Genomic DNA, 57,671 nt, shown 5'->3' on the forward strand with positions numbered 1-57,671 from the left:
GGTGATCCGGGTCGGCGCCGGCACCGCCGTCGCGCCGGCCGACTGGGACCGGCCGCTGGACGGGCAGGTGGTGCTGGTGACCGGCGCGGCGCGGGGCATCGGCGCGGCGCTGGCGAAGGTGCTGGCCCGCGACGGCGCCCAGGTGGTGGCGCTGGACATCCCCGCGGCCGGGGACGAGCTGGCCGCCGTCGCCAACGACATCGGCGGCAGCGCGGTGCAGCTCGACCTGACCGCGCCGGATGCGCCGACCCGGCTGGCGGAGCACCTGGCGTCCCGGCACGGGCGGGTCGACGTGGTGGTGCACAACGCGGGCATCACCCGGGACAAGACGCTGGGCCGGATGGACGCCGACCGGTGGGACTCGGTGATCGACGTGAACCTGTCCAGCCAGGAGCGGATCAACGACGTACTGCTGGAACGCGACCTGATCCCGGCCGGCGGCCGGATCGTCTCGGTCTCGTCGATCGCCGGGATCGCCGGCAACCGGGGGCAGACCAACTACGCGACCAGCAAGGCCGGCGTGATCGGCCTGGTCGACTCGCTCTCCCCGGTGCTGCGCGAGCGCGGGATCAGCCTGAACGCGGTGGCGCCGGGCTTCATCGAGACGCGGCTGACCGCGCGTATCCCGCTGACGATCCGCGAGGCGGGACGGCGGATGAACAGCATGGCGCAGGGCGGCCTGCCGGTGGACGTGGCCGAGACGATCGGCTGGCTCTCCTGGCCGGCGAGCGGCGCGGTCAGCGGCAACGTGGTCCGGGTCTGCGGCCAGAGCCTCCTGGGGGCGTGATGGCACCCCGTGACCACGAGGACGACGACCTGACCCTGCACGACCTGATCGAGGGCCCCACCCGCGACCTCACGGCCGCCCGAGCCGCCGCCCTGGCCCGCACCAACGCCGCCGCCCGCCCCACCTCCGACGATCATGAAGTTGACGGCACTTCTGGAGATCCACAAGGCAGCCAACCTCATGATCGACGGGGTGAAGGAGCGGTGGGGCGGCGGCGGGTGGAGTTGGACGGGCTGCCTGCCAGTGGGGCGCTTTATCGGCGGGCGCTACTCGGGGTCGTTCCGGGGGTTGGGGGGCGGCGCGGGGCTGACGTGCCGGGGCTGGAACTCGCCGTTGGCGGGGTCTCTGTGGATCAGCGGCACCTGGCGGACTACGACCGGGTGTGCGGGTTCCGGCTGACCGACCGGCTGCCGGCGACGTACCTGCACGTGCTCGGGTTTCCGCTGTCGCTGCGGCTGATGACGAGCCCGGGCTTCCCCATCCCGCTCACCGGTGTGGTGCACGTGGCCAACCGGATCACCGTGCGCCGGCCGGTCGAGGTCGGCGAGCGCGTCGACTTCCACACGTACGCGGAGAACCTGCGCCCACACGAGCGGGGCCGCCAGCTCGACGTGGTGCTTGTCGGCTCGATCGGCGGCGAGGAGGTGTGGCGCGGCGTGTCCACGTACCTCGGGAAGGAGCGCGCGTCCGGCGGCGGCCCGCGGCGCGACCGGGCTGACCGCCCGGAACCGCCGGCCTTCTCCGCGCAGTGGCGGGTGATGCCCCGCGTGGGTACTGACTACGCGCGCGTCTCCGGCGACCACAACCCGATCCACACCTCGAAGCTGGGCGCGCGGCTGTTCGGTTTCCCGCGCCCGATCGCGCACGGCATGTGGAGCAAGGCCCGATGCCTGGCCGCGCTGGAACCCCGGCTACCGGAGGCGTACACGGTGGACGTGGCGTTCAAGCTGCCGGTGCCGCTGCCGTCGACTGTGGCGTTCAGCGCCTCGCCGAACGGCGCGGGCTGGGACTTCGCGCTGCACAGCGCCCGGGACGGGAGGCCGCACCTGACCGGTTCGGTGCGCTGAGGAAAAGAGGGGACTTGCCGTCCCCTCTTTTCGGCGCTAAGTTGTTCTCAGAGTGAGTTGTTCTCAACCCGAGAGAGTGAGTGACCGTGAACGAGCAGGACTTCCTCGCCGGGTACGACCCGCGGGACTACCCGGCGGTCGCGGTCACCGTCGACGTGGTCGCGCTGACCATCCGCGAGGGCGCGCTGCACCTGCTGCTGATCCGCCGCGGCGCGCCGCCCTTCGCGGGGCACTGGGCGCTGCCCGGCGGCTTCGTCCAGCCGGACGAGGACCTGACCGCCGGTGCCCGGCGCGAGCTGGCCGAGGAGACCGGCCTCGGCGGTGAGCGGCTGCGCCGGGTGCACCTGGAACAGCTCGGCAGCTACGGCGCGCCGGACCGCGACCCGCGCATGCGGGTGGTCTCGGTCGCGCACCTGGCGTTCGCCCCCGACCTGCCCGACCCGGTCGCCGACACCGACGCCGACGAGGCGATCTGGCTGCCGGTCACCGCGCTGACCAGCCGGCAGCTCGCCTTCGACCACGGCCGGATCATCGACGACGGCTTGGAGCGCGCCCGTTCCAAGCTGGAGTACACGCCGCTGGCCACCCGCTTCCTCGCCCCCGAGTTCACGATCACCGAGCTGCGGGAGGTCTACGAGACGGTCTGGGGGCACCCGCTGCACGCCGGCAACTTCCACCGCAAGGTGCTCTCGGTGCCCGGCTTCGTGGAGAGCACCGGCGCCAGCACCGAGCGCGGCGGCGCGCGCGGCGGCCCCCGGGCCAAGCTCTACCGCGCCGGAGACGCCCGGCTGCTGCACCCGGCGCTGCTGCGCCCCGCCCGGGAGGAGACGGTGCGGTGAGGACCGAAGAAGCGATCCGGCTGGTCACTGCCGCGCGTACCGACGCCGACCTGTTCGGCGCCGACGAGCCGGCCCGCCGCTACCGCGAGCTGGTCGGCGCGCTGCACCCCGACCGGCTGGGCGCGGCCGACCCCGGCGTACGCGCCGCCGCCGCCGAAGCACTCGTCACGGTCACCACCCGGTGGCGCACCCCGGCCCCCGCGTACACCGGCGATGTCGCCACCCTGCACGAACGCAAGGAAGGGCCCCCTGTTAACGCCTCCGGTAGAGGAGGGGCCCCTTCTTATCACCTGGCCAAGGTGGCCCGGCACCCCGGCGACAACGACCTGATGGCCCGCGAGGCGCGCGCGTTTGCGCCGCATCGCCGAGCGCGGCGACGCCAGACACCTCGCGTACGTGCCGAAGCTGGTCGACTCCTACCCGGCGCGTGACCCGTCGACCGGCGTGCAGCGGCAGGTCAACGAGCTGGTGACCGTACCCGGGCTGCGCAGCCTTGACGACGTGCGCCGCGCGTACCCGGACGGGCTGGACCCGCGCGACGCGGCCTGGATGTGGCGGCGGCTGCTCGTGGCGCTCGGCCTGGCCCACCGCGCGGGCGTGGTGCACGGCGCGGTGCTGCCCCGGCACGTGCTGATCGAGCCGGACGCGCACGGCCTGGTGCTCGTCGACTGGTGCTTCTCGGCCGAGCCGGGCGGGCTCGTGCCGGCGCTGGTGCCCGGCCACGAGGACTGGTATCCGCCGGAGGTCGCCGCGAAGCGGCAGTGCGGCCCCGGCACCGACATCGCGCTGGCCGCCCGCTGCATGACCTGGCTGATGGGCGACCGCGCGCCCCGCGAGCTGCGCGCCTTCGCCGACGGCTGCCAGGGCGCCGCGCTCGCCACCCGGCCCGACGACGCCTGGCGGCTGCTGCGCGAACTGGACGAGGTGCTGCACCGGCTGTACGGGCCGCGCACCTTCCGACCCTTCACCCTCAACCCGTAGGGAGGCTGCCATGGGCAGTGGAATCTGGGCCCACCGACGTGTACGACGCCGCCGACCGCTACCGGCGCCGCACCGGCAAGAGCGCGTTCTCGTACAGCGACAGCGGCGCGCGCAAGGTGCACCCGGCGCTCGACCCGCGCGACGCGCTGCGGGAGAGCCGCGACTCCGCCGAGCACCCGCAGTCGACGCCGATCGCCGTGCTGTTCGACGTCACCGGCTCGATGGGGCACGTGCCCCGGGTGCTGCAGAGCAAGCTGCCGCAGCTGCTGGGCCTGCTGCTGCGCCAGGGGTACGCGAGCGACCCGCAGGTCATGTTCGGCGCGATCGGCGACGCCACCTGCGACCGGGTGCCGTTGCAGATCGGGCAGTTCGAGTCCGACAACCGGATGGACGACGACCTCGGCCGGATCGTGCTGGAGGGCGGCGGAGGCGGCCAGATGATGGAGTCGTACGAGCTGGCGCTGTACTTCATGGCCCGGCACACGGCCACCGACAGCTGGGACAAGCGCGGCCGGCGCGGCTACCTGTTCATCATCGGCGACGAGCTGGCGTACGCGGGGGTGAAGCGCGCGGAGGTGGCCCGGCTGATCGGCGACGACCTGAGCGAGGACGTGCCGGTCCGGCAGATCGTGGACGAGGTGACCGCGCGCTGGGACACCTACTACCTGCTGCCCGCCGGCAGCCACTACGCGGGCAACCGCAAGGTGCTGGACTTCTGGCGCGGCCTGCTCGGGCAGAACGCGGTCGAGCTGGACGACCTGGACGCGGTCTGCGAGACGATCGCGCTCACCGTCGGGCTCGGCGAGCAGGCCATCGACCTGGACGCCGGGCTGCGCGACCTGGACCGCGCCGGCTCCACCGCCACCCGGACCGTCTCGAAGGCGCTCGCCCGGCTCGGCTCCGGCCGCCGCGCGGTGGCGACGCTGCCGTTCAGCCCGGCCGACGGCGGAAGCGGGGTCACCCGGCTGTGAACCACGTGATGGTGGTCGACCTCGGCTACGGCGACGCCGGCAAGGGCACAGTGGTGGACCTGCTCTGCGCCACCCGGCAGGTGCACACGGTGATCCGGTTCAACGGGGGCGCGCAGGCGGCGCACAACGTCGTCCTGCGCGACGGGCGGCACCACACGTTCGCGCAGTTCGGCGCCGGGACGTTCCGTCCGGGCGTACGGACGCACCTGGCGCGGCACGTGGTGGTGGACCCGCTGGCGCTGGCCGCCGAGGCCGACCACCTCGCGTCGGTCGGCGTGCCCGACGCGCTCGACCGTCTGACTGTGGACGGGGAGGCGCTGCTCGCCACCCCGTACCACCGGGCCGCCAACCGCGCCCGGGAGATCGCCCGGGGAGCCGACCGGCACGGCTCCTGCGGGCTCGGGGTGGGCGAGGCGGTCGCGTACGGCCTCGCCCACCCCGACGAGGCACCCCGGGTGGCGGACTGCCGCCGCCCGGCGGTGCTGCGCCGGCGGCTGACCGCGCTGCGGGACCGGCTCACCGCCGAGCTGGGCCCGCTGGACGCGCCGCCGGTCGAGGACTGCCTGCCCGCGTACGCGGCCTTCGCGCGCCGGGTGGCGATCGTCGACCGGACCTGGCTGGCATCCGCGCTGCGCGAGGGCACCTGCGTGTTCGAGGGCGCGCAGGGGGTGCTGCTGGACGAGTGGCACGGCTTCCACCCGTACACGACGTGGAGCACCACGACGTTCGCCAACGCCGAGACGCTGCTCGCCGAGGCGGGGATGGCCGGTACCGCGCAGCGGCTCGGCGTGCTGCGCACGACCACCACGCGGCACGGTCCCGGGCCGCTGGTCACCGAGGACGCGGCGCTGCCGTTCCGCGACCGGCACAACGGGACGAACCCCTGGCAGGGCCGGTTCCGGTTCGGGCACTTCGACGCGGTCGCCCACCGGTACGCGCTGGAGGTCGCGGGTGGGGTGGACGGGCTGGCGCTGACCCACCTCGACCTGGCCGGGTCCGAGCTGCGGATCTGCCGCCGGTACGAGGGCCTGGACCGGCTCGTCCCCGGCCCGGCCGGTGACCTGGACCGGCAGGCGGCGCTCACGCAGCGGCTGCTGCGGGCCCGGCCGGTGCTGGACTCGGCGCCCGCCGACTGGGCGGGGGCGGTCTCGGAGGCGCTGGGGGCGCCGGTGGTGCTCACGTCGCGCGGGCCCACGGCCGAGGAGAAGGAAGGGCCCCTTGTTAACGCCTTTTGTATGGGAAGGGCCCCTGCTTAACACCGCACCACCGAGCATGGGTGCATGGGGGACGCGCTCGACCTGCTGCACCACACGGTGACCTCACCGTGGGTGTACCTGGTGATCATCGCGGTCACCGCCGTCGACGCGTTCTTCCCGGCGGTGCCCGGCGAGACCGTGGTGATCACGGCCGGGGTCTTCGCGGCGGGCGGCGAGCCGGACCTGGCGCTGGTGATCGTGACCGCCGCGTTCGGCGCGCTCGTCGGCGATCACGTCTCCTACGCGATCGGGCGCGGCGGCGGCGCGCACCGGCTGGCCCGCTTCCCGGCGGACAGCCGGCGGCGGGCCGGCTCCGAGTGGGCCCGCCGGGCCGTCGACAGGCGCGGCGGGATGATCCTGACCACCGCCCGGTACGTCCCCGGCGGCCGCACCGCCGTCACGCTGACCATGGGTGCGGTCCGCTATCCGGTGCGGATGTTCCTGCTGTACGACGCGCTGGCCTGCGCGACCTGGGGGATCTACTGCACGCTGCTCGGCTACTTCGGCGGCCTGGCGTTCGAGCACAACCCCGTCTCCGGGCTCCTCGCCGGGGTCGCCATCTCGCTCGCGGTCACCGGGCTGTTCGAGGCCGCCCGCTGGGGCCGGCGGCGGGCGCACCGGCGAGCCGCCGCGCGCCGCGACTGTTAAAAAGGGGCCCTTCCACTACCGGAGGCGTTAAGAAGGGGCCCTTCCTTACACAGCACCGGGGTGCCAGGTGGCGCCGCGCAACAGTTGGTCGGCGCCGAGCCAGGCCACGTTCATCATCCGGGTCGCGGTCTTGCCGGCATCGGCCTCCGGGTGGTCGGCCAGCCAGTCGGCGAGCGACTCGGAGGCGCCGACGAGCGCGTACGAGACCACCTCCAGGTCGGGGGCGCCGACCTCCCGTCCGGCGGCGCGCAGCGCGTGGTCGAGCATCCCGGCCACCACCTCGACCAGCCGTCCCCGCATGGCGGCGAGTTCGGCGGCGAACGGCTGCGAGCCGCGGGCCTGCCGGTAGAGCACGGCCCAGCCGTCCCGGTGCGCGCCGACGAAGCCGAAGAACGCGCGCAGCCCGCGCCAGAGCCGCTCGTCGGCGGGCAGGTCGGGGGCGGCGGCGCCGGCGATGGCCTCCATCATCCGGGTGCTCTCCCGGTGCAGGCAGGCGATGAAGAGTTCTTCCTTGGTGCCGAGGTAGGCGTAGACCATCGGTTTGGAGATGCCGGCGTCGTCGGCGATCTCGTCCATGCTGGCGGCGTGGAAGCCGCGGCGGGAGAACACCTTCACCGCCGCGTCGAGCATCTGCTGCTCGCGTACGGCTCGGGGAAGGCGCTTGAAGGTCGGCGTGCTGGACACTCTTGCGAGCATACCTACCCGTGCGTAGGGTTACGCCAGAGTAACCAAGCTGGCCCCGCCCGAGAGGTGCATTTCCTGATGACTGACTTCGACCCGGCCAACTTCGCGAACGTCGGCCCCAAGGAGTTCGCGCAGCTGGTCAAGTCCACGCCGGACGCCAAGATCGCCGAGATCATGTCCGGCGAGTCGCGCGGCAAGATCCTCAGCGAGGTCTTCAACCGGATGCCCACGCTGTTCCGCGCCGACCGCGCCGGTGCCACCAACGCGGTCATCCACTGGAACATCACCGGCCGCCCGGACGGTGGCACCGACACGTACGAGATCGTCATCGAGAACGGCGCCTGCACCGTCTCGGAGACCGCCACCCGCGACCCGAAGCTGAGCCTCACCATGGGCCCGGTCGAGTTCCTGAAGATCGTCTCCGGTGGCGCCAACCCGGTGATGATGTTCATGACCGGCAAGCTGAAGGCCAAGGGCGACCTGGGCCTGGCTGCCAACATCGCCAACCTGTTCGACATCCCCAAGGCCTGACATGGCCGAGTTCTCGCTCGACCTGAACGAGGAACAGCGGGATCTACGCGACTGGGTGCACGGCTTCGCAGCCGAGGTCGTGCGCCCGGCCGCGGCCGAGTGGGACGCCCGGGAGGAGACCCCGTGGCCGATCATCCAGGAGGCGGCGAAGGTCGGCCTGTACGGCTTCGAGTTCCTCGCCACCTGCTGGGCCGACCCCACCGGCCTCTCCCTGCCGATCGCCAGCGAGGAACTCTTCTGGGGTGACGCCGGCATCGGCCTGAGCATCTTCGGCACCTCGCTCGCGGTCGCCGCGATCTACGGCGCCGGCACCCCCGACCAGCTCGTCGAATGGGTGCCGCAGTGCTTCGGCGACGTCGACTCCCCGGCCGTCGCCGCGTTCTGCACGAGCGAGCCGGAAGCCGGCTCCGACGTCGGATCGATGCGTACCCGCGCCGTCTACGACGAGGCCACCGACGAGTGGGTGCTCAACGGGCAGAAGGCGTACGCCACGAACGGCGGCATCGCCGGCGTGCACGTGGTCACCGCCTCGATCGACCCCGAGCTGGGCTCGCGCGGGCAGGCCGCGTTCGTCGTACCCCCGGGCACCTCCGGTCTGACCGCCACCCGCAAGCTGCGCAAGCTCGGGCTGCGCGCCTCGCACACCGCGGACGTCTTCCTCGACGACGTCCGGGTGCCGGGCCGCTGCCTGCTCGGCGGCAAGGACACGCTCGACGAGCGTCTGGCCCGCGCCCGGTCCGGGCAGCGCGCCTCCGGCCAGGCGGCGATGCGGACGTTCGAGCTGTCCCGTCCGACAGTCGGCGCGCAGGCGCTCGGCGTGGCCCGCGCCGCCTACGAGTACGCCCTGGACTACGCCAAGGAACGGGTCCAGTTCGGACGGCCGATCATCACCAACCAGGCGGTCGCGTTCGCGCTCGCCGACATGAAGATGGAGATCGACGCCGCCCGGCTCCTGGTCTGGCGCGCCTCCTGGATGGGCCGCAACAACCGGCCGTTCGCCGCCGGCGAAGGCTCGATGTCCAAGCTCAAGGCCGGTGAGGTGGCCGTCTCGGTGACCGACAAGGCGGTCCAGCTCCTCGGCGGCGCGGGTTTCCTGCGCGACCACCCGGTCGAGCGGTGGTACCGCGACGCCAAGATCTACACCATCTTCGAGGGCACCTCCGAGATCCAGCGGCTGGTCATCTCCCGGGCCATCTCCGGGATGCAGATCCGCTGACCGCCGGCGGCACGCCGCCCGGCCCGTGACGACAGGCAGCGCCGTCGCGGGCCGGGCGCCCCCGCCTGGCCGACCCGACCCGCGATCGGGCGCAAGATCACGCAAAACCGGACGGCCGACCCGTCCGGAGCCTGGTCGACGAACCACGAACGCGAAGGAGTTGCGCCTTGGACCTGCCGTTCATCGCCGCCACGCTGACCCGCCGTGGACTACTCACCCCGGGCCGCCCGATCCGGGTCGTCTCGCAGCTGAACGCGCTGCGCCGGTGGGGCTGGAGCCTGGCCGGGGAGCTGCGCCAGGCCGCCGCCCGCGACCCCGGCCGCGTCGCGGTGGTCGACGAGCGCGGCGCCACCATGACGTACCAGGAACTGCTGGAGCGCTCCGAACGGCTGGCCCGCTCCCTCCGGTCCCACCTCGGCGTCCAGGCCGGCGACCGGGTCGGCGTGCTCTGCCGCAACCACCACGGCCTGATCGAGGCGATAGTCGCCGCGATGCTCCTCGGCGCGGACGCCGTCCTGGTAAACACCGGCCTGTCCGCGGCTCAGCTGGGCACCGTGGCCGAGGAACAGGGCCTGCGCGTCCTGGTCCACGACGGCGAGTTCACCGAGCGCGTCCTCGGCCTCCCCGCCGAGGTGCACCGGGTCGACGAACGGCGGCACGAGGAGCTGATCGCCGCCGCGGTCCCCGGCGAACAACTCCAGCCGCCCGAGCGGGACGGCCGCACCATAGTGCTGACCTCCGGCACCACCGGCGCGCCCAAGGGCGCCCGCCGCCCCACCCCGCACGGCTTCGGCCCGCTGGTGTCCATCATCGACCGCATCCCGCTGCACGCGCGGAACACCACCATGATCGCCGCGCCGATCTTCCACACCTGGGGGTACGCCGCCCTCCAGGTCTCGTTCGCGCTACGGGCCACAGTCGTGCTGCACCGCCGATTCGACCCCGCCGCCACGCTGACCGCGCTCGTCGCCCAGCGGTGCGACGCGATGTTCGCCGTGCCGGTGATGCTGCAACGACTCATGGAGGTCGAGCCGCCGCTGCCCCGGCCCCCGCTCAAGGTGGTCGCGGTCAGCGGATCCGCCCTGCCCGGCAACCTGGCCACCGCCTTCATGGACCGCTACGGCGATGTGCTGTACAACCTCTACGGCTCGACCGAGGTCTCCTGGGCCTCCATCGCCGGCCCACGCGAACTGCGCGCCGCGCCCACCACCGCGGGCCGGCCGCCGCACGGCACCCGGCTGGCGATCCTGGACGAGAACGGCCGCCCCGTCCGGGACGGCGAGGTCGGGCGGATCTTCGTGGGCAACGAGATGCTCTTCGAGGGCTACACCTCGGGCGTCGGGCGGGAGAGCCGCGACGGCCTGCTGGACACCGGCGACCTCGGCCGGCTCGACGCCGACGGCCTGCTCTTCGTGGACGGCCGGGCGGACGACATGATCGTCTCCGGCGGCGAGAACGTGTTCCCGTCCGAGGTGGAGGACCTGATCGCCCGGCTGCCGCAGGTCCGCGAGGTCGCGGTGATCGGCGTACCGGACCCCGACTACGGCGAGCGGCTGGCCGCGTTCCTGGCGCTGCGGCCGGGCGAGACGCTCGACCCGGAGGCGGTCCGCGAGTACGTCCGGCGCTACCTGGCCCGCTTCTCCGTGCCGCGGACGTGGTGTTCGTCAAGTACCTGCCGCGCAACGCCACCGGCAAAGGTGCTGAGCCGGGAGTTGCGCCGCTACTTCGACTGACGGACGGCACCCCGCGAACCGGTCCCGCCGCCGGGCGCCGTCCGTCAGCCGGGGAATCGTGATCCGGCCCTCCACCGCACCCGCCGCGATGTCGGTGCGGTGGTGGGAGCCGGCCAGCTCGACCTCGCGTACCAACTCGTAGGCGGCGTCGCGCGCGGCGGCCAGGTCCGGGCCGGTCGCCGTACCGCAGAGGACCCGGCCGCCCGCGGAGCGCAACGTGCCGTCGGCGTCGCGGCGGGTCCCGGCGTGGATGATCCCGGCGCGGTCCGCGCCGGTGATCACGTCACCGGTACGCGGGCCCGCCGGGTAGCCCTCGGCCGCCACCACGACTGTCACCGCCGCGCCGTCGCGCCACCGCAGCGGCGGGTGCGCGCCGAGCGTGCCGGTGGCGGCGGCGTGCAGCAGCCCACCCAGCGGCGTCTCCAGCAGGGCGAGCACCACCTGGGTCTCCGGGTCGCCGAAGCGCGCGTTGAACTCGATCACGCGCGGGCCGGACGGGGTGATCGCCAGGCCCACGTAGAGCAGGCCGGCGAACGGGGTGCCCCGGTCGCGCAGCTCCGCGAGCGTCGGGTGCACCACGTCGCGCATCACGTCGTCCACCAGGTTCGGCGGGGCCCACGGCAGCGGCGCGTACGCGCCCATCCCGCCCGTGTTCGGGCCGGTGTCGCCGTCGCCGACGCGCTTGAAGTCCTGCGCGGGCAGCAGCGGCACCGCCGCTTCACCATCGGTCACCACGAACAGGGAGACCTCGGGACCGGACAGGTACTCCTCGATCACCACCCGGCCGCACTCCGCGGCGTGCCGCTCGGCGGCGGCCCGGTCGTCGGTGACCACGACGCCCTTGCCAGCGGCCAGCCCGTCGTCCTTCACCACGTACGGCGCGCCGAACTCGTCCAGCGCCCGCGCCACCGCAGCCGCGTCCTCGCAGGTGTACGCGCGCGCGGTCGGGACACCGGCAGCCGTCATCACGTCCTTCGCGAACGTCTTCGAGCCCTCCAGCCGGGCCGCCTGCGCGCTCGGGCCGAACACCGCGATGCCCTTGGCGCGTACCGCGTCGGCGACGCCCGCCACCAGCGGCGCCTCCGGGCCGATGACCACCAGGTCCGCCGCGACCTCGACGGCGAGGGCCGCCACGGCCGCCGGGTCGGTGGGTGTCACCTCCCGAAGCGAGGCGACCTCGCCGATCCCCGGATTCCCCGGCGCTGCGACGAGCGCCTCGACAGCCGGATCCCCGGCGAGTCCGAGCGCGAGAGCGTGCTCCCGCCCACCACCACCCACAAGAAGTACGCGCACGACCCCGCATCCTACTGACCACCCCACCCCACCCCGTTGATCATGAAGTTGGCGGCAGGATGTGAGATCGAAATCGCCGTCAACTTCATGATCGATCCCCGCTCCTCGCGGCCAGTGCCGCGCGGACGACCTGGGGGATGTAGTCGGGGCGGAGGGTGTCGGGCCAGGTGAATCTGAGGACGGTCCAGCCGGCGTTGGTCAGGCGGTTCTGCCGCTGCCGGTCGTCGAAGAGCGCACCGGGCGTGGAGTGCGGATCTCTCCCGTCCGCCTCGGCGATCACCCGGGCCGCCCGCCAGCCCATGTCACCGATGCCGAGCAGGTAACCATCGGCGTCGCGCACCTCGATCTGGAACGCGTCGGGCGGAACGCCGCCGTCGACGCACCGCAACCGGGTACGCGTCTCCAGCGGAGACTGGGCGCCGCCGTTCGCCTCGGCCAGATGGCGACGCGCGTTCACCACACCCCTCCGGCCCGCGATCAGTGCGGGGATGGCGCCGAACTCGCCCTCGTCGATCACTCCCTGGTTGAGCGCCGAGTCGAGCAGGGCTACCGCGTAGTAGCGGCGCACCCGGAGGACGAGTCCCGCGAGCGTGTGCGTGGGAGTTGTCACCGGAATGCCGTCGACAGTCGTCAGCGCCTGCTCGGGATGCTCGAACTGGTGCAACGTCACGGCAGGATCCCTGACGCGGGCCGGCCGGGCCGCGCGACCCGGCACCGCGACGTGAATCGCACCCGTTCTCGGCAGCCCCGCGATCCCGTGCAGCTCGGCGGCGGCGCCGAGCACTGCGTGCGCCGCCGGGCCCAGCGACAGGACCGCCGCCCGGATCCGCCGACGCCGTTCCACGCAGTCGGGGCCGGAGCGCTCGACGGCGTAGGTCGCACGAGCCAGCCGCCGCCACCGGCGCGAGGTCAGGAGATTGTCGATCTCGTGCCTGCTGTAGCCGGCTCGGAGCGCCTGCACACGGGTGACAACGCCGCCCTGGTCACGCGCGATCTGCCGGATCACCCAAGCCCGTTCCACCCACCGAGCGTCCCCGCGCACCCCACCCACGCGAAGCCCCTGTGGACAACCCACCCCACCCTGTGGATAACCCACCCCCTCGCCCTCGCCCTCGCCCTCGCCCCGTTGATCATGAAGTTAGCGGCGATGTGGATCTACAAAACAGCCGCTAACTTCATGATCAACGGAGTGGTGCAAAGGGCGGGTTTAGGGGAGGAGGGGGTGGCGGAGGACGTTTTCCTCTCGGCCCGGGCCCACACCCACCACGCTCACGCGGGTGCCGGTCAGCTCCTCGATGCGGGCGATGTAGCGCCTCGCGTTCTCCGGGAGCTCGTCCTCGGTGCGCGCCTTGGTGATGTCCTCCCACCAGCCGTCGTGCTCTTCGTAGATCGGCGTGGCGTGGTGGAAGTCGGTCTGCGTCATCGGCATGTCGTCGAAGCGCTCGCCGTTGATCTCGTACCCGACGCAGATCGGCACCTTCGCCAGACCGGTCAGCACGTCCAGCTTCGTGACCACGAGGTCGGTGACGCCGTTGAGGCGGCACGCGTACCGGGCCACCACCGCGTCGAACCAGCCGCAGCGGCGCTCCCGGCCGGTGGTGGTGCCGTACTCGTGGCCGACCTTGCGCAGGTGCTGCCCGTTGTCGTCGAACAGCTCGGTCGGGAACGGGCCGGAGCCCACCCGCGTCGTGTACGCCTTGCTCACCGCGATGACCTTGGTGATCGCGGTCGGCGGGATGCCCGCGCCCACGCACGCCCCGCCGGCCGTCGGGTTCGACGAGGTGACGAACGGGTAGGTGCCGTGGTCCATGTCGAGCATGGTGGCCTGGGCGCCCTCCAGCAGCACGGTCTCGCCGCGGTCGAGCGCGTCCCAGAGCATCACCCGGGTCTCGGCGATGTACGGGCGCAGCCGCTCGGCGTACTGGAGGTACTCCTCGACCGTCTCCTCGACGTCGATCGCCTTGCGGTTGTAGACCTTGAACAGCAGCTGGTTCTTCTCGCGGAGCGCCAGCTCCAGCTTCTTGCGCAGGATGCCCGGGTCGAGCAGGTCCTGCAGGCGGATGCCCATCCGGGCGACCTTGTCGCCGTACGCGGGGCCGATGCCCCGGCCGGTGGTGCCGATGCGGGCGCTGCCGAGGTAGCGCTCGACCACCCGGTCCAGCGCCCGGTGGTGCGGCATGATCAGGTGCGCGTCGCCGGAGATGCGCAGGCGGGACACGTCCACGCCGCGCTCGGCGAGCCCGTCGATCTCCTGCAGCAGCACCTTCGGGTCGACCACCACGCCGTTGCCGATCACGATCATCGCGCTCGGTGACAGCGCACCGGACGGCATCAGGTGCAGCGCGTACTTCTGGCCGTCCGGCGTGATCACCGTGTGGCCTGCGTTGTTGCCGCCGGAGTAGCGCACGACGTAGTCGACCCGCTCACCCAGCAGGTCGGTAACCTTGCCCTTGCCCTCGTCGCCCCACTGGGCGCCGAGCAGCACGATCGCTGGCATCTCTTCCGCCTCCAGAAGGCTCGGGTGCCAGGTGGCGACCGGTCTGCGAGCCCGGGGTGTCAGGCTAACAAGTAGTGACGGCGGGACCAGCAGGGGTTGGTCGAGAAGCAGGAGGCTCCTTCGTGTACGACGTGGTGCTGCTCACCCTCGGCTCGGAGCGGGACGCTCCCGGTGGTGGCTGCGGCAGCGGCGGCGCCTGCTGCGGCGGCGCGGACGACACCGCCGCCGAGAGCGGCGAGGAGCGCTGCGAGACGCCGCGCGTACCGGTGCTGGCCTGCGCGGACGAGCTGACCGCCCGGGGTGCCCGGGTGACCACGGTGACCGCCCGGTCGGACGCCGAGATCGACGAGGTGCTGGCCCGGCTCGACGGCCCACCGCGCCCCGACGGCCTCACCTGGCCGGACCCCGACGGCAAGACCCGGCTGATCGTCGCCACGGCCAGTGACGGTCAGTTGCGCGCCGTCCTGCGCCGGCTGGTGCGCCGGTACGCTCCGCCACCGAGCCGCCGCCCCGCGGACCTGGCCGACAACCGGACGGTGCCCGACCTGCCCCCGGTCGGCGTACTCCCGCTCGATCCGGCCCGGTCCGGGACGGCGCGTGACCTGGCCGCGCAGCTCGGGCTGCCCCGGGATCCGGCCGGGGTGGCCGCGGCGGTGCTGGACGGCACGGCCCGGCGGCTGGACCTGCTGCGCAACGACGGCGGCTCGGTGACGCTCGACGGCGCGCTGCTCGGCGCCGCCGACGACGCCGGCCGGCCGCTGCACTGGCGGGCCCGGGTCGAGGTCGACGGCACGGTGCTCAGCGACGGCGCCGAGCCGATCACCGCGTGCGCGATCGGCAACGCGGGCGGGTACGCGCGCCTCGGCGAGGTGGACCTGCTGGGCGGGCCGGACCCGGCCGACGGACGGGTGACGGTCGGCGTCGCCGTACCAGTGGTGACCCGGTCGGCGTTGGGCCGGAAGAAGGTCCGCCTGGAGGTACGGCGGGCGCGGGGACGTGCGGTGGCGGTGGTGCCCCGCGACGAGAAGGTGCCCTTCCTCGACGACGGCGTCGAGGGCGAGCTGAGCCGCAAGCGCTCCTGGTGGACCGAGCCGGGCGCCTGGGCGGTCTGGACGGGCTGACCTCGGTCGATCCCCGTCCGGCTCGCGCCGCTGGCCGTACCGCCTATCCTCGGCGGAAGGAATGGGGAGGAACCGTGGTGCACGACAACGACGACCGGGCCCACGTGCCGGGTCGAGGGCAGGTGCCGGAGCGGGACGTCGAGCCGCTCTGGCCGCCGGAGGAGACCGACGGCGTGGTCACCGCCCCGCCCTGGGCGGCCGTGCCCTGGCCGCTTCCGCCGGCCGACGCCCCCACGCCGTCGACGTCGGACGTCCCGGGGCCACCGGCGCCCGCGGTCGATCTGGACCTGCCGTTCACGCTCGACCAGCCGCCTGCCGGCGCGACGCCGGCCCAGCCGGGCTCACCGGTCACGGCCGCCACGCCTCCCGCGTCGCAGGCAGCGCCCGGCCCGGATCCGGCCGCCGCATATCCCTCGTTGCAGGGCGCGCCCGCTCCCGATCCGGCCGCCACGCGGACACTGCCGGACCCGGCTGACACGCAGACGGCAGCCGACCCGGAGGACACGCGGACAACGGCGCGCTCGGCCGACGCGCGGACGACGGCCGACGCGGACGGCGAGGGCGCCGGCAACGGCCGGGCCGTGTCTCCGTGGGCCCAGCCGCCGCAGCGGGCCACCGCCGACTCCGCACCGGACCTCGTTCCCGCTGACAGCGACACGCCGGGGTCCGGCACCGACCCGGCGCGGGCCGTCCACGCCGACGGCGCCGTCTCCGGCCGGGCCTCGGTCGCCGGCACTGCGCTCCCGCCGCCCGACACCGCCCCGGTGACCGGCCGGGCGCAGGTCACCGGAGCGTCGTCGCCGGGCACGGGTGAGCCGGCGCCGGAGCCGCCGCGCCCGGGCCGTTCCCACCGTCGCCGGGCGTGTTTCACCGCCGTCGCCCTATGGCAACGGCTACCCGCAGGCCGGCTACCCCCAGGCCGGCTACCAGCCGCAACCCGGCCAGCCCGGCTGGTACCCGCCGCCCGGCTGGGCGCCACAGCCCGGCCCGCCCCCGACCGGCCCGGCGCAGGCCAGTCCGACGCAGGCAGGCCCGGCGCACAACGGCCCAGCGCAGACCGCCCCAGCGCAGACCGGCCCAGCGCAGACCGGGCCGGCGCAGACCGGTGCCCCGGTGCCACCGCACGTGCCCGCCCCGCCGGTGTCCGGCCCGGCCGCGCCCCAGCCACCACAGCAGCCGGCGTACCCGGAGCAGGGCTGGACGCCGCAGCAGGCGGTACCCCCGACCGCCGAGGACTTCGCCCGCCGCCGCCAGGCCCGGCCGGTCGACCCGGTGGCCACCATGGGCGTACGCGCGGTGGTCAACAAGATCGGGCTGGTCCGGCTCGCGCCCGGGCGGCACGAGCAGGAGGTGAAGCGCGACATCGAGATGGTCCGCCGCAACTTCGGCGGGCTGCGCCAGGTGACTGTGGTCAACCCGAAGGGCGGCGCCGGCAAGACGGTGGCGATCCTGCTGCTCGCCATGACGTTCGGCCAAAAGCGCGGCGGATACGTGCTGGCCTGGGACAACAACGAGACCCAGGGCACCCTCGGCATGCGGGCGCAGCAGGACTTCCACGCCCGTACGGTGCGCGACATGCTGCGTGACCTGGCGCAGTTCCAGGGGCCGCACGGCCGGGTCGGCGATCTGTCGCAGTACGTCCGCTCGCAGGGCGAGGGCATGTTCGACGTGCTCGCCTCGGACGAGTCGGCGACCGGCGGCGAGATGCTCACCGCCGCCGCGTTCGCGGAGATCCGCGAGGTGGTCAGCCGCTTCTACAAGCTGATCTTCGTGGACACCGGGAACAACGTCCGGGCGCAGAACTGGCAGGCTGCGATGGACGCCACCGACCAGCTCGTGGTGACCATGTCGGCCCGGAACGACTCGGCCGAGACCGCCGCCCGGATGCTCGACCACCTGGAGCAGAGCGGCCGGCAGCGGCTGGTCCGGCAGGCGGTGACAGTGGTGTCGATGCCGCCGTCGCGCAAGGAGATCGACCTGCCCGCGATCCAGGCCCACTTCGCGGCGCGGACCCGGGCGGTGCTGCTGGCGCCGTACGAGCGGCTCATCGACACCGGCGAGCCGCTGCGGTACGGGCAGCTCTCCTCCGCCACCCGGGACGCCTGGCTGAAGATCGCCGCGTCGGTGGCGGAAGGGCTGTAGGACGGGCGCGACGGCCGGTACCCGGGTGGGGACCGGCCGTCGCGGCAGTGGTCAGTCGCCGGAGAGCGCGTCTCCGGCGGCCGGGTCGCAGTCACGGAGGAACTGGGCGCACCGGGCCGCCTCGTCCGCCTCGCCGATCTCGCCCGCCGCGCGGGACAGCACGTAGAGGCAGCGCAGGAAGCCCTGGTTGGGCGCGTGCGACCAGGGCACCGGGCCGTGGCCCTTCCAGCCGCTGCGGCGCAGCTGGTCGAGGCCCCGGTGGTAGCCGGTGCGGGCGTACGCGTACGCCGTGACGACCTGGCCCGCGGCGAGCGCGCGGCCGGCCAGCGCGGCCCAGGCCGCACTGTAGGTCGGGAAGCGGGCCGCGACCTCGGCGTACGCCTCGTCGGTGCCCTGCTCGGCCGCCGCCGCCAGCGCGGCGTCGGCCTCCTCGTGGGCCGGGAGCAGGGTGGCCGGTGGCTCAGGCAACAGGTTCTGCATCGCCCCATTCAACCCGCTTCGCCATCGGGTACGCGAGGGGCCTCGCCCGTACGGTTGGCTGAACGGCTGAGGGTTTCGTCACGCCTGCGGCGGGAGCACACGTACCCGCGGCCCATGCCGCCGACGTCGTTCTTGCACTACAAATACAGATCCGGAGCCTCCCCAGGACCCGGTTACGCAGGAGCCCGGCGGCGTGCCCGCCGGGCTCCTGTCGTTCCCGCCCCCGGTTTCGGCACTTGCCGTGCGGAGGCAGGATGACGGGGTGCCGACTCCACCACCCGCGGACGTCATCGAGCCGCACGCGCCCCACGTCAACGAGATCGAGACCCGCACCGCGTTCGAGCAGCGGCTGGCCGGGGGGACCTTGGCCGGGCTGACCGTGCAGGGCCTGCGCCTCGACCTCGACCCGGTCCCCGACCTGCGCCACGTCGACGTCACCGGCACGCTCTTCGTGGGCTGCCGGTTCGCCGGCCGCGAGGTGGGCGCGGACCTGGTCCGGCGGGGCGCCAACGTGGTCCCGCCGTTCTCCGGGCTGCCCTACCCGACCCAGCCGTCGCACCTCTACACGGCCGACGAGCTGGCCGCCGGGTTCGCCGAGAGCGGGTTCGCCGGGATGTACGACACCCGGGTGTACGCGCACTTCCGGGCGCACGGCGGCGCGCTGCCGGACGTACGCGAGGCGCTCGGGCAGCGACTGCACGACCACGGTGTGGACAACGCGCTGGCCGACGCCACCCGGTCGTGGCTGGCCGCGCACGGCCCGCAGTCCGTGGTGGGCGTGATGGGCGGGCACGCGGTGCCGCGCGGCAGCGTCGCGTACCGGATGGCGGCGGTGCTGGGCTGGGAACTGGCGCGGGCCGACCGCCTGGTGGTGACCGGCGGCGGTCCGGGCGTGATGGAGGCGGCGAACCTCGGCGCGTTCCTCGCTGCGTGGCCGGCCGAGGAGCTGTCCGCCGCGATCGACACGCTCGCCGTCGCGCCGGACTTCACCGACCACGAGCGGTACACGGCGGCGGCGCTGGCGGTGCGCAAGCGGTACGCGGACGGCCCGTCGCTGCCGTCGCCCCGTCCGTCGGCGCCCGGCACCGAGTGGGCCCGGTCCGGCGGGCTGGCCATCCCCACCTGGCTGTACGGCCACGAGCCGGCGAACCTGTTCGCGGGCCGGATCGCGAAGTACTTCTCCAACGCCATCCGGGAGGACACGATCCTGCGGCTGGCCCGGGGCGGGATCGTGTTCGCACCAGGCAAGGCCGGCACCGTGCAGGAGGTGTTCCAGGCGGCCACCAAGACGTTCTACGGCACCGACGGGGCGAGCGGGGCGTACGTGTTCCTGGACCGCGCGTACTGGACCACCGAGCTGCCGGTGGAGTCGCTGCTGCGGCCGCTGTTCGCCGCGTCCCCGTTCGGCGACCTGTCGCACACGATCCACCTGACCGACGACGTACGCGACGCCGTCCGCCTGCTGGTGCAGTGAAAGGAAGGGCCCCTTTTTAACGCCTCCGGTAGAGGAAGGGCCCCTTGTTAACGCACGGCGTTAACAAGGGGCCCTTCCTTACACGCGGAGGGTCACTTCATGGTGGTGCCGGTGGAGCGCAGGTGCTCGCAGGCCTCGACCACGCGGGCGGCCATGCCGGCCTCGGCGGCCTTGCCCCAGACGCGCGGGTCGTACATCTTCTTGTTGCCGACCTCGCCGTCGACCTTCAGCACGCCGTCGTAGTTGCGGAACATGTGGTCCGCGACCGGGCGGGTGAAGGTGTACTGGGTGTCGGTGTCGATGTTCATCTTCACCACGCCGTAGTCCAGCGCCTCCCGGATCTCCGAGAGCAGCGAGCCGGAGCCGCCGTGGAAGACCAGGCTGAGCGGCTTGTCCTTGCCGTACTTGGCGCCGACCGCGTCCTGGATCTGCTTGAGCACCTCGGGGCGCAGCTTGACGTTGCCCGGCTTGTAGACGCCGTGCACGTTGCCGAAGGTCAGCGCCGCCATGTAGCGGCCCTTCTCGCCCAGGCCGAGCGCGTCGACCATGGCCAGGCCGTCCTCGACGGTGGTGTAGAGCTTGTCGTTGATGGCGTTCTCGACGCCGTCCTCCTCGCCGCCGACGACGCCGACCTCGATCTCCAGGACGATCTTGCCCTTGGCGGCCTCGGTGAGGAGCTGCTCGGCGATCTCCAGGTTCTCCGCCACCGGCACGGCCGAGCCGTCCCACATGTGCGACTGGAACAGCGGCTCCTGGCCGGCCTTGACGCGCTCCTGCGAGATGGCCATCAGCGGCCGGACGAACTTGTCCAGCTTGTCCTTCGGGCAGTGGTCGGTGTGCAGCGCGATGTTCACCGGGTACTTCTTGGCGACCTCGTGGGCGTACGCGGCGAACGCCACCGCGCCGGTCACCATGTCCTTCACGGACGGGCCGGACAGGTACTCCGCGCCGCCGGTGGAGACCTGGATGATGCCGTCGCTCTCCGCGTCGGCGAAGCCCTTGAGCGCCGCGTTCAGCGTCTGCGAGGAGGTCACGTTGATCGCGGGGTACGCGTACCGGCCGGCCTTGGCCCGGTCCAGCATCTCCGCGTAAGCCTCAGGGGAAGCGATGGGCATGTCGAACGCTCCTTACTTACCGCTCTCGGCCGTGCAGGCCGCTGTCTTCCATGGGCGCGACCGTTCCGGTCGCTCACGTCCACGGGTGCGCCGGACCGCGCTGTCCACCGCGGGCAGTATCCCGTAGGAGCGCGCACGGGGCACAACCGGCCCGGGCGCTGCTCACCGATTCTCCAGCCGGTCCGGCACGACGACGCTGATCAGCCAGCTCACCACCGCCACCACGATGGCGCCCCAGAAGGCGGCCCAGAACCCGTCCACGTGGAACGGGAGCTTCAGCAGACCGGCGATCCAGTCGGTCAGCATGAACAGCAGCGCGTTCACCACCAGCGCGAACAGGCCGAGCGTGAGCAGGTAGAACACACAGCCGAACACCTTGATGAGCGGCTTGAGCACCGCGTTCACGACACCGAAGACCAGCGCCACCACGATCAGGGTGAGCACGTTGTTGCCGGTGTTACGGCCGCTCACCTCCACCCCGGGCACGATCAGCGTCGCGATCCACAACGCGACCGCCGTGATCGCCAGTCGGATCAGAAAGCCCATGGCAACCATCCTGGCACCGGCCGCGCGCCGGGAGCGGGACAATCGCCGACTCCGCGTTCCGCCCGCCGCCGGGCGGCGGCCCGGACCAGCCCGTACGGTGGTGGGGACGATGCCCGCACGGAGATCAGGGAGGGACGATGGGTCAGCCCGACGAGGACTTCGCGCCCAGTGACCACCTCGCCCCGGAGGAGCGGGATCTGGAGGCCGAGCCGGCCGACGCGGTCGAGCAGGCCACCACGGTGACCGACGACAGCGACGGCGAGCCGCACCGCGGCCTGGAGGTCGACGACTGGGACGCCATGGAGCAGGCCCGCGTCGTCACCGCCGACGAGGACGACTACCGCTGATCCGGCGCCCGGGTCACCGCAGGGCGGTGACCCGGGCCGGATGGGCGGCGGCCCATTCCCCCAGCCGGTCGGCCCGCAGCGCGTCCAGGAACCCCGGGGTGAGTTCGGGGTCCGCCTCGTACCCGCGACCGTTCCACTCGGCGAGCACCGGGAAGGCGACCGCGACCGGCTCGGCGGCGCCGGCCCGGGCGGTCGCGCCCACCAGCGCCGGCAACGACAGGTCACCGGCGTCGACAGTGACGGCCGGGCCGATCCGGATGAGCAGCCGGTTGAGTTGCGCCGGATCGGTCGCCGTTCCCCGCTCACGCATCTGGCGGAGCAGGCCGGCGGCGTAGCGGGCCGCGTTGCGGTCGCGGTCCAGTCCGCCGTCGCGCAGGCCGTACCGCTGCCGCAGCAGGTCCACCGCCGCCGCGCCGTCGAGCCGCTGGCATCCGGCGGGAAAGCGCCGCTCGGTGTGCACCGAGCGAACCGGCTCCGGCAGGCAGACCGGCACGCCGCCGACCGCGTCGGTCAGGTCACGGGCCCCGGGGTACGTGAGCACCGCGCCGGCGTCGACGCGTACCCCGGTCAGCCGGGCGACCGCCTGGCGGGTCGCCCGGTAGCCGGCCGCCAGGTCGGTGCCCGAACCGGTGGCGCGGGAGAAGGTCGCGTTGAGTTTCTCCGTTCCGCCCGGCGCCGGCACCAGCAGGTCACGCGGGAGCGACACCAGGTAGAGCCGGCTCCGGTCGGCCGGCACGTGCACCAGGAGCACCGAGTCGGCACGGCGGCTGCCGGCCGACTGGTCGACGCCGAGCAGCAGCAGGTTCAGCGCGCCGCCGGGTTCCGGCTCCGGCGTGGCGAGCAGGGGCGCCGCCGTGGGCGCCGGTGGCCGGGGCGCCATGGCGGTGAAGCCGACCAACGCGACGGCGGCGACCGCCAGCGCCGTGCCGGCCAGGCGTACGCGCCGACGGCGTCGACGGCGGGTGATCACCGCCCGGTCGACTGCGGCCCGGACCGGGCCGACGGGCGGGGTCGACTCCTCGAGGCGGGCGAACGCGGCCCGCAGCTCGTCCTCGATCATCAGGAGACCTCCACGAGTTCGGCTCGGAGGGTGGCCAGCGCGCGCGAGATGCTGGACCGGACGGTGCCCACGGCGCAGCCGAGGATCTCGGCTATCTCCCCGTCCGGCAGGTCCTCGTAGTAGCGCAGCACCAGCGCGGCGCGCTGCCGCCGGGGCAGTCGGGACAGCCAGGAGCGGACCTGGTCCCGGTCGACTGCGGACTGGGCGTGGTCGGCGGACGCGGGCACCGAGTCGTCGACGTCGCCGCGCAGCAGCACGCGCCGGGCCCACGAGCCGCGCCGCCAGTCGATGAACTGGTTGGTGAGCATGCGTCGCACGTATCGCTCCGGGGCGTCGCTGCGAGCCACCCGCCGCCAGTGCAGCTGCACCCGGACCATGGTGTCCTGCACCAGGTCCTGGGCCTGGTGCGGGTCTCCGGTCAGCATGACCGCGTACCGCAGCAGGGCGCCCAACCGCGCGTCGGCGAACTCCTCGTACGTCACTGCACCTCCCGGTGTCCGTTTGAAGGACGGTCCCGGGCGGCTGGAACATTGCGGCGGCGACGATCATCCGTTCGGTCAATATTCATCATCTGGGACAACGCGATCCCTTAAGGAATCTTTAAGCTCCGTGGGCTCCACCTGATCACCCCCACGGGAGGACCCTCCACATGCTCAGCAACTCCAGCCGGCGTCTGCTCGCCGGGTTGGGCGTCGCAGGCGCGTTCGTCGCCGCCTCCGCCACACCCGGCTTCGCGGCTGACCCCAAGGTCAAGCTCGGCGTCTACTTCAGCGACACGACGATCGCCGCCGACTCGGACGGCAAGATCGACTACAGCATCATCCGCAGTTCGACCTCGGTCGTGCTGCACGACCTCACCGTCCGCTACGACCTCACCGGCCTCGCCGGCAAGGTGACCGTCGGCGAGGAGGAGAACACCGGTACGGACTGCACCTCGCCGTCGGCGAACGTGCTCGTGTGCACGACGCCCTGGGAGGTGGAGCTCGACGAGTGGGGTCTGTCCGGCGTCTTCCCGGTGCAGATCAAGCCCACCGGCAAGGCCCAGGACGGCGACACCGGCACGCTCAAGGTGACGCTGTCGGCGAACGGCGTCGACAGCGTCTCGCACGAGGCCAAGGTGCGCGTCGGTGAGGGCGTCGACCTGGCCGCCGGCCCGGAGACCACGGTGTCGGCCGCTCCGGGCAAGGGCTTCACCGCGCCGCTGAAGGTGACGAACGTCGGCGAGACCACCGCCAAGGGCGCCGCCGTCGTCTTCTACAACGACTACGGCATGAACGCCGCCAAGCACTACAGCAACTGCACGTACGTCGGTGACGAGCTGCGCACCTGCCGGTTCGACGAGGAGCTCCCCGGCGGCAGCACGTTCGGCGCGACGCTGCCGTACGCGCTCGGCGCGGACACCATGGCGCCCGGCAACCGGTACGGCGAGATCATCTGGATGACGCCGGACGAGTTCGAGGACTTCGAGAACTACCTCGGCAACTACGACGTGACCATCGGCAAGCCGGGCACCGACGGCAAGCTGACGCTGGCCGAGGCCGCCGGCCGCGCCGCCGCGCGGGGTTTCCAGGCCGACCCGCGGCCGGAGAACAACGCCTCGTACCTGCAGGTGAAGGTCACCGGCAACAACAGCACCGACCTGGAGGCGCTCGGCGCGTCGGTCACCGGCAAGGCGGGCGCGACCGTCAAGGCGACGGTGGGGCTGCGCAACAACGGCCCGGCCACGCTCGACTACAGCCGCTCCGGCAGCTCGGTCACGTACCTGACCTTCGACGTGCCGAAGGGCACCACCACGACCGCCGTGCCGGAGAACTGCTTCCCGGTGAAGGGCGACGAGTGGGGTGAGCCGGGCAAGCCGGGCGCGCGTCACTACCGCTGCTACTTCGACTCGTTCCTGAAGGCCGGGGACACCGTGAAGCTGGACTTCGGCCTGAAGATCGACAAGGTGATCGCCAACGACACCGGCCTCGTGAAGATCAACGTGCCGTGCGAGTGCGACGGCGGCTTCTACCGTGACCTGAAGCCGGCCAACGACACCGCCAAGGTCGTCGTCAACGCGGCGCCGGGTGGCGGCGACGGTGGCCAGGGCGGCGGTGACGGCGGCACGCTGCCGATCACCGGTTCCTCCACCGGCCTGATCGCCGGCCTCGGTGCGCTGCTGCTCGCCGCCGGCGCGGTCGGCTACGTGCTGACCCGCCGCCGCAAGACCCGCTTCGTAGCCTGACCCGAAGCGCCCCAGGTGCCCCGTCGACCCACCGGTCGGCGGGGCACCACCACATAGAAGCCGAACACCAAGCCCCAAGCGGTACACCCGTCGACGAAGCCGGACCACGTCAGGTTTCCGGGGAGCCCGGCCCGCGCAGGGATCAAGCCTGACCGCCCGGAGCGGGTCGGGCTCCCCGGAAACCCCCACGACCCGGAGCCCCGGAAACCCCCACGACAAAAACCAGAAAACAACGAGATCATCGACAAGTGCTGCTGACCCTGACCACGACCCACCGCCCCGCGACCGACCTCGGCCACCTCCTGGTGAAGCATCCGGACCGCGTGCAGACCTTCGATCTGCCCGCCGGCGCCGCGCATGTGTTCTACCCGGAGGCGGACGAGGCGCGCTGCACGGCGGCGCTGCTGGTCGAGGTCGATCCACTCAGGCTGGGCGGGGGCCGGAAGAACCGCGCGCCGGAGGGCTTCGCGCTCGGGCAGTACGTCAACGACCGCCCGTACGCCGCCTCCAGCCTGCTCTCGTCGGCGCTGTCGAAGGTGTTCCGCTCCGCGCTGCGGGGCGAGTCGCGTGACCGTCCCGAACTGGCCGCGACCGCGATCCCGCTGACCGTACGGGTGCCGGTGCTGCGCTGCCGGGGCGGCGCGGAGCTGGCGGTACGGATCTTCGCCCCGCTGGGCTGGACCGTTACTGCCACCCCGATCCCGCTCGACGAGACGTACCCGGAGTGGGGTGACAGCCGCTACGTCGACCTGACGCTGACCGGCACGCTGCGGCTCGCGGACGCCCTCAACCACCTGTACGTGCTGCTGCCGGTGCTCGACGACGCGAAGCACTACTGGGTGGCGCCGGACGAGGTGGACAAGCTGCTGCGCGCGGGCGCCGGCTGGCTGGCCGGTCATCCGGAGCGGGCCCTGATCACGCGGCGCTACCTGGCGCACCGGCGGGCGCTCGCGGGCGTGGCGATGGCCCGCCTGACCGAGCTGCGCCTGGCCGACGAGCCGCCCGCCGACGACAGCATCGACCCCGCGCCCGGGGAGGCGCCGGTGGTGGAGGACGTCCGCCGCGCCTCGCTGGCGGTACGGCGACGCGAGGCGGTGCTCGCCGCGCTGCGGGACAGCGGTGCGAGCCGGGTGCTGGATCTGGGCTGCGGTGGCGGCGCGCTGCTGACCGCGCTCGTCGCCGACCGGCGCTTCACCGAGGTGGTGGGCGTCGACGTGTCCGACCGGTCGCTGGCCATGGCGGCCCGGCGGCTGCGCCTGGACCGGCTGCCGGAGCGGCAGCGGGACCGGATCCGGCTGTGGCAGTCGGCGCTGACCTACCGCGACGACCGGCTCCGGGGATACGACGCGGCGGTGCTGATGGAGGTCGTGGAGCACCTCGATCCGCCGCGCCTGCCCGCGCTGGAGGACGCGGTGTTCGGTCACGCCCGGCCGGGCACGGTGGTGGTGACCACCCCGAACATCGAGTACAACGTCCGCTACGAGGGGCTCGGGCCGGGCCGGTTCCGGCACGCGGACCACCGGTTCGAGTGGACCCGGGCCGAGTTCGCGGCCTGGGTGGATCAGGTGGCGGCGGCGCACGGCTACACGGCTGTCGTCGGCGGTGTCGGCGACGACGACCCGGAGGTGGGCGCGCCGACCCAGATGGCGGTGCTCACCCGCGCCGACCGCAACGAGAACACCAGCGACGACCGGAAGGAGGCGACGAACCGATGACCGTCCTGGACATCCCCGAGCTGGCACTGGTGGCACTCGTCGGCGTCTCCGGCTCCGGCAAGTCCACGTTCGCACGGCGGCACTTCGCGCCCAGCCAGGTGCTCTCCTCGGACACGTTCCGCGGCCTGGTGGCCGACGACGAGAACGACCAGTCCGCGTCCGCCGACGCGTTCGACGCGCTGCACCACGTCGCCGCCATCCGGCTGCGCCGCGGCCTGCTGACAGTGGTCGACGCGACGAACCTCCAGCCGCACGCCCGCGCCGGGCTGATCCGGGTCGCCCGGGAGCACGACGTGCTGCCGGTGGCGATCGTGCTGGACGTGCCGGAGGCGGTGGCCTGGGAGCGTACCGAGGCGCGCGCCGACCGCACGCACGGCCGGCAGGTGCTCAACCGGATGCGCCGCGACCTGCGGCAGTCGTACGGGCGGCTGGCCCGCGAGGGCTTCCGCAAGGTGCACGTGCTGCGCGGCGTGGAGGAGATCGACGCCGCGGAGATCCGCTACGAGAAGCTGTTCAACGACCGGCGCGAGCTGACCGGCCCGTTCGACGTGATCGGGGACGTGCACGGCTGCCGTACCGAGCTGGAGGCGCTGCTGTCCCGGCTCGGCTACGTGCTGCGACGCGACGACGCGGGCCGCCCGGTGGACGCGGAGCACCCGTCGGGGCGTACCGCGGTGTTCGTCGGTGACCTGGTGGACCGCGGCCCGGACTCCCCCGGCGTGCTCCGCCTGGTGATGGGCATGGTGGCGGCCGGCCACGCGATCTGCGTGCCGGGCAACCACGAGCAGAAGCTGCAGCGCAAGCTGCGCGGCCGGGACGTCCGGCTGACCCACGGTCTGGCCGAGACGATGGAGCAGCTCGCCGCGGAGCCGCCGGAGTTCGTCGCCGAGGTGGAGACGTTCATCGACGGCCTGGTCAGCCACTTCGTGCTCGACGGCGGCCGGCTGGTGGTGGCGCACGCCGGGCTGAAGGAGGCGTACCACGGGCGGGCGTCCGGCCGGGTGCGGTCGTTCGCGCTCTACGGCGAGACCACCGGCGAGACCGACGAGTACGGCCTGCCGGTGCGCTACCCGTGGGCGCGCGACTACCGGGGCTCGGCGATGGTCGTGTACGGGCACACGCCGACGCCCGAGCCGGAGTGGGTGAACAACACCATCTGCCTGGACACCGGTTGCGTGTTCGGCGGAAAGCTGACCGCGCTGCGCTACCCGGAGAAGGAGCTGGTCGCCGTACCGGCGGTGAAGGAGTGGTACGCCCCGGCCCGGCCGCTGGTCCCGGTCGCGCCCGCGCGGCCGGACACCGTGCTGGACCTGGCCGACGTGACCGGGCGACGCCACGTCACCCACGCGTACGGGTCGCTCACCGTGCCGGCCGAGAACGCCGCCGCCGCGCTGGAGGTGATGAGCCGCTTCGCTGTCGACCCGGGCCGGCTGGTGTGGCTGCCGCCGACCATGGCGCCCTGCTCCACGTCGACTGTCGAGGGGTTCCTGGAGCACCCGGCCGAGGCGTTCGCCGACTACCGGGCGGCCGGTGTCGACCGGGTGGTCTGCGAGGAGAAGCACATGGGCTCGCGGGCGGTGGTGCTCGTGGAGCGGGAGCCGGGCCGGTTCGGCGGTGGGGTGGTGCACACCCGTACCGGTAGGCCGTTCTTCGGCCCGCCGCTCGACGGCGAGCTGCTGGCCCGGGTGCGCGCCGCGGTCACCACCGCCGGTCTCTGGGCCGAGCTGGGCGCCGACTGGCTGCTGCTCGACGCCGAGCTGCTGCCCTGGTCGGCGAAGGCGAGCGGGCTGATCCGCGAGCAGTACGCCGGGGTGGGCGCGGCCGGGCGGGCGGCGCTGCCGCCGGTGCTCGCCGCGCTGGACTCGGCCGCCGCGCGCGGGCTGCCGGTGGACGGGCTGCGTGACCGGATGGCCGAGCGGGCCGCCGAGGTGACCGCCTACTCGGCGGCCTACCGGGCGTACGTCCGGCCGACCGACGGGTTGCGCGGGGTGACGCTGGCACCGTTCGCGGTGCTGGCCGGGGCCGGGGTGAGCTACGCCGACCGCGACCACGGCTGGCACCTGGCGCTGGCCGACCGGCTCTGCGCCGCCGACCCGGAGTTCTTCACACCCACCCGGCGGCGGGTGGTGGACCTGTCCGACGAGTCGGCGGTGGCGGACGCGACGCAGTGGTGGCTGGCGCTCACCGCGGCCGGCGGCGAGGGCATGGTGGTCAAGCCGTACGCGGGCCTGGCCGCCCGTGGTCCGAAGGGCCCGCTGCTGCAGCCGGGGATCAAGTGCCGGGGCCGCGAGTACCTGCGGATCATCTACGGTCCCGGTTACACGGACGCACGTCAGCTCGCCGCGTTGCGCCGGCGCTCGCTGGGTCGCAAGCGCGGGCTCGCGCTGCGCGAGCACGGCCTCGGCCTGGCCGCGCTGGACGCGCTGTCCGAGGACGCGCCGCTCTGGCGCCGCCACGAGCTGGTGTTCGCGATCCTCGCCTGCGAGTCCGAGCCCGTCGATCCCCGCCTCTGACGAGGACGCCCGGTCCGGCCGAAATGCCGGACCGGGCCGGGGTACCCTGTGTGGCCGTGGACACAGCAGAGAAGACACGGATGTTCTCCGAGAGCGTGGCGCTGAACCCGCTCGATCCGAAGGACCTCATCCACACCTTCGGCATGATCGGCGTCTGGGTCATTCTCTTCGCCGAGACCGGGCTGCTGGTCGGCTTCTTCTTCCCGGGCGACTCGCTGTTGTTCCTGGCCGGGGTGGCCGCTTCCCCGGTGGCCGACGCCATCTTCGGCGACGGCACCCGCCTGTCCCTGGCCGGGCTGCTGATCGGCGGGCCGCTCTGCGCCATCGTCGGGGCGCAGCTCGGACACTGGCTCGGCGCCCGGTACGGCCGCCGCATGTTCGACAAGCCCAACTCCCGTCTGTTCAAGCGGGAGTACGTGGAGAAGGCCGAGTACTACTTCCAGAAGTTCGGGCCGGCGAAGGCGGTGGTGCTGGCCCGGTTCATCCCGATCGTGCGGACGTTCCTCAACCCGGTGGCCGGGGTGCTCGGCATGTCGGCCCGCCAGTTCTTCGTGTGGAACGTGGTGGGCGCGGTCCTCTGGGTCGACGGCATCCTGCTGATCGGCTACCTGCTGGCCCGGCAGATCTACGACGCCATCGGCGACAAGATCGACAGGTACATCCTGCCGGTGGTCGCGCTGATCATCGTGATCTCGGTGCTGCCGATCTTCTTCGAGTTCCTGCGGGACCGGCGTGCGCGCAAGCGCGGCGAGGCGGTCGCGGTGATCACCGCGGCGACCGTGGCCGGCACCGTGGAGGCGGCTCGCGAGGGCATCGAGGAGCACCGGCCGGGCCACGGAGACGGCGGGCAGCACCGCCGCTGAGCACGGTTCAGACACCGACGGCCGGCCCTCGGGCGAGGACCGGCCTTCGGCATGACTGATCGAACCGGGTCACACGAACGGCCGCAGCCGTCATCGTGCGCTGATGGCGCCACCCCTCGCACGCCACCGGGCACCCGGCCGGGACGACCCTCTACGGGCCGGCCCGAAAGGTTTCAGCGAGCCTTCTTGGTGGCCCGCTTCCGCGGCGGGGTGAGCAGATCCGCGATCGTGGCGATCGCGGACGGCACCAGCCGGTAGTACGCCCAGACCCCGCGCTTCTCCCGCTCCAGCAAGCCGGCCTCGGTGAGGATTCGCAGGTGGTGGCTGACCGTCGGCTGCGAGAGGCCGAGCGGCGCGGTGAGGTCACACACGCACGCCTCCCCCTCGGGAGCCGACTGGATCAGGCTGAGCAGCCGCAGCCGTGCGGGGTCCGCGAGGGCCTTGAGGACCCCCGCAAGCCGCTCGGCGTCGGCGCGTTCGATCGGCTCGCCGGCAAGCGGCGAGATCTGAGGCATGGTCATTTCAGCCAACGCAGTTCCCACGTATTCCATCCTTCCACCAGCAGCATCGATCCGCCTGCATATCAGCAGATCCGAATCGGCAGACTTTTACGCCACAAGGCCGAGGTCAGCCAACGTATAGGCCGCCCGATAGGGCAATCCGGCGGCTCGCACCGCGTCGCCGGCGCCTCGATCAACAATAACCGCCACACCCACCACTTCGGCCCCCGCCTCGCGTAATGCCTCGACCGCCGTCAAAACACTTCCGCCAGTGGTGGAGGTGTCCTCGACCGCCAGGACCCGGCGACCGGCCACGTCCGGACCTTCGATCCGGCGCTGGAGGCCGTGCGCCTTGCCCTCCTTACGGACCACGAACGCGTCCACCGCGCCGTCGGTGCCGGCCGAGGCGTGCAACATGGCGGCGGCCACCGGATCGGCGCCCAGGGTCAGCCCACCAACCGCGTCGTACGCCCAGTCGGCGGTCAGATCGAGCATGACCCGACCGATCAACGGAGCCGCTTCGTGATGGAGCGTGACTCGGCGCAGATCCACGTACCAGTCCGCCTCGCGGCCCGACGAGAGCACCACCCGGCCGTGGACCACAGCCAGGTCACTGATGAATTTGCGCAGGTCGTCGCGGTCGCCCATGGCCCAAGAGAGTACTTCGCAAGTCTGAGAGCCGTGCTCGGGGTCCGCCCTGATCAACCCAGTGGGCGACCGATGGGTGGCGATGAGCGGCTACGCTGCGCGACCGTCCATCGAGGTCGGCCGCCGACCGGCCCCGCCGCCGCTCAGCCGCGTCGCCGGTCGACCGCGCCCCGGGTGTCCCGGCGGAAGCCCCGCAGCAGGCGCTTCGGGGCGTACCGCAGCCCGGCGACCGCCACCTTGTACTTCCAGTCCGGGACACTCACGAACTTGCCTTTATGTAGGTCACGGAGCCCTTCGGCGACCACATCGTCGGCACGCAGCCAGGCCCAGGCGGGCAGGCGCGACATGTCGATGCCGACCCGCTCGTGGATGCCGGTGCGGGTGTAGCCGGGGCAGAGCGCCATCACCCGTACGCCGAGCGGCGCGACGGACTGGCCGATCGACTCGCTGAAATTCGTCACCCACGCCTTGCTGGCCGAGTACGTGGATCCCGGCATGGGGACACCGAAGCCCGCAACGGAAGAGACATTTATCACTGCCCCTTGCCCTCGTTCGATCATCGGGCCGAGCGCGGCGTGGGTCAGACGCAGCACCGCGAGCACGTTGAGCCGTACCAGCCGCGCCTCGTCGGCCACCGGCGACCGGACGAACGAGGTGTTCAAGCTGATTCCCGCGTTGTTCACCAGCAGGTCGACCGGTGGGCCGTCGGCAAGCCGGCGCTCGACCGTCGCACAACCGTCCTCGGTGGACAGATCGGCCGCGATCGTCTCCGCGTCGCCGCCGTGCCGGCCGGTCAGCTCGGTCGCGAGCGCGTCGAGCCGGGTGGCGTCCCGGGCCACCAGGACGAGGTCCCAGCCGTCGGCGGCGAGCCGCCGGGCGAACGCCTCGCCGATGCCGAGGCTGGCGCCGGTGACCAGGGCACGGCGCCGGGAGGGGTGGGTGTCACCGGTCATGGGCGGTCCTCGGGAGGCGGCGGTGCGGCCCACGGCGACGCGGGCGGGGCGGACGCGGGCGGGGCGGACGGCTGTTGCAGGCCGGGCGGCGGTCCCCAGGGCGTCGGCCCGGAGACGGGCGCGCCGGACACGGTGGCGCCGTACCCGGACGGCCGCGCCGGTCCGGTGCCGCTGCGCAGGAACGCGCCGGCCGACGGCAACGTGAGCAGCGCGGCGACCACCAGATAGCCGAGGATCTGCGCCACCGACACCACCGCGTTCACCGGGATCCACCACCCCGGGTAGGCGTCCCCGACCAGCCCGAGCAGGTCGGCGGTGATCCGGTCCTCGGGGCCGAGTTGCAACGGGGCGGCCCGCTGGCCGACCAGCAACGCCAGCCCGCAACAGCCGCAGAGCAGGCCGGTGCCGGCGACGACCCAGGTTCCCACGCGGGCCCCGGACCGGCCGGCGAGCAGGCCGAGCGCCAGCCCGACCAGCAGCAGCGCGGCCAGCACGCCGAGCACGGCGGCGAGGTAGGTCGAGGCGCGCAGCAGGCCGGCCACCTGGTCGATGTCGCCGCCGCTCGCGCCGGTCTCGTCCGCCGCGGCGGCCCGGAACCGGTCCACCGTGCCGCCGGTGACGGCGAGGTTCGCCACCGCGTACGCCACGGCGCCGACCGCCATCGCCAGCAGCACCGCCACCGCGGCGAGGACGGCGCCCGGCCGGCGGGGGGCGGCCCGATCGGGGTACGACACGACTGATCCCTCCGGTAGGCGTCGGATGCAACCTACTCGGAGGGATCGTCGGCGTCGCCACAATCCGGACGTCAACTTCCGGGTGGCGGCTCCGGGTCGCGGCGCTCGCCCGGCTGACCGCCCGGCCCGGCCGGCGGCTGACCGGCCGACGGCTGACCGGCCGACGGCGGCGGACCGCCCGGCGTGGACGGCGGCGGGGTGCCGGGAGCCGGCGGGTACGCCGGGTCGCCGGTCGGGCCCGGGTACGACGGGTACGACGGGTCACCCGCGTGCCCCGGGGCCGCCGGGTACGCGCCGCCCGGTACCGGCGGCTCCCAGCCGGCCTTGGGCTTGCGGAAGAACTCGTTCGCCTTCGGCAGCGCCAGCAGGATCAGCGCGGCCAGCAGGGCGAGCAGCGCCACCAGGCCCAGCAGCAGGTTGACCGGGGTGTACCAGGACGGCAGAGCGTCGTCGAGCCGGCGTTGGATCTCGTCCGGGCTGGGCATGTCACCCGTGGCGGTGCCGCCGGTCATGCCACCGGTGAGGCCGGTGAGCAGCCCGCCGCCGGTGCAGCAGAGCAGGATGCCGCCCAGCACCCAGGTGGTGATCCGGGAGGCGTTCTTGCCCCTGTTGTTCAGCAGCGCGAGCACGACGAGCCCGGCCGCGATCAGCAGCGACACGATCGCCGTGACGATGCTGAACACGTACGCGATGTCGGCGGCCCCCTCGGCCGAGGAGCCCGCGTACGCGTCGGTGAGGACGTCGCGGACGGTGCCCGCGACGGTCAGCGCCACGATCAGGTTCACCACCTGGATCGCGGCGACAAGAATGAGCAGCCAGCTGGAAAGCGTCACCACACTGGGACGCGCGCGGGGCGCGGTGCCCGGAGCATCGGCCATGATTCTCCCTTTCCTGGATCAGGTGACCACCGTAGCGATCTCGCACCAGGTCAGCATGTCGGAACGGCTCACCGGTCCGCTGCGCGGCGCAGCCGGCGGTGCTCGGCGGTGACCACACCGAGCAGCGCCAGGTCGAGCGCGACCGCGGAGACCGCGCCGAACTGGTTGACGGTGAAGTTGAAGACCTGCCCGAACAGCAGGTCGACCAGGAGCGCCAGCTTGAACAGCCGGAACGCCTCGGCCCGGTCGCGGCGCAGCAGCCAGGCGGCCCACAGGCCGAGCACGGCCGTGATCAGCGCGCTGGCGCTGACACCGAGGATCGCACCCCACTCCCGTTCCTCGCCCAGGTGCCCGGTCACGCCGTCGAGGAACACGGCCAGCACGGTGAGCACCGGCTCCACCACCAGATAGACCACCACCGGCCAGATGAGCCAGCGGCGTCCGGCCGCCCAGACGGCGAGACGCCGGGCCCGGTCCGCCGCTCGCTGCCAGAACCGCACCGGCGGCGGCTCCCGGCGGGGTACGGCGTCCAGCAGTTGCGCCACCGCCGTCTCGGTGGCCGGTCCGGTGCCCTGCACGAGACGCAGCACGGCGATCCGCCGCCTGTCGGTCAATCCGCCGGGCAGGCCGCTGAGCACCACGTCCAGCGCGTTGGCGGTGCGTTCGGCGGGGGTGAGCCGGGAGCGGCCGGTGCGCCCGCGTACCGCCTGGGTGAGCAGGACCAGCAGCGCGAACGCGACGTAGATGATGGCGGCGGCGGGGGCGTAGAAGTAGTCGGTGCCGGTGGTGACGAACTTGCCCACCTCGTCGATGAACAGCCCGAACCCGATGCCGCCGATCACCGCCCCGCCGCTGCGGGCGCCACCGCCGAGGAAGACCAGCGGGATGCCCAGACCCACGGCGAGCAGCAGGCCGCCCCAGAGCACGTGCGCGATGTGCAGCCCGCCGCCGCCGAGCTGTGGATAGTCGGCGGCCTTCAGGTACGCGCGTACGGCCAGCACGGTGACCACGCCGGAGAGCACGAACGCCTGGAGGTAGGACGCAGCCTGGATCGCCCGGGTCGGCAGCCGGCGGACCAGCCAGCCGATCCCCGGCCGGTAGCGCGGCGATTCGGGTGGCATGCCCCGAAACCTAGTAGCCGCGCCACTCCTCGCGGGCGTAGTCCAGCACCCTCGGTCGCAACAACGTGTTGGCCGGCATGTCCAGCCGGGCCCGGTCGGCGGGGAACGTGGCGGCTGCGGCCACCACCTCCGGGGTGAGGAAACGCAGCGGCGGCCTGTCGTCCGGCAGCGCCAGTTCCGGCGCCACGTCACCCGGCGCGGCGAGCACGAATCCCCAGTCGCCGAAGCTCGGCACGTCGACGTGGTACGGCACGGTGGCGAAGCCGGCCTCGCGGATCGACCGCTCGATCGACCAGTACGACCGGGGTGCGAAGTAGGGCGACCCGGACTGCACGACGAGCCGCCCGCCGGGGGCCAGCACCGGCCGGATCAGCGTGTAGAACTCGATCGTGTAGAGCTTCGCGGTGGCCGTCTCGTCCGGGTCGGGCAGGTCGGCGATCACCACGTCGAAGCGGTCCGTGGCGGTACGCAGCCACGCGAACGCGTCAAGGTTGAGCACCCGTACCCGGGGGTCGGTGAGCGAGCCGCCGTTCAGCTCGCGCAGTTGCGGCTCGCGGCGGGCCAGCTCGACCACTGCCGGGTCGAGGTCGACGAGCGTCACCGAACGCACGTCCGGGTACTTGAGGATCTCCCGCGCGGCCAGCCCGTCCCCGGCGCCGAGCACCAGCACGTCGCCGTGCGCCCCGCGCATCGCCGGGTGCACGAGTGCCTCGTGGTAGCGGTACTCGTCGATCGAGCTGAACTGCAGGTCGCCGTTGAGGAACAGCCGCAGGTCGGTGTCGGAGCGGCCGGGCTCGGGCACCGACCGGGTCAGCACGATCTCCTGGTAGCGGCTGCGCTCGGCGTGCACCACCGGGTCGCGGTAGAGCTGCTGGCGGGTGGTCACCTCGAAGTCGTGGGCGGTCACCCAGGCGTACCCGAGGAGCAGGCCGACCACGGCGGTGGGCCGCGCCCAGCGCGGCCCGCGCCCGGCGGCTGAGGTCGGCGCGGAACACGGTGAAGACGAGCACCACCCCGGCGACCGCGTTCACCGCGCCCACCACGAGCGCGCCCTTGAGCTGGCCGAAGGCCGGGATCAGCAGGAACGGGAAGGCCAGCCCGCCGAGCAGCGCGCCCACGTAGTCGGCGGCGAACAGGTCGGCCACCGCGCTGCCCGCGGACTGTTCCCGGATGCGTTGCAGCATCACCATGAGCAGCGGGATCTCCGCGCCGATCAGCAGGCCGAGCACGAACGCGGTGCCGACGAGCGCCGGGCCGTACAGGTCGAGCCAGGCGAACGCGGCGTAGAGGCCGAGCACGGAGAGGCCGCCGAGCAGCGCCAGCGTCAGCTCGATCACCGCGAACGAGACCACCGCCCGGGACTGCAACGGCTTCGCCACCAGCGCGCCGACGCCCATCGCGAAGACCATCACGCCGAGCACGATCGACGCCTGACCGACCGTGTCGCCGATCAGGTAGCTGCCGAGCGCGACCAGCGCCAGCTCGTACACCAGGCCGCAGGCCGCGCAGACGAAGACCGCGAGCAGGACCGCCGCGCGGGCCAGGCGCCACCGCGGCCGTGCGGCCACGTCGGCGGTCACCGTCTGCTCCGGGTACGTCCGGCGGCTCCCGCCCCGGGGCGCTGCGCGGGCACCCGTCCCCGGTGGCTGCGGCGCTGCCGCACGCCCACGGCGATGAACAGCGCGGCGAGCAGGAACAGTCCGACCGAGCTGAGGACGTAGATCCAGCGGTCCCGCCAGAAGTCGTTGCCGGCGTCCGGCAGCGGCGCGGCAGCGGTGGACGGCGCGGCGGTGGGCGTCGCGGCCGGCTCGGCGAGCCCGCGCTCGGCGGCGAGCAGCGGCAGGATCGTGGCGGCCCGGGTGACGGCCCAGCCCGGGTCGTCGAGGAACGCGTCCTCGTCCAGCCCGAAGCGACCCAGCCGGGTCTCGATCGCGGCGAGGTCGGCGAACTCGATGTCGTCCGACCCCTTGATCCGGATCGTGGCGGAGTCCTCCGACTCGCTGCTGGACGAGGTGTACCTGACGTTCACGGAGACCGCGATCCAGCGCGCGCAGCCGGGCGCGTCGACGACTGTGGTGCCGTCGCCGAGGTTGGAGCCGACGCTCACCTCGTCGTACACGTCGAGCAGTTCCCAGCCGTAGCAGATGCCCTGGCTGTCGGCGGCGGCCCGGAGGATCGGCACGGTGCCGGAGCGTTCGTCGGCGGCCGGCGCGGGGACGGAGGTGTCCGAGTCGCCGCTGAACGCGCCGACGGCGCAGACGACGACCACGACCCCCACGACCACGGACCAGATCACCGTCTGGGTGCGTTTGTCCTTCCCCGCCGAATGCTGTGCGGGCTTTCCGCTCATCAGATGATTGCGGCTGCGATGATCGCGCCGGTGGCGAGGTGCACGGTGGCCGAGACCCACACCGCCGGGTGCGGCTCCGGGTCGACCAGCAGCTCACCGAGCTTGCCCGGAGTGGCGGCGTCGAGCAGCATGAACGCCACCGCCATGATCACCAGGCCGAGGATGCCGTACGCGCCCGCGCCGATCAGCCCCAGCCGGAAATCGTTGTCGCTGGCCACGATCGCGGCCACCACGATGGTGCCCACCCCGACCAGGTTCGACGAGAGCAACAGCGCCGCGTTGCGGTTGCGCTCGACCCAGATCAGCTCGTGAAGCTTGCCCGGGGTGGCCACGTCGACCAGGACGTAACCGATGGCCATCAGAACGACGCCGACCACGCCGTACGCGAGGGTGACCAGCAGATCGGTGACGAGATGCTGCACAGAAGACTCCAGGGTGAGGGGGGCGAAGGGGGCTACTTACCGGAACCGGGGCCGCCGCCCCGGACCGTGCTGCCTCGGCCCCAGCCCCAGCTGTTGCCGACGACGGTGTGGTAGCGGGGGTAGGCGGTGGTCATCTTCTCCAGCAGGATCACCGAGCCGACGGCGAGCGGGAGGATCACCACCGAGTCGTCGTCGTAGCGCAGGTAGACCCCGCTGCCGTCGACGTACTGGTCGGCCGGCTTCCAGGCGTCGGTGATCTGCTTGGACACCTCGCTCGGCGTCTTCCGGGAGGTGTACGCGATCGCGTTCGAGCCGATGTCCCGCCCGGAGGCGCGGGAGAAGTTGTCCTCCACGTAGCCCCGGGGCGAGAAGTTGCCGTAGAAGATCGTGAAGGTGGCGATGAGCGCGCCGATGACGGCGACCGCCACGCCCACCACGAACCACCGTCGGTACGTCACAGCTCCTCCACCACGGTCTCGGTCAGGACCAGCTCGTTCGTCTGGGGGTAGACGTGCCAGGTACGCCAGGCGAGCACGCCGTCCGGCGGCCGGGGCCGGACGGAGAGCGCGGTGACCGCGTCCTCGTCGCCGGGGAAGACCCCGATCAGCGCGTACGGGTCCTCGGCCAGCTCGGCGCGCAGCGCCGCGACCCGGGTACGCAGGCCGTCGCCGTCCGGCCGGAGCACGGTGGCCATGAACCGGTAGCCGGTCGTTTCGTCGTGCAGCGCGTCCGGCAGGTGCGGCGGGCGGCCGGGCAGGCAGGCGACCGTCTCCGTGAGCCCGCCGAGCATCACCTGGTGGGAGGCGCCGAGCAGGCGCAGCCGCAGCCGGGGCAGCCCGGGCAGGTCGATGTCGCGTACGGCGAGCGCCGGCAGCTCCGGGCCGCCCAGGGCCAGGCTCAGATCGGCGGCGCTGGTGTCGACGTAGGGCGTGTCCAGGCAGACGAGCACGTCAGCGCACCGTTTCCGGGCCGCCCTGCGGGTAGATCATCACCTCGGCGCGGCGCAGCTCCTCACCAAGGTTGACCTCCCAGCCGGCCTCCCCGTACGCCTCGAACGACAGCCGCGCGCCGCCCGGCGCCTGGTAGTCGTAGTAGCGCATGGTGCCGTGCGGATCGAGGCCGGTGCCCTCGGTCGCGGTGTACCGGGCCTGGCCCGACTCGTCCCAGTTGTAGCGGCGGCCGGCGATCTCCAGCGTCGGGGCGCCCGGCGTCACGGTGGCCCCCGGCTCGCTGGTCCAGAGCACCAGCTCCAGGTCCGGGTCGGACTCGACGGAGAGCCAGCGCTTCACGCCGCCCGCGTCGTCGAGCAGGTGCTCCGCCCAGCTCCAGCCACCCTCAACCAGGTGCACCGAGCCCCGCACGGTGTACGGCACCGTACGGATCTCGACGATGTCGCCGGGCTTGAGCGCGCGCGGGTCGCCGCGCAGCGCGTCCGCGTCCCGGTCCCGGAACGGGTCACCCGGCGCCGCCTTCGTCTTCGGGCGGGACTCCGACCGGGACTTCCGTACCGCGATCACGGCGATCACCACACCGGCGACCCCGACGAGGCACCCCAGCGTGGTCACCACGTACGCCAACGAACCGTTCACGACCGCCTCCCCCAACCTGCTAGGCGGGAACGGTAACAACCGCATGCACGCCTTCTGAAGTCCTGTTCGCTGAGTGTGCGGTCAGCTACTGCTCGCCGCCGGCGAGCCGGTCGGCGGCGTATTCGCCCAGCGTGGCGCGGCCCATCAGGCAGCCGGAGAACGTGGTGAACTCGCCGTCGTCGTCGCGCAGCCGCGCCCAGGCGTCCCGCCCGGCGGCCGGGTCGGCCGCCTCCAGCAGCGTCGCCGCGTACGCCCGCCCGGCCGGGGAACCCTTGCGGAGCAGCTTGTCGACCCGCTTGCGGGCCGCCTCCGGGTGCTCCCGCAACCCCTGTTCCAGCCGTCGGTACGCCTCGGTCGCGGGCAGCACCTGCCCCGCCAGTCCCACCCCGCCGAAGGCGAGGGTGTCCGCGCCGTCGAGTTCCCGCGCCGCCTCGTCCAGTTCCCGCTCCCAGCTCCCACTCATGCCCCACTATGTGCCCACCCCACCACCCCCTCCAACCGCAAGGAAGGGCCCCCTTTTAACGCCTCCGGTAGAGGAAGGGCCCCTTGTTAACAACCTCCACGAGCAGGGCGCGGCCGGGAACGGCGAAGGCCCGGCCAGGACGGCCGGGCCTTCGCAGGAGCGGGTCAGGCGGCGGTGACCGCCAGGGACTCCTTGGTGTCGGACAGGTCTACGCGGACCGTGTCGCCGTCGCGGATGTCGCCGGCCAGCAGCGCCTTCGCGAGCTGGTCGCCGATCGCCGACTGCACCAGCCGGCGCAGCGGGCGGGCACCGTAGATCGGGTCGTACCCGTGCTCGGCCAGCCACGTGCGGGCGGCTTCAGTGATCTCCAGGCCCAACCGGCGGTCCGCCAGTCGGCGGCGCATCCGGTCGAGCTGAATGTCCACGATCGAACGCAGGTCCTCGCCCTGGAGCGCGGCGAACACCACGATGTCGTCGAGCCGGTTGAGGAACTCCGGCTTGAAGTGCGACCGGACCACCGCGAGCACACCTTCCCGGCGCTCATTCTCGGTGAGCGTCAGGTCGCTGATCACCGACGAGCCCAGATTCGAGGTGAGGATCAGGATCGCGTTGCGGAAGTCCACGGTACGGCCCTGACCGTCGGTGAGCCGGCCGTCGTCGAGCACCTGCAGCAGTACGTCGAAGACGTCCGGGTGGGCCTTCTCCACCTCGTCCAGCAGGATCACCGAGTACGGCCGGCGGCGTACCGCCTCGGTGAGCTGGCCGCCCTCCTCGTAGCCGACGTATCCGGGTGGGGCACCGACCAGGCGGGCCACCGAGTGCTTCTCGCCGTACTCGCTCATGTCGATGCGGACCATGGCCCGCTCGTCGTCGAAGAGGAACTCGGCGAGCGCCTTTGCCAGCTCGGTCTTGCCGACACCGGTCGGGCCGAGGAACAGGAAGCTGCCGGTCGGGCGGTCCGGGTCGGCGACGCCGGCCCGGGCGCGGCGTACCGCGTCGGAGACCGCGCCCACCGCCTCGGCCTGGCCGACGACGCGGGCCCGCAGCGACTCCTCCATCCGGAGCAGCTTGGCGGTCTCGCCTTCGAGCAGCCGGCCGGCGGGGATGCCGGTCCAGGAGGCGACCACCGCGGCGATGTCGTCCGCGCCGACCTCCTCCTTGAGCATCGCGCCGTCGGCCTGGAGCCGGGCCAGCTCCTCCTCGGCCTGCTTCAGCTCGGTCCGCAGCGCCGGGATCCGGCCGTACCGCAGCTCGGCGGCGCGTTCCAGCTCGCCGTCGCGCTCGGCCCGCTCGGCCTCGCCGCCGAGGCGCTCCAGCTCCTCCTTGGCGGTGGAGAGCTTGGTGATGTGGCTCTTCTCGGTCTGCCAGCGTTCGGACAGCGCGGTGAGCTGCTCGCGCTTGTCGGCCAGCTCCTTGCGCAGCCGCTCCAGGCGTTCGGCGGACGCGGCGTCCGGCTCCTTGGCCAGCGCCATCTCCTCGATCTCCAGGCGGCGTACCGCCCGCTCGATCTCGTCCACCTCGACCGGGCGCGAGTCGATCTCCATGCGCAGCCGGGACGCGGACTCGTCCACCAGGTCGATCGCCTTGTCCGGCAGGAAGCGGTCGGTGATGTACCGGTCGGAGAGCGCGGCGGCGGCGACCAGGGCGGCGTCGGTGATGCGTACGCCGTGGTGCACCTCGTAGCGCTCCTTGAGCCCGCGCAGGATGCCGATGGTGTCCTCGATGGTGGGCTCGCCGACCAGCACCGGCTGGAAGCGGCGCTCCAGCGCGGGGTCCTTCTCGATGTGCTCGCGGTACTCGTCGAGCGTGGTAGCGCCGACCATCCGCAGCTCACCGCGGGCCAGCATCGGCTTGAGCATGTTGCCGGCGTCCATCGAGCCCTCGCCCTTGCCGGCGCCGACCACGGTGTGCAGCTCGTCGAGGAACGTGATGACCTGGCCGTCGGAGTTCTTGATCTCCTCCAGCACGGACTTCAGCCGCTCCTCGAACTGGCCGCGGTATGACGCGCCGGCGACCATCGCGCCGAGGTCGAGCGAGACCAGCTTCTTGTCCCGCAGCGACTCCGGCACGTCGCCGGCCACGATCCGCTGGGCCAGGCCCTCCACGATCGCGGTCTTGCCGACGCCCGGCTCGCCGATCAGCACCGGGTTGTTCTTGGTACGCCGGGACAGCACCTGGATCACCCGGCGGATCTCCGAGTCCCGGCCGATCACCGGGTCGATCTTGCCGTCGCGGGCGCTGGCGGTGAGGTCCACGCCGTACTTGGCCAGGGCCTGGTAGGTCTGCTCCGGGTCGGCGGTGGTGACCCGCCGGTCCCCGCCCCGGACGGTCGGGAACGCGGCGACCAGGTTCTCCTCGGTGGCGCCCGAGTTCTTCAGCGCGACCGAGACCGCGCCGCCGACCCGGGCCAGCCCGGCCAGCAGGTGCTCGGTGGAGGTGTACTCGTCGCCCAGCGGCCGCGCGATCTGCTCGGCGGCGCCGATGGCGTTGACGAACTCGCGGGCCAGCGTCGGCTCGGCGATGCTCGACCCGCGGGCGGCGGGCAGCGCGTCGACCGACCGCTGGGCGACGCGGCGCAGCTCGGCGGGGTCGGCCCCGACGGCGCGCAGCAGGCCCGCGGCGGTCGAGCCCTCGGTGTCCAGCAGTGACAGCAGCAGGTGCCAGGGCTCCACGGTGGCGTGACCGCGCTGGTTCGCCAGCGCGACGGCACCGGTGATGGCCTCGCGGCTCTTGGTGGTGAGACGTTCCGTGTTCATGGGCTCCCCCGGATCGGCGTGTCCACTGGACATGACACAACCAGAGTTGAGTCTATTCCGCTCAACTCCACTCCTGTGACCTGAGTCACCCTCCGCCGGCGAGGCCGGGTAGATCTTGGTACGAAACGGCCCTCATAGGGGCCCTTTCGTACCAAGATCTCATCGACGCGGGAGGCGCGTAAGGCAAGGGGTCTCGTGGTCGGCGCGCAGCACGCAACGCCGGCCGCCGTCCAGCTTGCGGTCACAGAAAACCCAATGGCGTACGGCCTGGTCGTCCTCCGTCGACACGGTGATCCCGCCCAACTCCACCACCGCGAGGAACGTCAACGACCGGCCGGCCGTGCGACCGAGCATCTTCGCCCGGGTCAGATCCGCCGCGCGCACCGGCAGATGGATCACGTACCGCCCGGTCACGGCCGCCCGGCCAGGTCGCGCATTGAGGGAGCCTGACGGGACTGCCACTCGCGCAACGCGCCCTTGATCCGCGCCGTCTCCTCACGGCTCCGGGCGACTTCGGCGTACGCGGCGGCGAGGTCCCCGGCCACGCGGTCGAGGAACGCGGCGACCTCGGCGGGGTCCAGCCCCCCGGCGGCGCGTCGCGAAGCTGCGGCCCCGCACCTGCCAGGGCCGGAGCGGAAGGTACGACGCGGAGCGGTACGCGGCGCCCGGCGCGGAGTCGGGCGGGCGCGCGTTCCGCCGCTTCGGACGTATTCGCAGGAGATTGCGCACGACACTGTCCCTTCTTCCAGGCCAAGGAGACGGGTAAGGCGACACGACTGGCCGCGCACGACCAGTCGCGCCGACCACGGGTGCCAACCGGAGGGCCGGTTTGCCTACCAGGCGTTCCGCCGAGGGCATCCGCACGAGCAACATACAATGCAAAGCATTGTATGACAAGGAGTGAGCATGCTTAGCACGCGAAGTGTTGGCTGACCGGTCTGACTCGTGGGAAGATCTTGGGGCCTACCAGGAGTTGCCGCCATGCCCCGAGTTTCAGACCGTCAGAGAATCGCGCAGGACATCAGAGACAAGATCGCTTCGGGCGAGTACGGCCCCGGCGACAAACTCCCCTCCCTGCGTGAACTGATCGCGCACTACCAAGTGTCCGCAGAGCCGGTCCGGTCGGCGCTGTTGATCCTTCAGGCCGAAGGTCTCGTCGAGGGGCACCAGGGCAAGGGCACCTACGTAACCGGTCGGGACGAGACCCCCTGATCGCACGATGACGGGCGATCGATCGACCCCGGACGCAGCAGGTGCGCGCCCGGAGTAGCCTCACCCGCGTGCGAGTACGTGTCGAACAGACCGCCCTGCCGGGTATCGGCGTACGTCATGACCTGATGACGGAGTCCGGCCGCCGGCTCGGTGTGGTCTCCCACCGCAATGGCCGTCGCGACCTGGTCCTCTACGACCCGGACGATCCCGACTCCTGCCAGCACGACATCCCCCTGACGGACGACGAGGCGGAGGCGCTCGCCGACATCCTCGGCGCGTCGCTGATGCTGGGTCAGCTCTCCGGGCTGCGCGAGCAGGCCGCCGGGCTGCTGACCGAGCAGATCGCCATTCCGGCCGGCTCGAAATACGTCGGCAAGCGGCTGGGTGACACCAAGGCCCGGACCCGGACCAGCGCGTCGATCGTCGCCGTGCTGCGTCAGGGCACGGTGAACGTCTCGCCGGATCCCACTTTCCGGTTCGAAGCCGGCGACGTGGTCGTCGTGGTCGGTACCCGCCAGGGGCTCGACGGCGTGACCGCGATCCTCGCCGAGACCGACCCGGACGTCTGACGCGTATGCACGAAACCACAATCCTGCTCATCGAGGTCGGTGCGCTGCTGCTCCTGCTCGGCCTGCTCGGCCGGCTGAGCCGTCGCGTCGGTGTCTCGCCCATCCCGCTCTACCTGCTCGCCGGCCTGGCGTTCGGGCACGGTGGCCTGCTGCCGCTCAACGCCAGCGAGGAGTTCTTCGCCGTCGGCGCCGAGATCGGCGTGATCCTGCTGCTGGTCATGCTCGGCCTGGAGTACAGCGCCAACGAACTGGTGGGCAACCTCCGCTCGGCCGCGCCGGCCGGTCTGATCGACGCGGTGCTCAACGCGCTGCCCGGCTTCGGGTTCGCGCTGCTGCTCGGGTGGGGCTGGGTCGCCGCAGTGGTGCTCGGAGGCGTCACCTGGGTGTCGTCGTCGGGCGTGATCGCCAAGGTGCTCGGCGACCTGGGCCGGGTCGGTAACCGGGAGACGCCGGTGATCCTCTCCGTCCTGGTGATCGAGGACCTGGCGATGGCCCTCTACCTGCCGCTGGTCACCGCGCTGCTCGCCGGGGTCGGCCTGATGAAGGGCGGCATCGCGCTCGCCATCGCGGTGTTCACCGTCGTCGTGGTGCTGGCCGTGGCGATCCGGTACGGCCACCTGATCTCCGCTGCGCTCTCCGCCAAGGACCCGGAGGCGCTCCTGCTCGGGGTGCTCGGCCTGACCCTGCTGGTCGCCGGTATCGCGGCCAAACTCCAGGTCTCCGCCGCTGTCGGCGCGTTCCTGGTCGGCATCGCGTTGTCCGGGCCGGTGGCGCACCACGCCACCGAACTGCTTTCCCCGCTGCGGGATCTCTTCGCCGCTGTCTTCTTCGTGTTCTTCGGGCTGGTCACCAACCCGCTGGACATGCCGCCGGTGCTGCTGCCGGCGCTGGTGCTGGCAGTGGTCACCATGGCGACGAAGGTGGCCACCGGCTACCTGGCCGCCCGCCGGGCGGGGATCGCCGAGCCCGGTCGCTGGCGGGCCGGCCTGGCGCTGACCCCGCGCGGCGAGTTCTCCATCGTCATCGCCGGACTGGCCGTCGCGGCCGCCTACCCGGTGAACCCGAAGCTGGCGGCGCTCGCCACCGCGTACGTGTTGATCACGGTGGTGACCGGGCCGCTGCTCGCCCGGCTGCCCGACACCCAGTGGTTCAAGCAGTGGCTGCGCTCCCGCGCCGCCGCCGCCCGTGCGGCAGCGGCGTTGCCCGCGCCGACCGGGGACTGACCCGCGCCGGGCCGGACCTGCCACAGGCAGATCCGGCCCGGCGTTGTCAAATTGATCCCCGGAAGGTCTACCACTGCTCCGCTCAGCCGCGTTAACGTTTCGGCCCAGCAGCCAGGGTCCGCGGGTGGCCGGTGCCCCCGCCAGCGCAAGCGGAAGGTCGGCCGGTGAGCGTGCAGGAAGATACGTTCCACGGCTTCGCCAATCCGGTCGATCCCTCGCCCGCCGAACTCCGGGCGTGGGCCTATCAACCGGATTCGGTGCCGCTGACCTCGATGCCGCCCGACTGGGACCTGCTGGTCGCCGGTGACCATCTGGTGCAGACGCTGTTCGACCTGGCGATGGACGAGCGCTGCCCGGCCCGGCGGTTCGCGCTGCACTGCCTCTACATCTACGCCGCCGACGGCATCCGGACGAACTTCCGCGCCCATCCCAAACGCCGGTTCCGCAAGCTTGTCGAGCAGGCCGAACGCGCCGGTGACGACCTGATGCGCAACTGGGCGCACAACAGCCGCGTGCTGCTCGCCCGGCCCGACCTGTTCGTCTACCGGGACTGGTGCGAGGGCGGCCTGGTCCGCGAGAACCGCCGCCTCTGACACGTCGCCGGCTTGAACGGCGAACGGGCCGGGATCCCCCGTGGATCCCGGCCCGCACGTCGGCGGATCGTCAGGTCGACCCGCCCTGCTTCTTGCGCCTCTCGTCGTCCCGGGCCCGGTCCACGCCGTGGTCCGTCTGGTCGGCGAAGCGCCCTTCCTTGACCTTGTCGCTGAAGCGTCCCTCGGTGACCCGGTCGAACCGCTCGCGGACGTTCTCGGCCACCTTCTCCAGCCGTTCCTCGGCGCGTTCCGCCACCTTCTTAGCCGGTTCCGCCATGGCTCCCCCTGCCAACTCGGCGTCCGATTTAGGGGTTTTGGCCCTACCGGCGAGCCTAGTCGACAGCGCCCTGCCGCATCCCGCATTCCCCGACGAGCGCCCCGAACCAGGGACGCACGAGGGCCGGACGTACGAAGGCCGGCGCGGCCCCGGGGGAGCGGGGCGCGCCGGCCTTCCGGTGAAAGGTCAGCGGTCGGGAGCGCGGCGTGGTCGCCAGACGACGAGCGCGGTGGACGTGCGGTTGGTCGGCACGAGGTCGCCGCGGGCAAAGCCACCGAGCGACTCCAGCTCGGCGATCCGCCGGTACGCGGCGTCCAGCTCCGCCTCCAGCCGGGCCACCCGCTGCTGTGCCTCTTCGAGCAGCCGCTCCAACCCGATGATCCGCTTGACCCCGGCCAGGTTGATCCCGTCGTCCTGGCTGAGCCGCTGCACCTCGCGCAGCAGCACCACGTCCCGGACGCTGTACCGGCGACCACCGCCGGACGCCCGGCCCGCCTGCACCAGGCCCAGCCGGTCGTACTGGCGCAGCGTCTGGGGGTGCATTCCCGCCATCCGCGCAGCCACCGAGATCATCAACACCTTGGCCTCGTAGGCCGGGTCACCCGAGCCGACGTACTCCTCCGACATGCCCGCTCACCTCCGCTGCCGCCGTCAACTGAATCGACGTACCCGCGCGTCGAGATGTTCCCGCGCGGCGGGCGGAGTCTGCTCCGCGAAGGTCTCCAGCGCCGCCCGCGCCTCGTCCGAGACCTTCGCCGGGACCACCACGTCGAGCGTGACCAGCAGGTCACCGGCGCGGCCGTCCTTGCGTACGACGCCCTTGCCGCGGGCGCGCAGCACCCGCCCGCTGGGCGTACCCGGTGGCACCCGCAGCGTCACCGTCCCGTCCAGGGTCGGCACGCGCAGGTCGGTGCCGAGGACCGCCTCGGCGTACGTGATCGGGACGTTCAGGGTCAGATCGTCCCCGGTACGCCCGAACAGCTCGTCCGGGCGGACCTTCACCTGCACGAACAGGTCGCCGGCCGCGCCGCCCCGCTCACCGGGCTCACCCCGGCCGGCCAGGCGGATCCGCTGCCCGTCGGCCACCCCGGCCGGGAAGCGCACGTTCAGCGTGCGGGTCTTGGTGACACCGCCGGTGCCGTGGCACTCCGGGCACTTCTCCTCGACGATCGTGCCGACGCCCTGGCAGTTGCGGCACGGCTCGGAGAAGCTGAACGACCCCTGGTTGCGGGTGGTCACGCCGGCGCCGTGGCAGACCGGGCAGGCCACCGGCTGGGTACCCGGCTTCGCGCCGTTGCCGTGGCAGGTGTCGCAGACGCCGGGCGCGCGCAGCGTCAGCGGCAGCGTGACGCCGCGTACCGCATCCTCGAAATCGAGCGCCACCTCGGTCTCGACGTCCCGGCCCCGCGCCGGACCGCGCGGACGCGCCGCGCCGCCCCCGCCGCCGGAGAAGATCGAGCTGAACAGGTCGGTGAAACCGCCGCCGCCGAACCGGGTGTCCCCGCCGCCCGCGCCGCCGCCGAACAGGTCGGAGACGTCGAACGGCACGCCGCCCGGCTGGCCCGCGCCGCGGGCGCTGCGGCGGAAGGCGCCCGAGCCGAACAGCGAGCGCATCTCGTCGTACTCGCGTCGCTTCTTCTCGTCGCCCAGCACCGCGTACGCCTCGGAGACGGTCTTGAACCGCTCCTCGGCCCCGGTGTCGCCGGGGTTGTGGTCCGGGTGCGACTCCCGGGCCAGCTTGCGGTACGCCTTCTTGATCTCGTCCGAGGAGGCGGACTTCTCCACGCCCAACGCGGCGTAGTAGTCCTTCTCGATCCAGTCCTTGGAACTCACCGGTCCACCCCCTTCCACGGGTCGAAGCCCGGCCGTCCCGCCCGCCCGGTGGGGGCGGGCGGGACGTCACGGGTCGGCACTACTCCGGGTCCGCGACCGCGACCATGGCGGGCCGCAGCAGCCGCTCGCCGAGCTGGTAACCGCGGCGCATGACCTGTACGCAGGTCGACTCGGTCACGTCGGCGGAGGTCTGGTGCGCCACCGCCTCGTGCCGGGTCGGGTCGAACGGGTCGCCCTTCTCGCCGAACGCGGTCAGGCCGAACTTGCCCAGCGCGGCGGTGAGCTGCTCGGCCACGCTGCCGAACGGGCCCACCAGATCGCCGTGCTCACGGGCCCGGTCCAGGTCGTCCAGGATCGGCAGCAGCGCGCTGAGCACAGTGCCGGTGGCCTGCTCCTGGACCAGGTTGCGGTCCCGGTCGACCCGCTTGCGGTAGTTGGCGTACTCCGCCGTGACCCGCTGGAGGTCGCGGGTGCGCTCCTCCAGGTCGGTGCGGAGCGACTCCAGCTCGGCGCCGAGCGGCGCGGTCGCCTCCGTCTCCCCGCTCGGCTCGGCCGGGGAGTCGACCACCGTCGGCCCGGTGACCTCGGCCTCGCCGCCGATCTCGTCGACCACGACCTCGGCCTCCTCGACCAGCCCTTCGGCGGGCGCGTCGGCAGCGGCGTCCGCCGCCGAGGCGTCGTTCGCCGGCTGCTCGGTCACCTTGCCGAGCTTGCGCTTGTCGCGGATGACGACCCGGGGTTCGTCGCCGGCGTCCTTGCCGGCGCCCGCCGACCCGGTGGCACCCGGGTCGGCCGCGCGTGGCTTGTCCGTCATGCGGTTACCTCATCCCTCTGCCGTGCGAATCGTGTCCGGGACCGGATGTCACTTCTTGTCCTCGTCCACGATCTCCGCGTCGACCACGTCGTCGTCGCCGCCGGCCTTCGGGCCACCGGTCGCGCCCGCGCCCGCGCCGGCGCCCGGCCCGGCCGCGCCACCCGGCGCCGCCTGCTCGCCCTCCTGCTGCTGGGCGTAGAGCAGCGAGCCGGCCTGCTGGGAGACCTGCGCCAGCTTCTCGTGCGCGGACTTGATCTTCTCGATGTCCTGGCCGCCGAGCGCGCTGCGCAGCTCGCCGAGCGCCTCGTTGAGCTGGTCACGGTTCTCGCTGGGCAGCTTGTCGCCGCTCTCGGCGAGGAACTTCTCGGTCTGCCACTGGAGCGCCTCGGCCACGTTGCGGGTCTCGGCCTCCTCGCGGCGGCGCTTGTCCTCGTCGGCGTGCTCCTCGGCGTCCCGGCGCATCCGCTCGATGTCGTCCTTCGGCAGCGAGGAGCCGCCGGTGATCGTCATCTTCTGCTCCTTGCCGGTGCCCAGGTCCTTGGCGTGCACGTTCACGATGCCGTTGGCGTCGATGTCGAACGTGACCTCGATCTGCGGCACGCCGCGCGGGGCCGGCGGGAGGCCGGTCAGCTCGAAGGTGCCGAGCTTCTTGTTGTAGGCCGCGATCTCCCGCTCGCCCTGGAACACCTGGATCAGCACCGACGGCTGGTTGTCGTCGGCCGTGGTGAAGACCTCGGAGCGCTTGGTCGGGATGGTGGTATTGCGCTCGATGAGCTTGGTGAAGATGCCGCCCTTGGTCTCGATGCCCAGGCTCAGCGGGGTCACGTCGAGCAGCAGGACGTCCTTGACCTCGCCCTTGAGCACACCGGCCTGGAGCGCGGCGCCGACGGCGACGACCTCGTCCGGGTTGACGCCCTTGTTCGGGTCCCGGCCGGTGAGCTGCTTGACCAGGTCGGTGACGGCCGGCATCCGGGTCGAGCCGCCGACCAGGATGACGTGGTCGACGTCGGAGATCTTGATGCCGGCGTCCTTGACGGCCTGCTCGAACGGGCCCTTGCAGCGGTCCAGCAGGTCCTGCGTCATGCGCTGGAACTCGGCGCGGCTGAGCGTCACGTCGAGGTGCAGCGGGCCGGCCGAGCCGGCGGTGATGTACGGCAGGTTGATGTTGCTGGTGGTGGCGGCGGACAGCTCGATCTTGGCCTTCTCGGCCGCCTCCTTGAGCCGCTGCATGGCCATCTTGTCCTGCGAGAGGTCGATGCCGTGCTCACCGCGGAACGTCTTCACCAGGTGGTCGATGATGCGCTGGTCCCAGTCGTCACCGCCGAGCTGGTTGTCACCGCTGGTGGACTTGACCTCCACCACGCCCTCGGCCAGCTCCAGCAGCGACACGTCGAAGGTGCCGCCACCGAGGTCGAAGACCAGGACGGTCTGCTCCTTGGAACCCTTGTCCAGGCCGTACGCCAGGGCGGCCGCGGTCGGCTCGTTCACGATCCGCAGCACGTTGAAGCCGGCGATCTCACCGGCCTCCTTGGTAGCCTGGCGCTGCCCGTCGTTGAAGTAGGCGGGGACGGTGATCACCGCGTCGGTGATCTGCTCGCCCAGGTACGCCTCGGCGTCCCGCTTGAGCTTCATCAGCGTGCGGGCCGAGATCTCCTGCGGGGTGTACTTCTTGCCGTCGATGTCGACGGTCCAGTTGGTGCCGATCTCCCGCTTGACCGAGCGGATGGTCCGGTCGGGGTTGGTCACCGCCTGGCGCTTGGCGACCTCACCGACGAGCACCTCGCCGTTGCGGGCGAACGCGACGATCGAGGGAGTCGTACGCGAGCCCTCTGCGTTGGCGATGACGGTGGGCTCACCGCCCTCGAGAACGCTGACGCAGGAGTTCGTCGTGCCGAGGTCGATGCCGACCGCACGTGCCATGTTCGCTTCCTCGCTTCGTAACGGGTGAGCAGGTCAGACGGCCTGCCCGGGAGGGCCGCCCGGAAGCGACCGCACCACAAGTTGAGTGAACTTGACTCAATAGTGCCACGCCATCGCCAATCCGCAAGTCGAGGTTGAGCCGACCCGGCGCAACCCGACCGTTACTACTGTCCGGTTGTCTTACCTTGCGTCGGTCGGGCACGCTTTAGCGGTGACGACGCATGGCGATTCCGCCACCCGTGCCGGCGCGCCCGCCGTCGCAGCCCGCACCGGAGCCACCACCGGCGCCGACCAGCCTGCGCACGCCGCGGAGGGCCTGCCCGCCGCGCTCACCGGCCTGCGGTCGGCGATCGGCGCGGCCCGCTTCCCGCTCGCCCTCCCGTCGGCCGAGCCGGCCCGGCACGCCGCCACGAGCCTCACCGACCAGCTCGACGACTACCTGCTTCCCCGGCTGGCCCGGCTCGACGCCCCGCTGCTGGTGGTGGTCGGCGGCTCCACCGGCGCGGGCAAGTCGACGCTCGTCAACAGCCTGGTCCAGGCACGGGTCAGCGCGGCCGGGGTGCTCCGCCCCACCACCCGCTCCCCGGTGCTGGTGTGCAGCCCGACCGACGCGGCCTGGTTCCGGCAGGGCGAGCTGCTGCCCGGCCTGACCCGGACCACCGAGCCGAGCGAGCAGCCGGGCACCCTGCACCTGGTCACCGCACCGGCGCTGCCGCCCGGCCTGGCCTTCCTCGACGCGCCCGACATCGACTCGGTGGTCGACGCCAACCGGGCGCTCGCCGGGCAACTGCTCGCCGCCGCCGACCTCTGGCTGTTCGTCACCACCGCCGCCCGGTACGCCGACGCCGTCCCCTGGGAGCTGCTGCGCAGCGCCCGCGCCCGGGGCACCGCAGTGGCGATGGTGCTGGACCGGGTCCCCCCGGAGGCCGCCGACGAGGTCGCCGCCCACCTGTCCGAGATGCTCGCCGAGCAGGAGCTGGGCGCCGCGCCGCTGTTCGTGCTGCCGGAGACGTGGGTGGACGGGCAGGGGCTGCTGCCGGACCGGATCACCGCCCCGCTCAGTGACTGGTTCGCCCGGCTCGCCGCCGACGCCGACGCCCGCGCCGTGGTGGTCCGGCAGACGCTCGACGGCGCGCTGGCCGCGCTGCACCCGGTGGTGGAGGCGCTCGCCGAGGCCGCCGACGAGCAGTGCACCGCGGCCGACGCGCTGGACGAACGGGTACGGGCCGCGTACCGGGGCGCCGAGCGGAGCGTCGACCAGGGGCTCCGGGACGGCCGGCTGCTGCGCGGCGAGGTGCTGGCCCGCTGGCAGGAGTTCATCGGCACCGGCGAGTTCTTCCGGGGCCTGGAGGCACGCATCGGCCGGCTGCGGGACCGGGTCGTCGCGGCGGTCACCGGGCGGCCCGCGCCCGCCGCGGAACTGCGTACCGCGATCGAGTCGCAGCTCGTCACGCTGCTGCGCGGCGTGGCCGCCGAGGCGGCGGAGAACGCGTACACCGGTTGGAAGGCGCACCCGGCCGGCGCGGCGCTGCTGGAGCCGGACCTGGCCCACGCCTCGGCCGACCTGCCGGAGCGGGCCGAGCAGCTGGTCCGCGACTGGCAGCGCGGCGTGCTGGAACTGGTCCGGGTCGAGGGCGGCGACCGGCGGTTCGTGGCCCGCACCGCGGCGTACGCGGTGAACGCCACCGGCCTCGCCGTCATGATCGGCGTGTTCGCCTCCACCGCGTTCATCCCCACCGGGCTGGAGGTCGCCGCCGGCACCGGCACGGCGGTCGCCGGGCAGACCGTGCTCCAGGCGATCTTCGGCGACCAGGCGGTGCGGAACCTGGCCCGCAAGGCCCGGATCGACCTGCTCGACCGGACCGGCAAGCTGCTGGCCGAGGAGGCCGAGCGCTTCCTGGCCCGCACCGAGGCCGAACGCCCGGCCGACAACGCCGGCGCGGCGCTGCGCTGGGCCGCCCTGGAGGTCGAGCGGGCCCGGCACCGGAGCGGCTTGTTCCCGAGCCCCGAGCAGGACGGACGCCAGTGAGTAACGTCGTCGGACGGATGCGGGACGCGCTGCGCGGCGAGCAGCGGGTCGACCCGGACGTGCTGATCGAGCGCCTCCAGGCGATCCAGCGGTTCCTTTCCGCGGTGGACGGCGATGTGCCCGACGCTCAACTGGTCGCCGCGCACACGGTGGTCGAGCGGGCCGGTGACCGGCTCGCCCTCTCCGGCCGGCACACGGTGGTCGCGCTGGCCGGCGCGACCGGCAGCGGCAAGTCGAGCCTGTTCAACTCGCTGGCCCGGCTCGACCTCTCCCCGGTCGGGGTGCGCCGGCCGACCACCGGCGTCGCGCACGCCTGCGTGTGGGGTCCGCTGGACGGCGCGGTCCGGCTGCTCGACTGGATCGGCGTGCTGCCCCGGCACCGGTTCGTCCGGGAGAGCCCGCTGGACGCCGACGACGAGTCGACGTTGCACGGCCTCGTCCTGCTCGACCTGCCCGACTTCGACTCGGTGCAGCACGGTCACCGGCTGGAGGTCGACCGCCTGCTGGGCCTGGTCGACCTGGTGGTCTGGGTGGTCGACCCGCAGAAGTACGCCGACCGCGTGATCCACACCAGCTATCTGCGCGAGTTCCACAGGCACAAGGACGTCACGGTGGTGGTGCTCAACCAGGCCGACCGGCTGCACCCGACCGAGCTGCCCAAGGTCCTCGAGGATCTGCGCCGGCTGCTCGACGAGGACGGGCTGGGCGGGGTGCCGCTGCTGCCCACGGTAGCGGTCGACCCGAACGGGCTGAGCGGCCTGCGGGCCGAGCTGGAGCGTACGGTCGCCGAACGGCAGGCCGCCCTGCGCCGGCTCTCCGGCGACGTGGACGCCGTGGTGGCCGATCTCGAACCGCTCGTCGGGCCGGAACCGCCGAGCAGCAAACCCGGCGACGCCTCGGCACAGGAGCTGAACCGGGCGCTGGCCGGGGCGGCCGGGGTGCCGACTGTGGCGGCGGCGGTCGAGGGGGCGTACCGGCACCGGGCCGTCAGCAACACCGGCTGGCCGCTGCTGCGGAGCTGGCGCAAGCTACGACCCGATCCGCTGCGCCGGCTGCACCTGCCCGGGCGGGACCCGGACGCGCCGGCGGACAGCCTGGTCGCGGCCACCTCCGTACCCGATCCGACAGCCGCGCAGCGCTCGGCGCTGACGCTGGCGATCCGCGCGGTGGCCGACCGGAACGGCGCCGGTCTGCCGGCGCCGTGGCCGGCCGCGGTGACCGCGGCGGCCCGGTCCCGGCAGGCCGACCTGCCGGGCGCGCTCGACCACGCGGTCGCCGCGACCGACCTGGGCATGGACCGCCGGCCGGCCTGGTGGCGGGTGGTCGGCGCGCTTCAGTGGGTGGTCACCCTGGCCGCGCTGGCCGGCCTGGTCTGGCTGCTCCTCGGGTACGCGGTGCGCCTGCTCGGCCTGCCCCCGCTGGAACACCCCACGCTCGGCGTGGTGCCGTGGCCGACGGTCCTGCTGCTCGGTGGCCTGCTGGCCGGGCTGCTGATCGCGGCGCTGACCCGGCCGGTGGTCGGGTGGGCGGCCCGCCGGGCCCGGGCGCGGGCCGAGCGACGCCTGCTCACGTCGGTGGGCAGCGTCGGCGAGAAGTACGTGCTGGACCCGGTGTGGGCGGTGCTGACCCGCTACGGCACGGCCCGGGAGGCGCTGCGCGAAGCCGTGCGGCGCTGAACCCGGCGCGCTGACCGGTGTGGGGGCGGCCCGCGCGGCGTAGGGTCGATGCATGGCCACGCCACAGACCCCCTACGACGCGGTTCTGCACGCCGCGCGCGACGTGACGAGGCTCGACTCGGCCCTGGACGCGGAGATGCTCGGCGCCGCGTTGCTGGGCAGCGTCTACGCCGTCGCGGAGCACGACCGGGAACAGGCCGTCCGCGAGTTCGTCACCGGCTTCCTCGCCGCCACGTCCCGGCGGCGCAGCGCCGCCGCGACCACACTGCGCGCCGTCTTCGCCGCCCTGGTGCCCGACGCCGAGGGCGCCGCCCGGGTCCGGCCCGGCGCGTACGCCCCGACGTGGGCCGGCCAGCTCGGCCGGGTGCACGTCACAGGCGCCTGGGCGTACGGCGACGTGTACGGCGACCAGACGTCCTACCTCGCCACGTTCGCGTACGACGACGAGGAACAGGGCGGGCCCGAGCACGCGCTGGTGGCGCTGGTCGACCACAACATCGGCATCACCAAGGACGTCTTCGTCGGCGGCCCGGCGGCCCGGATCGTGGAGCAGGCCCGGGAGATCTGCACAGAGGACGAGTTCACCTGGTTCCGTACCGAGGACCCGGCCCGGATGCACGCCGAGGTGAGCCGCCACCTGGCGGTCACCGACGACCTCGCCGAGCTGCCCGCACAGGGCTCGCTCGCCACCGACCGGGCGCTCGTGGGCGCACGGCTGGCCGCGCTGCCCGGGCCGACCCCGCCGGCCGGTCCGGCGGTCGTGCCGCCGCCCACCGACGAGGAGCGCACCCGCCTGGTACGCGCATTCCTCGACTCGCCCGAGGCGTCCCGGTTCGGCCTGCCCGAGGTCGCCGACGGTGAGCTGGCCTCACTGCACTTCTGCCTCGGCCTGCTGCTCGACCACGCGGCCAGCTTCCCGGACGCCGACCCGATGCGGTGGAGCCCGATGGTCGCCGAGCTGTTCCTGCTCGACTGGGTGCACCGCCGGGCCGTGCTGGACATGGACGACGCGGCGATGCTGCCCCGGGTGCTGCGCGCCTGGGCGGCGTACGCGGCCCGGCAGCGCGGGCTGTCGCAGTCGGCGTCCGCCCGGACGGACGAGGCGATCACCGAGATGGTCCCGGAGTTCGCGCGGCTCTACAGCACCGGTGAGCGGCGCAGCCCGGCCACCGCGGCGGTCGCCCAGCTGATGGCGGACGGCGTGGACCCGGACGACCCGGAGGCGCTCAACGCCTGGATCGAGGCGAACCGCCACCGCCTGACCGACGACCCGGCCTAGGCAGTCGCACACGCATGATCGGCACCACCTCGGCGAGGTGGCGGCATCACCCCGGCCGGAACCACACCACTACGCCGTACTGGTGTCGATCATGCGGGCGCCGGCCCTCGGTGGCCCCGCCCCTCGTTGATCCACACCACCCCGGCGAGGTGGTTGTATCAAACCGGCCGGAACCACACCAGCACGGCGTAACGGTGTCGATCATGCGGCCCTGGGTGCCCCGCGCGAGAGGCCTCCCCGAACCTCCTTGATCGACACCAGCACGGCGAGGTGGCTGTATCAGACCGGCCGGAACCACACCACCACCCCGTAATGGTGTTGATCATGCAGCCTGCGCCCTCCAGACCACCCCGCCCCGCACGAGGGCCAGGCCCCCGGACCTCGTTGATCGACACCACCTCGGCGAGGTGGCTGCATCAGACCGGCCGGGACCACACCACCACGGCGTAACGGTGTCGATCATGAGGCCTGCCGTCCCCCGACCACCCCACCCCGGCACGAGGGCACACCCCCCAGACCCCTGTTGATCGACACCGCCCCGGCGAGGTGGCTGCATCGAACTGGCCGGAACCACACCACCACCCCGTAATGGTGTTGATCATGCAGCCTGCCCCCTCCAGACCACCCCGCCCCGCACGAGGGCCAGGCCCCCGGACCTCGTTGATCGACACCACCTCGGCGAGGTGGCTGCATCGGACCGGCCGGGACCACACCAGCACGGCGTAACGGTGTCGATCATGAGGCCTGCCGTCCCCCGACCACCCCACCCCGGAACGAGGGCACGCCCCCCCAGACCCCTGTTGATCCACACCACCTCGGCGAGGTGGCTGCATCAGACCGGCTGGGACCACACCACTACGCCGAAGTGGTGTCGATCATGAGGCGCGGGACACCGATGGGCGGGCCGGGCCGGAAGGAGCGGACGCGGCGGACGACCCGGCAGGACCCGACGGCCCAGCAGAACCGGACGGATCGGCAGGACCCGACGGATCAGCAGGACCGGACGGCTCAGCGGGACCCGACGGCCCAGCGGAACCGGTCGGCTCGGCAGGACCCGACGGATCAGCGGGACCGGACGTACCCGATGGGCCGGACGGGTCGGACGAACCTGCCGAGGGCGTCGGCTCGACGGACGTGGCGGACGGCTCGGGGCTGGGGCTCGGCTCGGGCGTCGGCGTACCCGGGTCGGACGGCGGGTGCGACGGCGACGGTGAGGGCACCGGCGAGGGGTGCGGCGGGCGGACCGGGGTGGGCCGGACCGGCGTGGACGGTGGCGGCGGCGCGGCCACCGGGCGGGACCGGTGGCGGGCGAGGTCGCTGTCGTCGGGCAGGCTCGGCGCGGCGGGGAGGACGGGCCGCGCCGGGGGTACGGAGGTGACGTCGGGGGTGGGCGTGGACGGCACTGCAGGCTGGGTCGCCTGGGGCGGCGGGATCACCACCGGCCCGATCGAGGGTGTCGGCAGGAACGGGGTGCTGGTGTCGGGGAGCGCGCTGTTGCCCACCGTCGCCGATCCGGTGCTGATGGCGGCGAGGATCGGCATCGACGCCGTGCCGGCGAGCAGCGCCACTGTGAGCAGGTAGCCCCGGCTGGGGGCGCCGGCGCCGGGGGCGCGGTGCGCGCCGACGACCCGGCGGTACGGGGAGGCGGGCAGCGCGCGGTGCCGGCCGAGGAAAGGTGAGCCGGGGGGACCCTCTGGTTCGGACACCGGCACACTCCTCACGCGCGAAC

General features: G+C 72.8%; 52 protein-coding genes and 5 pseudogenes. 27 read left to right on the forward strand and 30 right to left on the reverse strand.

What is annotated here, in order from left to right; translation table 11 throughout:
* From MCBG_RS19165 to MCBG_RS19195, 8 genes and pseudogenes are all read left to right on the forward strand, one after another.
* The coding region (locus MCBG_RS19165) for a 3-oxoacyl-ACP reductase (RefSeq protein ID WP_043327547.1) at positions 1-787 on the forward strand (787 nt) is incomplete at its 5' end.
* The gene (locus tag MCBG_RS19170; protein WP_043327548.1) at positions 787-1,854 is read left to right on the forward strand and encodes a MaoC/PaaZ C-terminal domain-containing protein; all 1,068 of its coding nucleotides are present in this window, start codon (positions 787-789) and stop codon (positions 1,852-1,854) included. The genes MCBG_RS19165 and MCBG_RS19170, both read left to right, overlap by 1 nt.
* Positions 1,855-1,934: 80 nt before the next feature.
* Positions 1,935-2,693 carry an NUDIX hydrolase gene (locus MCBG_RS19175; RefSeq protein WP_176722790.1) on the forward strand — a complete coding sequence of 253 codons (759 nt, stop codon included), beginning with the start codon at positions 1,935-1,937 and terminating at the stop codon, positions 2,691-2,693.
* Positions 2,690-3,124, forward strand: coding sequence for a hypothetical protein (locus MCBG_RS34235; protein WP_223201266.1), 435 nt, complete (start codon positions 2,690-2,692; stop codon positions 3,122-3,124). Before MCBG_RS19175 ends, MCBG_RS34235 begins: the two co-directional genes overlap by 4 nt.
* Positions 3,090-3,674: a protein kinase family protein gene (locus tag MCBG_RS34240; RefSeq protein WP_223201267.1), complete on the forward strand. Its 585-nt coding sequence runs from the start codon at positions 3,090-3,092 to the stop codon at positions 3,672-3,674. Before MCBG_RS34235 ends, MCBG_RS34240 begins: the two co-directional genes overlap by 35 nt.
* A 10-nt stretch (positions 3,675-3,684) precedes the next feature.
* A pseudogene (locus tag MCBG_RS19185) lies at positions 3,685-4,645 on the forward strand (hypothetical protein).
* Positions 4,642-5,901 carry an adenylosuccinate synthetase gene (locus tag MCBG_RS19190; RefSeq protein WP_043327549.1) on the forward strand — a complete coding sequence of 420 codons (1,260 nt, stop codon included), beginning with the start codon at positions 4,642-4,644 and terminating at the stop codon, positions 5,899-5,901. Before MCBG_RS19185 ends, MCBG_RS19190 begins: the two are co-directional and overlap by 4 nt.
* Before the next feature lie 24 nt (positions 5,902-5,925).
* Positions 5,926-6,549: a DedA family protein gene (locus MCBG_RS19195; protein ID WP_043327550.1), complete on the forward strand. Its 624-nt coding sequence runs from the start codon at positions 5,926-5,928 to the stop codon at positions 6,547-6,549.
* A gap of 45 nt (positions 6,550-6,594) precedes the next feature.
* Here the strand turns inward: MCBG_RS19195 and MCBG_RS19200 are convergent, their stop codons facing one another.
* The gene (locus MCBG_RS19200; protein WP_181373705.1) at positions 6,595-7,233 is read right to left on the reverse strand and encodes a TetR/AcrR family transcriptional regulator; all 639 of its coding nucleotides are present in this window, start codon (positions 7,231-7,233) and stop codon (positions 6,595-6,597) included.
* Positions 7,234-7,311: 78 nt separating this feature from the next.
* Here MCBG_RS19200 and MCBG_RS19205 point away from each other — a divergent pair, with 78 nt between their 5' ends.
* The 3 genes and pseudogenes from MCBG_RS19205 to MCBG_RS19215 all read left to right on the forward strand — a co-directional run bounded on the left by MCBG_RS19205 (position 7,312) and on the right by MCBG_RS19215 (position 10,713).
* Positions 7,312-7,764 (forward strand): SCP2 sterol-binding domain-containing protein, encoded by a 453-nt coding sequence (locus tag MCBG_RS19205; RefSeq protein WP_043327552.1) that lies wholly within the window; start codon positions 7,312-7,314, stop codon positions 7,762-7,764.
* Between the two features lies 1 nt (position 7,765).
* Positions 7,766-8,980 (forward strand): acyl-CoA dehydrogenase family protein, encoded by a 1,215-nt coding sequence (locus MCBG_RS19210; protein WP_043327553.1) that lies wholly within the window; start codon positions 7,766-7,768, stop codon positions 8,978-8,980.
* A gap of 167 nt (positions 8,981-9,147) precedes the next feature.
* A pseudogene (locus tag MCBG_RS19215) lies at positions 9,148-10,713 on the forward strand (AMP-binding protein).
* Between the two features lie 48 nt (positions 10,714-10,761).
* On the opposite strand, the pseudogene purD reads toward MCBG_RS19215, so the two are convergent.
* From purD to MCBG_RS19230, 3 genes and pseudogenes are all read right to left on the reverse strand, one after another.
* A pseudogene (gene purD / locus MCBG_RS19220) lies at positions 10,762-12,006 on the reverse strand (phosphoribosylamine--glycine ligase); the annotation flags it as partial.
* Positions 12,007-12,091: 85 nt separating this feature from the next.
* Entirely contained in the window at positions 12,092-13,027 is a 936-nt protein-coding gene (locus tag MCBG_RS19225; RefSeq protein ID WP_043330765.1) for a type IV toxin-antitoxin system AbiEi family antitoxin domain-containing protein, read from the reverse strand.
* A gap of 186 nt (positions 13,028-13,213) precedes the next feature.
* A complete protein-coding gene (locus MCBG_RS19230) occupies positions 13,214-14,503 on the reverse strand; it encodes an adenylosuccinate synthase (protein ID WP_043327554.1) in 1,290 nt (429 codons plus the stop codon).
* A 122-nt stretch (positions 14,504-14,625) separates the two neighbouring features.
* On the opposite strand from MCBG_RS19230, the gene MCBG_RS19235 reads away from it, so the two are divergent.
* Positions 14,626-15,624, forward strand: a complete 999-nt coding sequence (locus MCBG_RS19235) for a diacylglycerol kinase family protein (RefSeq protein WP_043327555.1) — start codon at positions 14,626-14,628, stop codon at positions 15,622-15,624.
* A 1,113-nt stretch (positions 15,625-16,737) separates the two neighbouring features.
* Entirely contained in the window at positions 16,738-17,766 is a 1,029-nt protein-coding gene (locus tag MCBG_RS35260; RefSeq protein ID WP_223201269.1) for a MinD/ParA family ATP-binding protein, read from the forward strand.
* A gap of 51 nt (positions 17,767-17,817) precedes the next feature.
* Here MCBG_RS35260 and MCBG_RS19245 read toward each other — a convergent pair whose 3' ends face one another.
* Entirely contained in the window at positions 17,818-18,246 is a 429-nt protein-coding gene (locus MCBG_RS19245) for a DUF3151 domain-containing protein (RefSeq protein WP_043327556.1), read from the reverse strand.
* A 262-nt stretch (positions 18,247-18,508) separates the two neighbouring features.
* On the opposite strand from MCBG_RS19245, the gene MCBG_RS19250 reads away from it, so the two are divergent.
* Positions 18,509-19,720, forward strand: coding sequence for an LOG family protein (locus MCBG_RS19250; RefSeq protein ID WP_210869622.1), 1,212 nt, complete (start codon positions 18,509-18,511; stop codon positions 19,718-19,720).
* Positions 19,721-19,812: 92 nt separating this feature from the next.
* On the opposite strand, the gene fbaA is transcribed toward MCBG_RS19250, so the two are convergent.
* Together fbaA and MCBG_RS19260 are read right to left on the reverse strand one after the other, a co-directional pair.
* Positions 19,813-20,835: a class II fructose-bisphosphate aldolase gene (fbaA, locus tag MCBG_RS19255; RefSeq protein ID WP_043327558.1), complete on the reverse strand. Its 1,023-nt coding sequence runs from the start codon at positions 20,833-20,835 to the stop codon at positions 19,813-19,815.
* Between the two features lie 162 nt (positions 20,836-20,997).
* On the reverse strand, positions 20,998-21,381 hold the full coding sequence (locus MCBG_RS19260; RefSeq protein ID WP_043327559.1) for a phage holin family protein: 384 nt from the start codon (positions 21,379-21,381) through the stop codon (positions 20,998-21,000).
* 137 nt (positions 21,382-21,518) lie between these two features.
* Between MCBG_RS19260 and MCBG_RS19265 the strand changes: the two genes are divergently transcribed.
* Positions 21,519-21,728: a hypothetical protein gene (locus tag MCBG_RS19265; protein ID WP_030500565.1), complete on the forward strand. Its 210-nt coding sequence runs from the start codon at positions 21,519-21,521 to the stop codon at positions 21,726-21,728.
* A 13-nt stretch (positions 21,729-21,741) separates the two neighbouring features.
* Here MCBG_RS19265 and MCBG_RS19270 read toward each other — a convergent pair whose 3' ends face one another.
* Positions 21,742-22,788 (reverse strand): LCP family protein, encoded by a 1,047-nt coding sequence (locus MCBG_RS19270; RefSeq protein WP_043327560.1) that lies wholly within the window; start codon positions 22,786-22,788, stop codon positions 21,742-21,744.
* Positions 22,788-23,270, reverse strand: coding sequence for a SigE family RNA polymerase sigma factor (locus tag MCBG_RS19275; protein ID WP_043327561.1), 483 nt, complete (start codon positions 23,268-23,270; stop codon positions 22,788-22,790). Before MCBG_RS19275 ends, MCBG_RS19270 begins: the two co-directional genes overlap by 1 nt.
* Positions 23,271-23,437: 167 nt before the next feature.
* On the opposite strand from MCBG_RS19275, the gene MCBG_RS19280 reads away from it, so the two are divergent.
* From MCBG_RS19280 to MCBG_RS19295, 4 genes are all read left to right on the forward strand, one after another.
* Entirely contained in the window at positions 23,438-25,012 is a 1,575-nt protein-coding gene (locus MCBG_RS19280; RefSeq protein WP_043327562.1) for an LPXTG cell wall anchor domain-containing protein, read from the forward strand.
* Positions 25,013-25,260: 248 nt separating this feature from the next.
* A complete protein-coding gene (locus MCBG_RS19285) occupies positions 25,261-26,727 on the forward strand; it encodes a 3' terminal RNA ribose 2'-O-methyltransferase Hen1 (protein ID WP_043327563.1) in 1,467 nt (488 codons plus the stop codon).
* The gene (locus MCBG_RS19290; protein WP_043327564.1) at positions 26,724-29,240 is read left to right on the forward strand and encodes a polynucleotide kinase-phosphatase; all 2,517 of its coding nucleotides are present in this window, start codon (positions 26,724-26,726) and stop codon (positions 29,238-29,240) included. Before MCBG_RS19285 ends, MCBG_RS19290 begins: the two co-directional genes overlap by 4 nt.
* A gap of 23 nt (positions 29,241-29,263) precedes the next feature.
* Complete coding sequence (locus tag MCBG_RS19295) at positions 29,264-30,103, forward strand: DedA family protein (protein ID WP_043327565.1); 840 nt, start codon at positions 29,264-29,266, stop codon at positions 30,101-30,103.
* A 173-nt stretch (positions 30,104-30,276) separates the two neighbouring features.
* Here MCBG_RS19295 and MCBG_RS19300 read toward each other — a convergent pair whose 3' ends face one another.
* The 16 genes and pseudogenes from MCBG_RS19300 to MCBG_RS19375 form a co-directional block, all read right to left on the reverse strand.
* Entirely contained in the window at positions 30,277-30,654 is a 378-nt protein-coding gene (locus tag MCBG_RS19300; RefSeq protein WP_007454255.1) for an ArsR/SmtB family transcription factor, read from the reverse strand.
* Between the two features lie 57 nt (positions 30,655-30,711).
* A complete protein-coding gene (pyrE, locus tag MCBG_RS19305) occupies positions 30,712-31,251 on the reverse strand; it encodes an orotate phosphoribosyltransferase (RefSeq protein ID WP_043327566.1) in 540 nt (179 codons plus the stop codon).
* A gap of 143 nt (positions 31,252-31,394) precedes the next feature.
* Complete coding sequence (locus MCBG_RS19310; protein WP_043327567.1) at positions 31,395-32,204, reverse strand: SDR family NAD(P)-dependent oxidoreductase; 810 nt, start codon at positions 32,202-32,204, stop codon at positions 31,395-31,397.
* Entirely contained in the window at positions 32,201-32,938 is a 738-nt protein-coding gene (locus MCBG_RS19315; protein ID WP_043327568.1) for a hypothetical protein, read from the reverse strand. Before MCBG_RS19315 ends, MCBG_RS19310 begins: the two co-directional genes overlap by 4 nt.
* 71 nt (positions 32,939-33,009) lie before the next feature.
* Positions 33,010-33,816 carry a hypothetical protein gene (locus MCBG_RS19320; RefSeq protein WP_043327569.1) on the reverse strand — a complete coding sequence of 269 codons (807 nt, stop codon included), beginning with the start codon at positions 33,814-33,816 and terminating at the stop codon, positions 33,010-33,012.
* Between the two features lie 68 nt (positions 33,817-33,884).
* A complete protein-coding gene (locus tag MCBG_RS19325) occupies positions 33,885-34,883 on the reverse strand; it encodes a hypothetical protein (protein ID WP_043330768.1) in 999 nt (332 codons plus the stop codon).
* A gap of 64 nt (positions 34,884-34,947) precedes the next feature.
* Positions 34,948-36,517 (reverse strand): annotated as a pseudogene (locus MCBG_RS19330) (polyamine aminopropyltransferase).
* Positions 36,514-37,287, reverse strand: a complete 774-nt coding sequence (locus MCBG_RS19335; protein ID WP_043327570.1) for a hypothetical protein — start codon at positions 37,285-37,287, stop codon at positions 36,514-36,516. The pseudogene MCBG_RS19330 and the gene MCBG_RS19335 overlap by 4 nt, the downstream one beginning before the upstream one ends.
* Positions 37,287-37,709 (reverse strand): DUF350 domain-containing protein, encoded by a 423-nt coding sequence (locus tag MCBG_RS19340; RefSeq protein ID WP_043327571.1) that lies wholly within the window; start codon positions 37,707-37,709, stop codon positions 37,287-37,289. Before MCBG_RS19340 ends, MCBG_RS19335 begins: the two co-directional genes overlap by 1 nt.
* Before the next feature lie 32 nt (positions 37,710-37,741).
* A complete protein-coding gene (locus MCBG_RS19345; RefSeq protein WP_043327572.1) occupies positions 37,742-38,167 on the reverse strand; it encodes a DUF4247 domain-containing protein in 426 nt (141 codons plus the stop codon).
* Positions 38,164-38,658, reverse strand: coding sequence for a DUF2617 family protein (locus MCBG_RS19350; RefSeq protein ID WP_043327573.1), 495 nt, complete (start codon positions 38,656-38,658; stop codon positions 38,164-38,166). Before MCBG_RS19350 ends, MCBG_RS19345 begins: the two co-directional genes overlap by 4 nt.
* Position 38,659: 1 nt before the next feature.
* Entirely contained in the window at positions 38,660-39,298 is a 639-nt protein-coding gene (locus MCBG_RS19355; RefSeq protein WP_043330769.1) for a DUF4178 domain-containing protein, read from the reverse strand.
* 85 nt (positions 39,299-39,383) lie between these two features.
* Positions 39,384-39,761, reverse strand: coding sequence for a hypothetical protein (locus tag MCBG_RS19360; protein ID WP_043327574.1), 378 nt, complete (start codon positions 39,759-39,761; stop codon positions 39,384-39,386).
* A 164-nt stretch (positions 39,762-39,925) separates the two neighbouring features.
* Positions 39,926-42,517, reverse strand: coding sequence for an ATP-dependent chaperone ClpB (gene clpB / locus MCBG_RS19365; protein WP_043327575.1), 2,592 nt, complete (start codon positions 42,515-42,517; stop codon positions 39,926-39,928).
* A gap of 159 nt (positions 42,518-42,676) precedes the next feature.
* Positions 42,677-42,931 (reverse strand): hypothetical protein, encoded by a 255-nt coding sequence (locus tag MCBG_RS19370; protein WP_043327576.1) that lies wholly within the window; start codon positions 42,929-42,931, stop codon positions 42,677-42,679.
* A pseudogene (locus MCBG_RS19375) lies at positions 42,928-43,246 on the reverse strand (DivIVA domain-containing protein). Before MCBG_RS19375 ends, MCBG_RS19370 begins: the two are co-directional and overlap by 4 nt.
* A 252-nt stretch (positions 43,247-43,498) precedes the next feature.
* Here MCBG_RS19375 and MCBG_RS19380 point away from each other — a divergent pair.
* From MCBG_RS19380 to MCBG_RS19395, 4 genes are all read left to right on the forward strand, one after another.
* Positions 43,499-43,729: a winged helix-turn-helix domain-containing protein gene (locus MCBG_RS19380; RefSeq protein ID WP_043327577.1), complete on the forward strand. Its 231-nt coding sequence runs from the start codon at positions 43,499-43,501 to the stop codon at positions 43,727-43,729.
* Positions 43,730-43,797: 68 nt separating this feature from the next.
* Positions 43,798-44,298, forward strand: a complete 501-nt coding sequence (locus MCBG_RS19385; protein ID WP_043327578.1) for a cation:proton antiporter regulatory subunit — start codon at positions 43,798-43,800, stop codon at positions 44,296-44,298.
* A gap of 5 nt (positions 44,299-44,303) precedes the next feature.
* A complete protein-coding gene (locus tag MCBG_RS19390) occupies positions 44,304-45,521 on the forward strand; it encodes a cation:proton antiporter (protein WP_043327579.1) in 1,218 nt (405 codons plus the stop codon).
* 164 nt (positions 45,522-45,685) lie between these two features.
* Entirely contained in the window at positions 45,686-46,114 is a 429-nt protein-coding gene (locus tag MCBG_RS19395; RefSeq protein WP_030500541.1) for a hypothetical protein, read from the forward strand.
* Positions 46,115-46,184: 70 nt separating this feature from the next.
* On the opposite strand, the gene MCBG_RS19400 is transcribed toward MCBG_RS19395, so the two are convergent.
* The 5 genes from MCBG_RS19400 to dnaK form a co-directional block, all read right to left on the reverse strand.
* Positions 46,185-46,391, reverse strand: coding sequence for a hypothetical protein (locus tag MCBG_RS19400; RefSeq protein WP_043327580.1), 207 nt, complete (start codon positions 46,389-46,391; stop codon positions 46,185-46,187).
* A 186-nt stretch (positions 46,392-46,577) separates the two neighbouring features.
* On the reverse strand, positions 46,578-47,018 hold the full coding sequence (locus MCBG_RS19405) for a heat shock protein transcriptional repressor HspR (RefSeq protein WP_030500539.1): 441 nt from the start codon (positions 47,016-47,018) through the stop codon (positions 46,578-46,580).
* 24 nt (positions 47,019-47,042) lie between these two features.
* Complete coding sequence (gene dnaJ, locus MCBG_RS19410) at positions 47,043-48,224, reverse strand: molecular chaperone DnaJ (protein WP_043327581.1); 1,182 nt, start codon at positions 48,222-48,224, stop codon at positions 47,043-47,045.
* 79 nt (positions 48,225-48,303) lie between these two features.
* Entirely contained in the window at positions 48,304-49,038 is a 735-nt protein-coding gene (gene grpE, locus MCBG_RS19415) for a nucleotide exchange factor GrpE (protein WP_043327582.1), read from the reverse strand.
* 48 nt (positions 49,039-49,086) lie between these two features.
* Positions 49,087-50,958 carry a molecular chaperone DnaK gene (gene dnaK, locus MCBG_RS19420; RefSeq protein WP_043327583.1) on the reverse strand — a complete coding sequence of 624 codons (1,872 nt, stop codon included), beginning with the start codon at positions 50,956-50,958 and terminating at the stop codon, positions 49,087-49,089.
* 211 nt (positions 50,959-51,169) lie between these two features.
* On the opposite strand from dnaK, the gene MCBG_RS19425 reads away from it, so the two are divergent.
* From MCBG_RS19425 to MCBG_RS19440, 4 genes are all read left to right on the forward strand, one after another.
* The gene (locus MCBG_RS19425; protein WP_043327584.1) at positions 51,170-52,987 is read left to right on the forward strand and encodes a GTPase family protein; all 1,818 of its coding nucleotides are present in this window, start codon (positions 51,170-51,172) and stop codon (positions 52,985-52,987) included.
* A gap of 17 nt (positions 52,988-53,004) precedes the next feature.
* On the forward strand, positions 53,005-54,663 hold the full coding sequence (locus MCBG_RS19430) for a GTPase (protein ID WP_051611301.1): 1,659 nt from the start codon (positions 53,005-53,007) through the stop codon (positions 54,661-54,663).
* Positions 54,664-54,715: 52 nt separating this feature from the next.
* Positions 54,716-55,942: a hypothetical protein gene (locus tag MCBG_RS19435; protein WP_043327586.1), complete on the forward strand. Its 1,227-nt coding sequence runs from the start codon at positions 54,716-54,718 to the stop codon at positions 55,940-55,942.
* A 1,134-nt stretch (positions 55,943-57,076) separates the two neighbouring features.
* The gene (locus tag MCBG_RS19440; protein WP_223201270.1) at positions 57,077-57,523 is read left to right on the forward strand and encodes a hypothetical protein; all 447 of its coding nucleotides are present in this window, start codon (positions 57,077-57,079) and stop codon (positions 57,521-57,523) included.
* Positions 57,524-57,671: the final 148 nt, after the last annotated feature.

This window comes from Micromonospora sp. M42 (assembly GCF_000568915.1).
Lineage (GTDB): Bacteria > Actinomycetota > Actinomycetes > Mycobacteriales > Micromonosporaceae > Micromonospora > Micromonospora chalcea.

Coding starts and splice junctions, on each gene's coding strand:
- grpE (WP_043327582.1), bottom strand. CDS start 49,038: ATGACGGACAAGCCACGCGCGGCCGACCCGGGTGCCACCGGGTCGGCG.
- MCBG_RS19290 (WP_043327564.1), top strand. CDS start 26,724: ATGACCGTCCTGGACATCCCCGAGCTGGCACTGGTGGCACTCGTCGGC.
- MCBG_RS19390 (WP_043327579.1), top strand. CDS start 44,304: ATGCACGAAACCACAATCCTGCTCATCGAGGTCGGTGCGCTGCTGCTC.
- MCBG_RS19300 (WP_007454255.1), bottom strand. CDS start 30,654: ATGGAATACGTGGGAACTGCGTTGGCTGAAATGACCATGCCTCAGATC.
- dnaK (WP_043327583.1), bottom strand. CDS start 50,958: ATGGCACGTGCGGTCGGCATCGACCTCGGCACGACGAACTCCTGCGTC.
- MCBG_RS19405 (WP_030500539.1), bottom strand. CDS start 47,018: ATGTCGGAGGAGTACGTCGGCTCGGGTGACCCGGCCTACGAGGCCAAG.
- MCBG_RS19170 (WP_043327548.1), top strand. CDS start 787: ATGGCACCCCGTGACCACGAGGACGACGACCTGACCCTGCACGACCTG.
- MCBG_RS19295 (WP_043327565.1), top strand. CDS start 29,264: ATGCCGGACCGGGCCGGGGTACCCTGTGTGGCCGTGGACACAGCAGAG.
- MCBG_RS19265 (WP_030500565.1), top strand. CDS start 21,519: ATGGGTCAGCCCGACGAGGACTTCGCGCCCAGTGACCACCTCGCCCCG.
- MCBG_RS19230 (WP_043327554.1), bottom strand. CDS start 14,503: ATGCCAGCGATCGTGCTGCTCGGCGCCCAGTGGGGCGACGAGGGCAAG.
- MCBG_RS19210 (WP_043327553.1), top strand. CDS start 7,766: ATGGCCGAGTTCTCGCTCGACCTGAACGAGGAACAGCGGGATCTACGC.
- MCBG_RS19360 (WP_043327574.1), bottom strand. CDS start 39,761: ATGAGTGGGAGCTGGGAGCGGGAACTGGACGAGGCGGCGCGGGAACTC.
- MCBG_RS19280 (WP_043327562.1), top strand. CDS start 23,438: ATGCTCAGCAACTCCAGCCGGCGTCTGCTCGCCGGGTTGGGCGTCGCA.
- MCBG_RS19310 (WP_043327567.1), bottom strand. CDS start 32,204: ATGACCGGTGACACCCACCCCTCCCGGCGCCGTGCCCTGGTCACCGGC.
- MCBG_RS19270 (WP_043327560.1), bottom strand. CDS start 22,788: ATGATCGAGGACGAGCTGCGGGCCGCGTTCGCCCGCCTCGAGGAGTCG.
- pyrE (WP_043327566.1), bottom strand. CDS start 31,251: ATGGGCGACCGCGACGACCTGCGCAAATTCATCAGTGACCTGGCTGTG.
- MCBG_RS19260 (WP_043327559.1), bottom strand. CDS start 21,381: ATGGGCTTTCTGATCCGACTGGCGATCACGGCGGTCGCGTTGTGGATC.
- MCBG_RS19400 (WP_043327580.1), bottom strand. CDS start 46,391: ATGGCGGAACCGGCTAAGAAGGTGGCGGAACGCGCCGAGGAACGGCTG.
- fbaA (WP_043327558.1), bottom strand. CDS start 20,835: ATGCCCATCGCTTCCCCTGAGGCTTACGCGGAGATGCTGGACCGGGCC.
- MCBG_RS19320 (WP_043327569.1), bottom strand. CDS start 33,816: ATGGCCGATGCTCCGGGCACCGCGCCCCGCGCGCGTCCCAGTGTGGTG.
- MCBG_RS19380 (WP_043327577.1), top strand. CDS start 43,499: ATGCCCCGAGTTTCAGACCGTCAGAGAATCGCGCAGGACATCAGAGAC.
- MCBG_RS19195 (WP_043327550.1), top strand. CDS start 5,926: ATGGGGGACGCGCTCGACCTGCTGCACCACACGGTGACCTCACCGTGG.
- MCBG_RS19205 (WP_043327552.1), top strand. CDS start 7,312: ATGACTGACTTCGACCCGGCCAACTTCGCGAACGTCGGCCCCAAGGAG.
- MCBG_RS19335 (WP_043327570.1), bottom strand. CDS start 37,287: ATGAGCGGAAAGCCCGCACAGCATTCGGCGGGGAAGGACAAACGCACC.
- MCBG_RS19245 (WP_043327556.1), bottom strand. CDS start 18,246: ATGCAGAACCTGTTGCCTGAGCCACCGGCCACCCTGCTCCCGGCCCAC.
- MCBG_RS19435 (WP_043327586.1), top strand. CDS start 54,716: ATGGCCACGCCACAGACCCCCTACGACGCGGTTCTGCACGCCGCGCGC.
- clpB (WP_043327575.1), bottom strand. CDS start 42,517: ATGAACACGGAACGTCTCACCACCAAGAGCCGCGAGGCCATCACCGGT.
- MCBG_RS19430 (WP_051611301.1), top strand. CDS start 53,005: ATGCGGGACGCGCTGCGCGGCGAGCAGCGGGTCGACCCGGACGTGCTG.